General features: G+C 59.0%; 52 protein-coding genes and 2 pseudogenes (2 of these 54 cut by a window edge). 25 read left to right on the forward strand and 29 right to left on the reverse strand.

Annotation, left to right across the window (positions count from 1 at the left end; genetic code table 11):
• From treS to HGP12_RS12395, 3 genes are all read left to right on the forward strand, one after another.
• On the forward strand, window positions 1-945 hold the 3' portion of the coding sequence (treS, locus tag HGP12_RS12385) for a maltose alpha-D-glucosyltransferase (protein ID WP_168879128.1). 2,334 nt of this gene lie to the left of the window's left edge; 945 of the gene's 3,279 nt are visible here — the last part of the coding sequence; the start codon falls outside the window, past its left edge; it ends in the stop codon at window positions 943-945.
• Window positions 942-3,173, forward strand: coding sequence for a 1,4-alpha-glucan branching protein GlgB (glgB, locus tag HGP12_RS12390; RefSeq protein WP_168878914.1), 2,232 nt, complete (start codon window positions 942-944; stop codon window positions 3,171-3,173). Before treS ends, glgB begins: the two co-directional genes overlap by 4 nt.
• 120 nt (window positions 3,174-3,293) lie before the next feature.
• Window positions 3,294-3,644, forward strand: coding sequence for a response regulator (locus tag HGP12_RS12395; protein ID WP_168840739.1), 351 nt, complete (start codon window positions 3,294-3,296; stop codon window positions 3,642-3,644).
• Between the two features lie 115 nt (window positions 3,645-3,759).
• Here the strand turns inward: HGP12_RS12395 and treZ are convergent, their stop codons facing one another.
• Entirely contained in the window at window positions 3,760-5,520 is a 1,761-nt protein-coding gene (gene treZ / locus HGP12_RS12400; RefSeq protein WP_168878915.1) for a malto-oligosyltrehalose trehalohydrolase, read from the reverse strand.
• Between the two features lie 129 nt (window positions 5,521-5,649).
• Between treZ and treY the strand changes: the two genes are divergently transcribed.
• A complete protein-coding gene (gene treY / locus HGP12_RS12405; protein WP_168878916.1) occupies window positions 5,650-8,127 on the forward strand; it encodes a malto-oligosyltrehalose synthase in 2,478 nt (825 codons plus the stop codon).
• An 89-nt stretch (window positions 8,128-8,216) separates the two neighbouring features.
• Entirely contained in the window at window positions 8,217-10,286 is a 2,070-nt protein-coding gene (gene glgX, locus HGP12_RS12410; RefSeq protein ID WP_205926452.1) for a glycogen debranching protein GlgX, read from the forward strand.
• A 219-nt stretch (window positions 10,287-10,505) separates the two neighbouring features.
• Here the strand turns inward: glgX and HGP12_RS12415 are convergent, their stop codons facing one another.
• The 5 genes from HGP12_RS12415 to HGP12_RS12430 all read right to left on the reverse strand — a co-directional run bounded on the left by HGP12_RS12415 (window position 10,506) and on the right by HGP12_RS12430 (window position 16,584).
• Entirely contained in the window at window positions 10,506-11,387 is an 882-nt protein-coding gene (locus tag HGP12_RS12415) for a carbohydrate ABC transporter permease (RefSeq protein WP_168878918.1), read from the reverse strand.
• Window positions 11,384-12,277, reverse strand: coding sequence for a carbohydrate ABC transporter permease (locus tag HGP12_RS12420; protein ID WP_168878919.1), 894 nt, complete (start codon window positions 12,275-12,277; stop codon window positions 11,384-11,386). Before HGP12_RS12420 ends, HGP12_RS12415 begins: the two co-directional genes overlap by 4 nt.
• A 68-nt stretch (window positions 12,278-12,345) precedes the next feature.
• Entirely contained in the window at window positions 12,346-12,789 is a 444-nt protein-coding gene (locus HGP12_RS33985) for a hypothetical protein (protein WP_246703347.1), read from the reverse strand.
• Window positions 12,790-12,812: 23 nt separating this feature from the next.
• Window positions 12,813-13,604: an extracellular solute-binding protein gene (locus HGP12_RS33990; RefSeq protein WP_246703348.1), complete on the reverse strand. Its 792-nt coding sequence runs from the start codon at window positions 13,602-13,604 to the stop codon at window positions 12,813-12,815.
• Window positions 13,605-13,839: 235 nt separating this feature from the next.
• Window positions 13,840-16,584, reverse strand: coding sequence for a glycoside hydrolase family 2 protein (locus HGP12_RS12430; RefSeq protein WP_168878920.1), 2,745 nt, complete (start codon window positions 16,582-16,584; stop codon window positions 13,840-13,842).
• Between the two features lie 185 nt (window positions 16,585-16,769).
• On the opposite strand from HGP12_RS12430, the gene HGP12_RS12435 reads away from it, so the two are divergent.
• Entirely contained in the window at window positions 16,770-17,765 is a 996-nt protein-coding gene (locus tag HGP12_RS12435; RefSeq protein ID WP_168878921.1) for a LacI family DNA-binding transcriptional regulator, read from the forward strand.
• A gap of 143 nt (window positions 17,766-17,908) precedes the next feature.
• Here the strand turns inward: HGP12_RS12435 and HGP12_RS12440 are convergent, their stop codons facing one another.
• The 17 genes from HGP12_RS12440 to HGP12_RS12520 form a co-directional block, all read right to left on the reverse strand.
• Complete coding sequence (locus tag HGP12_RS12440) at window positions 17,909-19,687, reverse strand: ABC transporter ATP-binding protein (protein WP_168878922.1); 1,779 nt, start codon at window positions 19,685-19,687, stop codon at window positions 17,909-17,911.
• A 7-nt stretch (window positions 19,688-19,694) separates the two neighbouring features.
• Complete coding sequence (locus HGP12_RS12445; RefSeq protein ID WP_168878923.1) at window positions 19,695-20,720, reverse strand: glycosyltransferase family 2 protein; 1,026 nt, start codon at window positions 20,718-20,720, stop codon at window positions 19,695-19,697.
• A 1-nt stretch (window position 20,721) separates the two neighbouring features.
• Complete coding sequence (locus tag HGP12_RS12450; protein WP_168878924.1) at window positions 20,722-21,825, reverse strand: glycosyltransferase family 2 protein; 1,104 nt, start codon at window positions 21,823-21,825, stop codon at window positions 20,722-20,724.
• A 16-nt stretch (window positions 21,826-21,841) separates the two neighbouring features.
• Complete coding sequence (locus HGP12_RS12455; RefSeq protein WP_168878925.1) at window positions 21,842-23,023, reverse strand: acyltransferase family protein; 1,182 nt, start codon at window positions 23,021-23,023, stop codon at window positions 21,842-21,844.
• Window positions 23,024-23,037: 14 nt separating this feature from the next.
• Entirely contained in the window at window positions 23,038-23,289 is a 252-nt protein-coding gene (locus tag HGP12_RS12460; protein WP_168878926.1) for a hypothetical protein, read from the reverse strand.
• A gap of 226 nt (window positions 23,290-23,515) precedes the next feature.
• A complete protein-coding gene (locus tag HGP12_RS12465) occupies window positions 23,516-24,427 on the reverse strand; it encodes an ABC transporter permease (RefSeq protein WP_168878927.1) in 912 nt (303 codons plus the stop codon).
• The gene (locus tag HGP12_RS12470) at window positions 24,424-25,524 is read right to left on the reverse strand and encodes an ABC transporter permease (RefSeq protein ID WP_168878928.1); all 1,101 of its coding nucleotides are present in this window, start codon (window positions 25,522-25,524) and stop codon (window positions 24,424-24,426) included. The genes HGP12_RS12465 and HGP12_RS12470 overlap by 4 nt, the downstream gene beginning before the upstream one ends.
• On the reverse strand, window positions 25,521-27,044 hold the full coding sequence (locus HGP12_RS12475; RefSeq protein WP_168878929.1) for an ABC transporter ATP-binding protein: 1,524 nt from the start codon (window positions 27,042-27,044) through the stop codon (window positions 25,521-25,523). Before HGP12_RS12475 ends, HGP12_RS12470 begins: the two co-directional genes overlap by 4 nt.
• Before the next feature lie 7 nt (window positions 27,045-27,051).
• Window positions 27,052-28,152: a BMP family ABC transporter substrate-binding protein gene (locus HGP12_RS12480; protein WP_168878930.1), complete on the reverse strand. Its 1,101-nt coding sequence runs from the start codon at window positions 28,150-28,152 to the stop codon at window positions 27,052-27,054.
• A gap of 22 nt (window positions 28,153-28,174) precedes the next feature.
• The gene (locus HGP12_RS12485) at window positions 28,175-29,554 is read right to left on the reverse strand and encodes an amidohydrolase (RefSeq protein ID WP_168878931.1); all 1,380 of its coding nucleotides are present in this window, start codon (window positions 29,552-29,554) and stop codon (window positions 28,175-28,177) included.
• A gap of 4 nt (window positions 29,555-29,558) precedes the next feature.
• On the reverse strand, window positions 29,559-30,215 hold the full coding sequence (locus HGP12_RS12490; RefSeq protein ID WP_168878932.1) for a glutathione S-transferase family protein: 657 nt from the start codon (window positions 30,213-30,215) through the stop codon (window positions 29,559-29,561).
• Window positions 30,212-31,057 (reverse strand): aromatic ring-hydroxylating dioxygenase subunit alpha, encoded by an 846-nt coding sequence (locus tag HGP12_RS12495; protein ID WP_168878933.1) that lies wholly within the window; start codon window positions 31,055-31,057, stop codon window positions 30,212-30,214. Before HGP12_RS12495 ends, HGP12_RS12490 begins: the two co-directional genes overlap by 4 nt.
• Window positions 31,054-31,698 (reverse strand): Rieske 2Fe-2S domain-containing protein, encoded by a 645-nt coding sequence (locus HGP12_RS12500; protein ID WP_168878934.1) that lies wholly within the window; start codon window positions 31,696-31,698, stop codon window positions 31,054-31,056. The genes HGP12_RS12495 and HGP12_RS12500 overlap by 4 nt, the downstream gene beginning before the upstream one ends.
• Window positions 31,699-31,846: 148 nt before the next feature.
• Window positions 31,847-32,089, reverse strand: a complete 243-nt coding sequence (locus tag HGP12_RS12505; RefSeq protein ID WP_246703349.1) for an acylphosphatase — start codon at window positions 32,087-32,089, stop codon at window positions 31,847-31,849.
• A gap of 134 nt (window positions 32,090-32,223) precedes the next feature.
• A complete protein-coding gene (locus HGP12_RS12510; RefSeq protein WP_168878936.1) occupies window positions 32,224-32,976 on the reverse strand; it encodes an RNA polymerase sigma factor in 753 nt (250 codons plus the stop codon).
• A gap of 36 nt (window positions 32,977-33,012) precedes the next feature.
• On the reverse strand, window positions 33,013-33,336 hold the full coding sequence (locus HGP12_RS12515; protein ID WP_168878937.1) for a cupredoxin domain-containing protein: 324 nt from the start codon (window positions 33,334-33,336) through the stop codon (window positions 33,013-33,015).
• A gap of 7 nt (window positions 33,337-33,343) precedes the next feature.
• The gene (locus HGP12_RS12520; RefSeq protein ID WP_168878938.1) at window positions 33,344-33,862 is read right to left on the reverse strand and encodes a DUF4142 domain-containing protein; all 519 of its coding nucleotides are present in this window, start codon (window positions 33,860-33,862) and stop codon (window positions 33,344-33,346) included.
• Window positions 33,863-34,135: 273 nt separating this feature from the next.
• Between HGP12_RS12520 and HGP12_RS12525 the strand changes: the two genes are divergently transcribed.
• Together HGP12_RS12525 and HGP12_RS33995 are read left to right on the forward strand one after the other, a co-directional pair.
• Window positions 34,136-35,917 carry an acyltransferase family protein gene (locus HGP12_RS12525; protein ID WP_246703350.1) on the forward strand — a complete coding sequence of 594 codons (1,782 nt, stop codon included), beginning with the start codon at window positions 34,136-34,138 and terminating at the stop codon, window positions 35,915-35,917.
• Complete coding sequence (locus tag HGP12_RS33995; protein WP_246703351.1) at window positions 35,890-36,219, forward strand: SGNH hydrolase domain-containing protein; 330 nt, start codon at window positions 35,890-35,892, stop codon at window positions 36,217-36,219. The genes HGP12_RS12525 and HGP12_RS33995 overlap by 28 nt, the downstream gene beginning before the upstream one ends.
• Here the strand turns inward: HGP12_RS33995 and HGP12_RS12530 are convergent.
• From HGP12_RS12530 to HGP12_RS12540, 4 genes and pseudogenes are all read right to left on the reverse strand, one after another.
• Window positions 36,213-36,572: a hypothetical protein gene (locus HGP12_RS12530; RefSeq protein WP_168878834.1), complete on the reverse strand. Its 360-nt coding sequence runs from the start codon at window positions 36,570-36,572 to the stop codon at window positions 36,213-36,215. The genes HGP12_RS33995 and HGP12_RS12530 overlap by 7 nt on opposite strands.
• Window positions 36,535-37,134, reverse strand: a pseudogene (locus HGP12_RS12535) (cation transporter). Before HGP12_RS12535 ends, HGP12_RS12530 begins: the two are co-directional and overlap by 38 nt.
• A gap of 108 nt (window positions 37,135-37,242) precedes the next feature.
• On the reverse strand, window positions 37,243-37,383 hold the full coding sequence (locus HGP12_RS34630; RefSeq protein WP_312862885.1) for a Chromate resistance protein ChrB: 141 nt from the start codon (window positions 37,381-37,383) through the stop codon (window positions 37,243-37,245).
• An 82-nt stretch (window positions 37,384-37,465) separates the two neighbouring features.
• A complete protein-coding gene (locus HGP12_RS12540; protein WP_168878939.1) occupies window positions 37,466-38,302 on the reverse strand; it encodes an NAD(P)H-dependent oxidoreductase in 837 nt (278 codons plus the stop codon).
• A 94-nt stretch (window positions 38,303-38,396) separates the two neighbouring features.
• Between HGP12_RS12540 and HGP12_RS12545 the strand changes: the two genes are divergently transcribed.
• The 10 genes and pseudogenes from HGP12_RS12545 (at window position 38,397) to HGP12_RS12585 (ending at window position 48,945) form a co-directional block, all read left to right on the forward strand.
• On the forward strand, window positions 38,397-39,329 hold the full coding sequence (locus HGP12_RS12545) for a LysR family transcriptional regulator (protein WP_168878940.1): 933 nt from the start codon (window positions 38,397-38,399) through the stop codon (window positions 39,327-39,329).
• 373 nt (window positions 39,330-39,702) lie between these two features.
• Window positions 39,703-39,915, forward strand: a complete 213-nt coding sequence (locus HGP12_RS12550) for a hypothetical protein (protein ID WP_168878941.1) — start codon at window positions 39,703-39,705, stop codon at window positions 39,913-39,915.
• 304 nt (window positions 39,916-40,219) lie between these two features.
• Window positions 40,220-40,690, forward strand: coding sequence for a hypothetical protein (locus HGP12_RS34000; RefSeq protein ID WP_246703352.1), 471 nt, complete (start codon window positions 40,220-40,222; stop codon window positions 40,688-40,690).
• Between the two features lie 64 nt (window positions 40,691-40,754).
• Window positions 40,755-41,105, forward strand: a complete 351-nt coding sequence (locus tag HGP12_RS34005) for a helix-turn-helix domain-containing protein (protein ID WP_246703353.1) — start codon at window positions 40,755-40,757, stop codon at window positions 41,103-41,105.
• Window positions 41,106-41,419: 314 nt separating this feature from the next.
• The gene (locus HGP12_RS12560) at window positions 41,420-41,839 is read left to right on the forward strand and encodes a hypothetical protein (protein ID WP_168878942.1); all 420 of its coding nucleotides are present in this window, start codon (window positions 41,420-41,422) and stop codon (window positions 41,837-41,839) included.
• Window positions 41,836-46,478, forward strand: a pseudogene (locus tag HGP12_RS12565) (YadA-like family protein). Before HGP12_RS12560 ends, HGP12_RS12565 begins: the two are co-directional and overlap by 4 nt.
• A 7-nt stretch (window positions 46,479-46,485) precedes the next feature.
• A complete protein-coding gene (locus tag HGP12_RS12570; RefSeq protein ID WP_168878943.1) occupies window positions 46,486-47,061 on the forward strand; it encodes an invasion associated locus B family protein in 576 nt (191 codons plus the stop codon).
• 14 nt (window positions 47,062-47,075) lie between these two features.
• The gene (locus tag HGP12_RS12575) at window positions 47,076-47,771 is read left to right on the forward strand and encodes a hypothetical protein (protein ID WP_168878944.1); all 696 of its coding nucleotides are present in this window, start codon (window positions 47,076-47,078) and stop codon (window positions 47,769-47,771) included.
• Window positions 47,768-48,241, forward strand: coding sequence for a DUF4189 domain-containing protein (locus HGP12_RS12580; protein ID WP_168878945.1), 474 nt, complete (start codon window positions 47,768-47,770; stop codon window positions 48,239-48,241). The genes HGP12_RS12575 and HGP12_RS12580 overlap by 4 nt, the downstream gene beginning before the upstream one ends.
• Window positions 48,242-48,429: 188 nt before the next feature.
• Window positions 48,430-48,945: an invasion associated locus B family protein gene (locus tag HGP12_RS12585; protein WP_168878946.1), complete on the forward strand. Its 516-nt coding sequence runs from the start codon at window positions 48,430-48,432 to the stop codon at window positions 48,943-48,945.
• 86 nt (window positions 48,946-49,031) lie between these two features.
• On the opposite strand, the gene HGP12_RS12590 is transcribed toward HGP12_RS12585, so the two are convergent.
• Both HGP12_RS12590 and HGP12_RS12595 read right to left on the reverse strand, forming a co-directional pair.
• The gene (locus HGP12_RS12590) at window positions 49,032-49,328 is read right to left on the reverse strand and encodes a hypothetical protein (RefSeq protein WP_168878947.1); all 297 of its coding nucleotides are present in this window, start codon (window positions 49,326-49,328) and stop codon (window positions 49,032-49,034) included.
• 253 nt (window positions 49,329-49,581) lie between these two features.
• Window positions 49,582-50,217: a GntR family transcriptional regulator gene (locus tag HGP12_RS12595; RefSeq protein ID WP_168840703.1), complete on the reverse strand. Its 636-nt coding sequence runs from the start codon at window positions 50,215-50,217 to the stop codon at window positions 49,582-49,584.
• A gap of 178 nt (window positions 50,218-50,395) precedes the next feature.
• Here HGP12_RS12595 and HGP12_RS12600 point away from each other — a divergent pair, with 178 nt between their 5' ends.
• The 7 genes from HGP12_RS12600 to HGP12_RS12630 form a co-directional block, all read left to right on the forward strand.
• Window positions 50,396-51,820: a M20 family metallopeptidase gene (locus tag HGP12_RS12600; protein WP_168878948.1), complete on the forward strand. Its 1,425-nt coding sequence runs from the start codon at window positions 50,396-50,398 to the stop codon at window positions 51,818-51,820.
• Window positions 51,813-53,489 carry a M28 family peptidase gene (locus HGP12_RS12605; RefSeq protein WP_168878949.1) on the forward strand — a complete coding sequence of 559 codons (1,677 nt, stop codon included), beginning with the start codon at window positions 51,813-51,815 and terminating at the stop codon, window positions 53,487-53,489. Before HGP12_RS12600 ends, HGP12_RS12605 begins: the two co-directional genes overlap by 8 nt.
• A 60-nt stretch (window positions 53,490-53,549) precedes the next feature.
• A complete protein-coding gene (locus HGP12_RS12610) occupies window positions 53,550-54,404 on the forward strand; it encodes a transporter substrate-binding domain-containing protein (protein WP_168878950.1) in 855 nt (284 codons plus the stop codon).
• Between the two features lie 81 nt (window positions 54,405-54,485).
• Window positions 54,486-55,205, forward strand: a complete 720-nt coding sequence (locus HGP12_RS12615; protein ID WP_168878951.1) for an ABC transporter permease — start codon at window positions 54,486-54,488, stop codon at window positions 55,203-55,205.
• Entirely contained in the window at window positions 55,205-55,945 is a 741-nt protein-coding gene (locus tag HGP12_RS12620) for an ABC transporter permease (protein WP_168878952.1), read from the forward strand. The genes HGP12_RS12615 and HGP12_RS12620 overlap by 1 nt, the downstream gene beginning before the upstream one ends.
• On the forward strand, window positions 55,942-56,709 hold the full coding sequence (locus HGP12_RS12625; protein WP_168878953.1) for an ABC transporter ATP-binding protein: 768 nt from the start codon (window positions 55,942-55,944) through the stop codon (window positions 56,707-56,709). The genes HGP12_RS12620 and HGP12_RS12625 overlap by 4 nt, the downstream gene beginning before the upstream one ends.
• Window positions 56,710-56,776: 67 nt before the next feature.
• On the forward strand, window positions 56,777-56,965 hold the start of the coding sequence (locus HGP12_RS12630; protein ID WP_409527211.1) for a transporter substrate-binding domain-containing protein. 636 nt of this gene lie beyond the right edge of the window; only the first 189 of its 825 coding nucleotides appear in the window; the start codon lies at window positions 56,777-56,779; the stop codon falls past the right edge of the window.

Genomic DNA, 56,965 nt, shown 5'->3' on the forward strand with positions numbered 1-56,965 from the left:
CTTCTGGGCGAGGTCGCGCGCACCGACGGTGAAGGCCGCCGATCAACGCTCATCATCGTGCAAGGGGCTATCCGAAACCAGGGCGACGCCTGGAATTGGATGCTTTCCAATCTGCGGCGTGCTGCCGACGAGATCGTCATCACCGAAGCAGCGGTTGAGACCGCCGACGAACAGTTGCGCCCGCTTTTGCATTTCGTCGCCATGGTTGGTGAACGGCTGGGAGAGTTGCATGTCCTGCTGGCACAGCCAACGCAAAACGAAGCCTTTGCGCCACGCCGGGCAGATCAGCGCGATACGGCCGTCATTCGCGAGGCGGTCACTGGCGAGATCACCTATGCTTTTTCCAAACTGACCGACCTGGTAGACAGTGTCGACCCAGAGATCGCAGACCGCGTGTCCCTGCTGCTGGGCGGACGCGAAAGGATCATCAAACTTGCCGCCGCACTGGCGGACGAGGCGAAGGGGACGCTGCTGACCCGCGCGCATGGCGATTTCCACCTTGGCCAGATTCTGGTGACGGAAGGAGACGCTGTTATTATCGATTTTGAAGGCGAGCCGGCCCGAAACCTCGCAGAGCGCCGGGCAAAGACGAGCCCTTTGCGCGACGCTGCCGGCCTATTGCGATCGCTTGACTACCTTTCAGCGGCCGCGATGCTCGAAAACGACGCGATTTCCGATCATCATGACGCGCGCCGAAGGCAGGTGATCCAGCGCTTTGCTGAGAATGCCGAACGCATCTTTCTGACCTCCTATATGGAAGCGCTGGCCGCATCGCGAGATTTGCCGAAAACCCCTGCGGAAGTACGGCGACTTATCGATATCTTTCTTTTGGAAAAGGCGGCCTATGAGATTGCCTACGAGGCGAGAAATCGTCCGAAGTGGCTTCCAATTCCGCTAAGCGGATTTGCCGACATTCTGATGCGCCTTTCGGAGAGCCGCTCATGACGGAAGCCGCGGACATTCTTTACGGTGTGGAGGCGGATGCCATGAATGCCCTCATCGAGGGGCGCCATGGCGATCCTTTTTCGATCCTTGGTTTCCATCAGGGTGTCGACGGTCGCTGCAGTGTGAGAACCTATCTTCCCGGCGCAATGCGCGTTGAAATCCTCGACCGGGACAGTGGTTTGCCGTTGGCTCAGGCCAACCTCCTGCATCCGGCCGGTCTGTTCGGTGCCGTGCTTGCCGAACGCCACGCCTATTCCTTGAGAATTCAGTGGCCCGATGCAATCCAGGTGACGCCTGATCCCTACAGTTTCCCACCATTGCTTGGCGAGCTGGATCTTCATCTTATCGCCGAAGGCACGCATTACGACCTGACGCAGGCGCTCGGCGCTAATCCCACGAACGTCGAAGACGTTTCAGGTGTCCGCTTCGCCGTTTGGGCGCCGAATGCTTCGCGCGTATCCGTTGTCGGCGACTTCAATGCCTGGGATGGGCGTCGCCATCCGATGAGGCTTAGGCGGCAGGCAGGTGTCTGGGAGATATTCATTCCGCATCTCACGGTCGGCGAACGCTACAAGTTCGAGATCCTCGATCGCTTCGGCAACCGACTTCCCCAGAAGGCCGATCCCGTCGCGCGAGCCGCCGAGCCGGCACCATCGACAGCCTCGGTGGTCGCTTCATCGGAATCCTTCCGCTGGAACGATCATGCCTGGATGGATAGTCGGCGAGGCGCCGAGCAACTGGGCAAGGCGCTTTCGATCTATGAGGTTCATGCCGGCTCTTGGCTACGCGATATGGAAGATGGCGGCCGCGCACTGGATTGGGTCGAACTCTCGCAGCGACTGATCCCCTATGTCAGCGAAATGGGGTTCACCCATGTCGAGTTGCTGCCGATCATGGAACATCCTTTTGGAGGATCCTGGGGCTATCAGCCGCTCGGTCTCTTTGCGCCGACCGGGCGTTACGGAACGCCCGACGATTTCGCCTATTTCGTCGATCGCTGCCACGAACAGGGAATTGGCGTCATCCTGGACTGGGTGCCAGCGCATTTTCCGACCGATGTGTGGGGATTGGCGCGCTTTGACGGGACCGCGCTTTACGAGCATGAAGATCCGAAAGAGGGCTTTCATCGCGACTGGAACACGCTGATCTACAATCTCGGCCGCCGCGAGGTCAAAGGCTTTCTGATCGCGAGCGCTCTTGAATGGCTCGATCGCTATCATGTCGACGGATTGCGCGTGGATGCCGTCGCCTCGATGCTGTATCGCGACTACAGCCGCCCGGAAGGCGAGTGGATTCCGAACCATCATGGTGGCCGCGAAAACCTGGAGGCCATCGAGTTCTTCAAGCACCTGAACAGCATTGTTCATGAGCGCCATGCACATGTGCTGATGATCGCCGAGGAGTCGACTGCTTTTCCCAACATCACCAGATCAGCGAGCGAAGGCGGCCTAGGCTTTGACATGAAATGGAATATGGGGTGGATGCACGACACGCTCCATTACATGTCCGAGGATCCGGTTTATCGAAAATACCACCATGGTTCGATGACATTCGGAATGATCTACACTTACAGTGAGCGGTTCATTCTACCGTTTTCGCATGATGAAGTGGTCCACGGCAAAGGCTCGCTTCTCGGCAAGATGCCGGGTGACGAATGGCAGAAAATAGCCAATCTCCGCGCTCTTTTCGGTTTCATGTGGGGGCACCCGGGCAAGAAGCTTCTCTTCATGGGCTGCGAGATCGGCCAACGATCGGAATGGAACCATGACGGCTCTGTCGAGTGGGACGTCCTGGACGAAGCCTCTCATACCGGCGTGCAGCGGTTGGTACGCGATTTGAACCGAATTTACAGGCATTTTCCCTGCCTGCAGCATGGTGATATCGCGCCGGACGGCTTCGAGTGGGCGGTTGCCGATGATGCCGAACACTCGGTGTTGGCGATGCTGCGCTTCGATGCCACAAGGCGGTCGGCGGCTCTCGTCGTCTCGAATTTTACGCCGGTTTTCCGAGAGGGATATAGGATAGGCGTACCTTTTAATGGGCGATGGCGGCAGATACTCAATACCGATGCTTCGGTTTATGGTGGGGCAGGCACCGACTTCGGCGATCGCGCCACCGACGATTTCCCGGCGCACGGACGGGCGCAGTCCCTTCTTCTCGATCTCGCGCCCCTTTCAACGTTGATGTTTTTCTTTGGCGATGAGGAGGTGAGCAATCCTGAAGGCTAAGGGCTTTCGAAGGGTAAAGGTACTGTTGCTACCGCGTGTCGAGCATATCCGTGCGGTGGCGGACCTGAGCCTTTCTCCCAATTGGATCCATCTTATTTTGCGAGGAGGTTACCGGTGACAATGAAGGTTATGATCGTCGAAGACGAGGCCCTGGTGGCGCTCGAATTGGAGCGCATTGCAGTTGAAGCTGGCCACGAAATCGTGGGCCCCTTTGCGACCGTAGAGCAAGCTCTGGCCTATGCTTCGAAAGCTCAAGTTGCTCTCGTGGATCTCGGCTTGGCCGACGGCCATAGCGGAGGAGGGCTTGCGCGCCGACTGACAGATCGTTTCGGGATAAAGGTTATCTTCGTGACGGGCAGTCCCGAACGGGTGGGCTATGGCCGCGAAGGAGCGATTGCGGTGATCGGCAAGCCATTCAGCGACGAAGCCATCGTCGGTGCCCTGGCGAAGGCGACGAGCGCCGAAGGGTAGTCGGTTTGGTATTGTGACAAGCTTAGAATGGAGACAGAGATACCGACTTCCTCGCGGTCGTTCGCTTGCTGAATTCATGTCGGTGTCGATGGAGCTGTTCGTTTCGCAAAAGCGCTTATGACAGGCTCCAGGCGACGGCCCAGGGACCGATCGAGTTGTCAGTGATGCCATCCGATGCAAATATCGTCTGACCTGGGACTGGTCCGGTCTGAACAACAGCCCTATCCGATAAATTAGCTACAAGATGAAGGGTTGCTGTCTCCATTTGCCACTGAATTCGAATGAGTGGATGGTCAGCGCCGTGCGCGGCTGTGCAACTGCGCGCTTGGTAAAGAAGCGGTACGATCTTTTGATGCCGGAGCCTTATCAACAACCGATAATAGTCGGCAAGAGCTTCGTTTGCTTCGATTGCCTCCCAGCGCAGCTTCGCGCTGCGAAAGGTGGCTTGTGACGTCGGGTCGGGCGCATCATCCGCATGAAAGCCGGGCAAACGTCTCAGTTCTTCCTTGCGCCCCAGTCTGACCTTTCTGTTCAGCTCCTCATCAAAGTCGCAAAAGAACGGAAAGGGCTCGACGGCTCCCCATTCCTCCCCCATGAACAGCATCGGGATTTGCGGCGAGAGCAGGTAAATCGCTGTAATGGCTTTTATCGCCTCAAGCGAGTGGGAACAGACCATGCGGTCGCCTCGTGCCCGGTTGCCGATTTGGTCGTGATTTTGAATGAAGCAGATGAAGGCCGTCGGAGGCAGGTGGGCGCTTGGCGATCCTCTCGATCGACCTCGATATCCCATATGCTCCCCCTGAAATGCGAAGCCTTCGCAAAGGGCGCGACACAAACGTGATCGATAATCGATATAGTCCTCATAATAGCCGAATGTCTCCCCCGTTGCCGCTACGTGGAGAGCATGATGGATATCGTCGTTCCATTGCGCGGTAAAATGGCATGGCCTGCCGTCGTTATCCCGTGCCAAAAGACCGGATTCATTATCTTCATTTTCGAGGATCAAATGAACACGACGATCGGGAAACGCCCGTCTGACACGATCCGCCAGTTCGGTCAGAATATGCGGATCACTATCATCCTTCATCGCGTGAACGGCATCGAGCCGCAAACCGTCCATCCGAAATTCGGTTAGCCAATAGATCGCGTTCTCGATGACGAAATCACGAACGAAACGGCTCCCTTCGCCGTCGTAATTCAGGCCCTTGCCCCAGAAGCTCTCATGCCGACCGCTGAAGATCGGCGCTAAGAGCGGTAGATAATTCCCGTCCGGTCCGAAGTGGTTATAGACGACGTCAAGGAAGACACAGATACCGCGCTCATGCGCTGCATCGACAAGCATTTTCAGATCTTCGGGACGGCCGTAGCTGCTATCCGGTGCGTATGGCAAAACACCGTCGTAACCCCAGCCATATCGACCACGAAAATCAGAAAGTGGCATGAGTTGGATGGCGGTTATGCCAAGGCGCTGCAAATGGTCGAGCTTTTCGATGGCCGACAGAAAGGTGCCGGTCTGCGTGAAGGCACCGAGATGTAGCTCATATATGACAATGTCCTGCCAGCGAAGACCCTGCCATTCGTCCGTTCGCCATTCGAATCGCGGATCGACGAGTTCGCTGGGTCCATGGACATCGTCTGGTTGGAAACGCGAGGCGGGATCCGGTACCTCAAGGCCGTCGGGCAGAACGAATTTGTAGCGGTCGCCGGCGCGCACATGGGCGACCTCGACCATATGCCAGCCGTCTTGTCCTGGCTGCATTGTCCATTCCCCACGCTGCTCGATGCGGACGAGCACTCGCTCCAGCAAGGGCGCCCATAAGCGAAATAGGACGGCATCCTCCTTGACTTGAGGTCCAAACGCGAAGCTGTGGAGCATGGGACTTCGTCCGTTGATGAGATTGCAGTTTCCCGCTTCCAAACGCGTCCTATCGGCAACGGTTCCGAAGCGCGGAACAGATGTCTTGTAGCGCCGTTGGTAAAGGCGCAGACGCTTGTGAGGAAAACCATGACCGTTTTGACATCTACCTACCGCCTGCAATTTCGCGGGGAGGTCACCTTCAAAAGAGCAACGGAGCTGGTCCCCTATCTCAAAGATCTCGGCATCAGCCACGTCTATGCTTCGCCGATCTTCGCTGCCACGCGTGGATCGACACATGGCTACGATGTCACGGATCCGAACGAAATCGACCCGGTGCTTGGCGGTCGCGCCGGCTTCGACGCCTTTTGTGCGAGCCTGCAGGATGCCGGGCTGGGCCTGATCCTTGATATCGTGCCCAACCATATGGCCGCATCCTTGGAAAATATCTGGTGGCGCGATGTTTTGCGACACGGATCGAACAGCGTCTACGCCGGCCATTTCGATATTGACTGGCGTCGGAAGCTGACATTGCCTTTGCTGGGAAAGCCATTTGAAGAAGCTCTGGCTGCCGGAGAACTCCGTCTCCACTATGAACCCGCCGACGACCGTATCTATTTGGCCTATTTTTCCAATCTGCTTCCGTTGTCGGACGAAAGTACCAAAAATCTCGCGGCGCAGATTGGAAAGGACAAAGAGCGGTTGAGCGCTTTTTCGACGAATGCTGCGGCGATGAACAAGCTTCTCGGCGCACAACACTGGCAATTGTGCTACTGGAAGGAGGCCGCTCAAAACCTTAGCTATCGGCGTTTCTTCGAGGTTGCAGCATTGGTTGGCATGCGGGTGGAAGACGAAAAGGTTTTCAACGACACCCATCGGCTGATCGTCGAATTGGTTCGTGCCGGGCAAGTCCAGGGCCTTCGCATCGATCACATCGATGGACTGGCCGATCCGAAGACCTATCTCGAGCGTTTACGTCAGGCCGTTGGCGTTCATACGTTCATCGTGGTCGAGAAGATTTTAGCGCATGGAGAGACGCTGCCGGCGGATTGGCCTGTTTCGGGAACGACCGGCTACGAATTCATCGCCGCCATGGCCGATCTTTTCGTCAGTGAGAACGGACTGCGCAAATTGGATCGCGCGTATAGGGCGGTCAACGGGGAAGATGCCGACTTCGCGGCAGGTCTGCGCAAGGCCAAACTGCTGATGATCGAGCGCAATTTTGCAGGCGAGACGTCACGCTTGCAAATGTTGGCGCGTTCGATCTTTCCCGACTTCAACGAGATGGCAATCTCTTGCGCACTTCGCGAGCTGCTTACCGCCTTTCCAGTCTATCGCACCTATGGTTATCGGGAAGCCGCGTCGATGCGGGATGAATCATTCATAGACGGCGCCATTGATCAGGCGCGTGTCAGACTGCCAGCTCCTGACGCCCTGGAGGCATTGGGTCGCCTCTTGAAAGGCGATATCCCCGGTGCGGAGGCGCGCGAGTTTCGTGCGCGATTTCAGCAGTTAAGCGGGCCGGTGATGGCAAAATCGGTCGAGGATACGCTATTTTATCGATACAACCGCTTGATTGCCATGAACGAGGTGGGAGGTCAGCCCGACGTCTCGCCAAAACCGGTGGCCGCCTTTCACCAATTCATGGAGGACCGGTTTCGGTGGCAACGCCTCGGCCTTTCGACAACCTCGACGCATGATACGAAGCGCGGGGAAGATGCCCGTGCCCGCCTTTACAGCCTTACCCAGGATCCTGATGTCTGGAGTACTGCCGTGGGGCGGTGGTGCAATATGAATTCTTCGTTTCGCTCTAACCTTGCCGACCGGGCGGCACCGGAACCGAATGTCGAATGGATGCTGTATCAGGCGCTGGCCGGTATCTGGCCGGAACACGTAGAAAAAACCAATCTGGACGCCCTGAAGGATCGATTTACGGCCTATATTCTGAAAGCGATGCGTGAGGCAAAACTTCGAACGGATTGGGAGGAGGAAAATCCAGCCTACGAACACGCGGTTCAGGCTTATGCTGCCGCATTGCTTTCGGTTGAAAATGACAAATTCATGAACGATTTCGACCACACGCTGCGCCCCTTTGAGGAATTCGGCTATCGCAACACCCTGTCGCAACTGCTCATCAAACTCACGGCTCCCGGCATTCCCGACATCTATCAGGGCACGGAGGGACTCGATTTCAGCCTAGTCGATCCGGATAATCGCAGACCGGTCGACCACCTATGGGCTGATACACAAACACCGGCCGACACCCATGCATCCAAGGCGGCGTCGTTGAAGCGAAAGATCATCCGCGAGGTGCTGCACTATCGCCGTCGTCATCCCTCTCTTTTTCTTGAAGGCAAATATGTGCCGCTGAAAACCAGGGGTAAGCAAGCGGATAACCTGGTGGCATTTGCTCGCGTTCACGAGCTGGACATAGCGGTCACGATCATACCGCGTCTTATTGATAGCCGCTCTTCGGATGCCTGGAACGAGGCGATTGTCATCATGCCGCAAGGATTGCGGAGACCGCTGCGGCAGCTGCTAACGGATAGGACATTGCCGGCGGGCGATCTTTCGGCCGCGGAACTGTTTGCTGATCATCCTATCTCTGTTCTCGTCGAACACAGCTGACGGTTCCGCCAATCGGCACACAAAGCCAAGCTGCCGGAACAATGCGTATCGCTGCGGTGTTTCCATTGTGCGCCAGCAAAGAGGGATTCATGACGGAAAATGGCAAGCACCATGAGATCGAGCCCGGTGATTTTACCTGCCTGGGAGCAACCTGTGACGGGCGAGGCGTCAACTTCGCACTCTTCAGTGCTTATGCGCAAAAGGTGGAGCTCTGTCTTTTTGACGAAGACGGCAAGGAGGAGATCGAGCGGCTCGTCCTGCCGGAATATACCAATGAGATCTGGCATGGATATGTTCCGGGATTGGAAGCGGGCGCCTTGTATGGTTACCGCGTCCATGGTCCATTCGATCCAGAAAGAGGTCATCGCTTCAATCCGAACAAGCTGCTCGTCGACCCCTATGCCCGTGAGCTCGTGGGCGATGTAGATTGGTCGCAAGCCCAGTTCGCCTATATTCTCAATGATGAGCAGAAGGATCTTTCCTTTGACGAGACGGACAGTGCGGCTCGAATGCCGAAATGTCGCGTCGTCGATATTCGTGAGGAAGCCCCGACCCAAAAGCCATCCGTCCCCTGGTCGCGAACGATTTTCTATGAGGCCCATGTGAAAGGGATGACAATGCTGCATCCGGCAATTCCGGAGCAGCTGCGTGGTACGTTTGATGGCCTGGGGCAGGCAGCGATCGTCGATTATGTGAAAAGCCTCGGCGTCACCTCGATCGAGCTCCTTCCCATCCACTATTTTCCCGATGACAGCCATCTGCTCGATAAGGGCCTTCGTAACTACTGGGGTTATAATACCCTCGGCTTCTTTGCCCCGGCCTCTCGCTATTATGGTCCCAAGGGTCTTGCAGGTTTTCGCGATATGGTGCGCGCCTTCCACGACGCCGGTATCGAAGTGATCCTGGATGTCGTCTACAACCACACGGCGGAGGGCAATGAGCTCGGCCCGACCCTCTCATTCAAGGGCATCGATAACTTCTCTTATTATCGCACTCTTGCGGACCAGCCCCGCTACTATGTCAACGACACTGGCACCGGCAATACCATCAACACTTCTCATCCGCGCGTACTGCAGATGGTGACCGACTCACTTCGCTACTGGGCTGAAGTGATGCACATAGACGGTTTCCGCTTCGATCTCGGCACTATTCTCGGCCGTGAACCCCAAGGTTTTGACCAGCGCAGCGGCTTTTTCGATGCGGTCGGTCAGGATCCCGTCCTCTCAAAGGTCAAGCTCATCGGCGAGCCATGGGATATCGGGCCTGGCGGATATCAGGTCGGCGGTTTCCCGCCGGGTTGGGTGGAATGGAACGATAAATATCGTGACACGGTGCGCGACTATTGGAAGGGCACCCACGGCACGCCGCGGGATTTCGCCGCGCGCATTTTGGGTTCAGGTGATGTCTACGATCTTCGTGGGCGCCGTCCGTGGGCAAGCGTCAACTTTATAGCCGCGCATGACGGCTTCACTCTCAATGACCTTGTTTCCTACAACGACAAGCACAATGAAGCCAATGGCGAAGACAACAACGACGGCCATGACGACAACCGCAGCTTCAATTATGGTGCTGAAGGCCCGACGAAAGATGAAGGCATCAACGCGATCCGGGAACGCCAGAAGCGGAATTTTCTCGCCACCCTATTCTTGTCGCATGGCACGCCAATGCTGATGGCGGGAGATGAATTCGGCCGCAGCCAGATGGGCAACAACAATGGCTACTGCCAGGATAGTGAGCTCAGCTGGCTGCATTGGGACGATCGCCATGGCAGTTCCGAAGCGCTTCGAAGCTTCACAAAACACGTGATTACTCTACGACAGGAACATTCCATCCTTAGACGAGAAAATTGGCGCGACGGCCTGATCGTCACATGGCTCAACGCCGGTGGCGGCGAGCAGACGGAAGAGCAATGGGAGGACGAGGCAAACACAATAATCGGCTTGCGCCTGTCGCGGGACCAGCCATTTGAAGAGGGCTGGGACGACGTTCTTATCCTGTTCAACCCTCACGATGGCGATGTCGGATTTACCTTGCCAGGCGACAAGCACTGGGCGCTGGAACTGTCGACATCGAATCCTGATGCGCGACATCGGGGCATGGTCGACGAGCAAGTCTTGCAACTCCGAGGACGCAGTCTCTCACTTTTGCGGCCGGCCTGATATAAGTCGTTCAATCCGAACCTAGGGCGGTATGCGGATGGCATCACGATATTACCGCCGCACCTCGTCAAAGCCGCGGAACCGGTCGAGCTCGCCACAGCGCGGCCCTTAGTGTGGGCCGGGACGGTGACCACCATGCTTGAGATGATGCCCAGGCGACGCGGCGAGTTGTTTGCTGCAAGCGTCAACTGCGCGATGCGCGCTTCAATCGCCCGCCTATTATCCCTTTATTCCGGCGGAAAGCATGATGGCGCGGGTGATTTGTCTTTGGAAGAGGAGGTAAAGAATGGCAACCGGAAGACCCGCCAATACCGCCGCAGCCATGTCCTTGGCGAAACGCACGCCGAAGACGTCCTTCACCTGGGTAATGCCAACCGGAATGGTGATTGTCGCATCCGATGTAGCGACCAGGAAAGGCCATAGGAAATTGTTCCATGCCGCAATAAATGTGGTTATGGCGAGCGCGGTAATCACTCCCCAGTTCATTGGTACGTAGATCTTCCAAAGCGTTCTCAGGTGCCCGGCATTGTCGAGCATTGCCGCCTCGCGAAATTCCCTCGGGATCTGGTCGAAGAACTGCTTCAGGATGATGATGACCGACGGCACCACCAACTGTGGCAGAACAATGCCGCCCCAGGTATTGATCAGTCCGAAGGAGTTCATCAGCACGAAATGATTGATGATGAGCGCTTCAGTCGGGACCATCACCGAGGCAATCAGCGCGCCATAAATCAGGCGGCGGCCCGGAAACTGGATTTGACTGAGCGCATAGGCGCAGCAGAGGCTCATCGCAAGCACCAGAGCCGCGACAATCGCTGACGTCGCGACCGAGTTGATATACCATTGTATAATGCTGGAGCGTTCGATCACATAGCGATAAGGCTCCAGCGTCGGCGCTTTTGGGAAAAGCCCGGCCGTTTTGCTCACCACTTCGGTGTCCGATTTGAGCGATGTTGCGATGGCCCAGTAAAGGGGAAAGAACCAGATCAGCGCGCCGAGCGCGGTCAACACGGTCAGTGCGCGGCTGATCCAGCGTCCGGCAGCGACATGGTGGCTTGCCGACGCAGAGCCTGCTCGCGCATCGCTTATCCGGTCGCTCATCTTTCGCCTCGCGCACGCAGGAACTGATATTGCAGGACTGAGGCAATCAGAATGATGACGAACAGAATAGTAGCGACCGCCGCGCCTTCACCGCCCTTGTTCTGCTTGAAAGCGAGATCGTAGATGACGCTCATGACAACGGATTGAGCGTCAGCTGGCGTATGGGCGAAATAGCCAAGCAAATAGGGCTGCGCGAAAATCTTGAACTGTGCGATCAGCTGCAGCGTCAATACCAATGCCGTGATGGGCCAGATCAGCGGCCAGGTTATCCTCGAAAACACGCGCCAGCGGTTGGCATTGTCGAGCGCGGCTGCTTCGTAAACGTCAGGTGAAATGCTGCGCAGGCCAGCCAGGAACAGGAGAATATTGAAGCCGATCGTCCACCAGATCGTGACGACTGCGACGGAAGGCATGAAATAAGTCGGCGAACGCAGCACCGGCAGCGGCCGGCCGCCGGTAAACAGGCCAATGACGTTCTGGATGACGCCGTATTGCATATTGGCGATCCAGGTCCAGATCTGGGTCACGACTGAAACCGGCAGGATGGAGGGCAGGAAAAAGCACGCGAGGACCAGCATCTGTGTGCGCCCACTCAAGCGGTTAATGCCCATGGCGATGAACAATGCGAGAAACGTGCCGGGGATGACGGTCAGAACGATGAAGTATAGCGTATTCGCAAGCGCCTTTTGCAATTGAGCTGAGGCAAGCTGGCGTACGTAATTGTCAAGGCCCACCCATTCGCCCGGGCCGATCAGCGGCGCATTGGTCAGGCTCATCGCCACCATGCGCAAGGTCGGATAGGCAAAAATGAGCAGAAAGGTGATGACGGCCGGCGCAACCAGCAGCGCGGCAATCATATTGTCCTGCTTCCTGTTGCTGACTGCCGCCATCTGTTACCTACCTTGGTTGACCAGCCCCAGGGGAGAGTATGGCCCCTGGGGATCGTTGAAGGAGAACGTCACTGAGAGTTCATGTGGTCCCGAAACTTCTCAAGCGTTTCCTTCACATCACCTTCGCCATTCAGCGGGCCGGACACCATGTTCTGCCAGTCGTCATCGAACTTGGACGCGGCACCGGTGAGCGGGGTCTTCGGCATGTAGAAGGCATCGAGCGCCATGGCGGCGTAATCCGACTGCGGTTTGAGCGCCTTGTAGGCCGCGGATGTGCTGACCGGCAGATAGGCCGGGATATGGCCGGCGGCCGCCCATTCCAACGAGTTCACGTTCATCCATCGGATGACTTCGAGAACCGCGGCGCGCTTTTCCGGCGTCATGGTGACACCGACATTGTTGGGAATTACGAAGGAGTGCGAGTCTGCCCAGTTGGCGGGCTTGCCCATCCAGGCCGGAATGTTGATCATGCCGTAATCGAAACCATTGCCCTTGGCGACCTCGGCTTCCATGGTCGGCAACTCCCAGTTGCCGTTCAAGAAAAAGGCGGATTGACCGGCGAGGAAGGTGGGCGTGATGGTTTCAGAGTCGATATAGGCTGGGCCCAACCTTGCTTCACCCAATCGGCAACCTCGCCATATGCTTTTTCCATTTTTTCGAGGTTGTCGCCCTGCAGGAACTTACCGTTTTCCGTAAGCGCACCTCCCAGCTGGCCGAACAAGGTGTAAATGTCGCGCAAATCCCCGGTTGACGAGGCAATAACGACACCATTTTTTCCCGCCTCCTTGGCCTTGGCCAAGAGCGCACGCCAACCCTCCAGCCTGTCAATGCCGGTGGGTTTTCCGTCATTGCCGAGCGCCCCGAGGTCCTTTAGCACATTCTTGTTGTAATAGAGCACCTCTCCGTGCACATCAAAAGGAATGGCGTAACGTATATTGTCGACCGTCGAGGCGGCGATTGCGTTCGGCGGATAGTCGCTATCTTTCAGGCCGACGGCCTCGAGCTCCTTCGGATCGATCGGCGAGACCGTCTTGGCGGAGACAGCAGCAGCCAGCCGTGACAGGTGATAGGTCGCGATGTCGGGTCCTTGGCCGACAGCAGCGGATGTCTGCAATTTGGTATAATAAGGAATGCCCCATTCGAGCGTGGTGCCCGTGATTTGAATCTTGTCCTTGTGCTCGTCGTTGAAGCGCTGGATCAGCGCCTTCATTCGCACGCCGTCGCCTCCGGATAAAAAGTCCCACCAAACGACATTCTCGACGGCGAATGCCGGAAAGGCGGTGATAAGGGCTAACGCCGCGATCGATGTTCTCAACAGATTACGCATTTCTCTCCTCCAGGCTGTTCTATTTTCCTCCCAAGCCACCCCTAAAGGCTGGCCTATGTCTTGCGCTGGCGCCAACGAGCCGCGTGAAAATTGCTGCTCCCCAATTCAAAAGGCATCCCTTTCGTTTCGCCGGCAGCAAACACATTTGCGGCGCTGCCACATGTCCGAACCGTCGATGCCGATTGACCTTACATCTCCTCTCAATGATGTGCGGCGGTTCGGTTCTGCCGCCGGCCTATCGGGTAGCCGCTGTTTCGATGATGCAATCGAGCAAGGTTGCTGCGACCGGATCGGTACCGGCAGGTTCGCGCATCAGACCGAAGGTGGTGGCTACAATGCGACCAGCACCGACTCGTCGTTCGGCAATGGTCGCGCAGGGCTTGTGAATCCAGCCCACCATCGTGCCGGCATGGACCAAACCGTCGAAATGGATCGGGCGGAAGCCAGTGATAACGCGGTTGGGGTTGACGCCGACGAAGGAGAGGTCGGTCAGCGGACCGCCTGGCAGGCGTTCGAAGGCCCCCGACCGCTTCAGCCAGCTAAAACCCGTAACCCAGTTGCCTTTCCAGATGGTGCCGTTGCGTTCGGTGACACGCATCTGCGGCATGGACTGTCCGCGATCGCCGCCGGTCGGATAATTCCAGTTTGGTTGGTCATTGCGCAGATTGCCGAAGGGAAGGGTTGCCGCATCGGCGAGCGACACATAATGGGCGCCGTGCTCCATGGCATCGATATCTGCCTGATTGAGAGAGGATGCGACCCGCACGTCCGCCCTGTCGGCATCGGCAACGTCGTAGCCAAGCGCGCTCAGATATTGCGCGATCTCGGGTTCCGCCGAGAATACGGAGATTGTCGGCTTGGAGCGGCGACCATAGACGCTGACGTCGAGGCTGTTGCGCGCGATCTCGCTGTCGTCCGCGGTGAGCGTGAACTGAATGCTGATTTGTTTGCCGGCCATATCCACCGTAAAGGGAAGGGAAAGCACTGGCAAATGATGCACCGACGTTGCGTTCAGCGCGGGGATCGCGATCTTTCCCGCATTCGCGCCGTTGACGCTGTAGTGCAATTCGGTCGGTGGGAGCGTCGTGCCGCCGGTCGAGATTTCGAGTTCGATGCTCCCCGCATCGCCTGCCCAGACCGCGTAATGCTGCATGCGCGGGACGATGACAACATCGGTATTAATCTCATGGAAGCGGTTGTGATAGGCGCGCGTATTTCGCTGCATGTCCATCAATCCATTGGCTTCCCAATGCAGGTCGGTCAGCTCGGTGATGACATAACCCTGTATCGAGGCATGGCGGCGCATCTCTTCGATTTCGAACTTGAGCGCATTGAACTGATGCCATTGCGTGTCCTTGATAAAGGAATGGAAGGACGGAAAGATCTTGTCGAACTGATAGGTGCGGAAGCGCTGCTCGACGCCGTGTGGATAGGTCGCCCCGTCGCTATCCCATTCCAGGCCGTTGATGAACCAGAAGGGTTCCTTGTCGTCCCGTTTGAGTTTTTCGGGATGCGGCAGGCCCCAGACACCGAACTCGGAGACGACGAGCGGCTCGTCGCCACGCCGTTTCGCATCGCCGTTCGGCGAATAGGACCAGCCGGGCCTTCCGGCGAAGGCTGAAACCCAATCGGCCCATTCGCGCGCCATTTCCGGGACAGAAGCGTAATAATGGTAGTCATCGATGTCGGAAACGACGTGGAAGTTGGGAATGCAGGCGGAATTGTCTACGACTAGCCGCGTCGGATCCTTCTCCTTCAGCCAATGGTAGGCGTTTTCCAACCAGGATCGCTGATCGGCGCTTTCGACAAGGCGCGTCCCCCAATCCTCGTTGATAATGGTCCAGATCACGATGGAGGGATGGTTGCCGTCGCGGCGAAGGATTCCTTCCATCGTATCGAGCAGGCGCTTGGCCGACTTCTCGGTGAAGGTCTGAATGTTCGGGATCTCCGTCCAGACCAGCAGGCCGAACCGGTCCGCCACGTCGTAGTAGCGTGGATCAGGCACCTTGATGTGACAGCGCAGGAGGTTGAGGCCGAGCTCTTTCGACTTGCGCGCCTGATCTTCCAGGAACTCGGTCGATGGCGGCGTGCAGATGCCCTCAGGATAATAATCCTGATCCAGTGCCCCACGCATGTAGAAGGGCTGTCCGTTCAAGAAGAATTTGCCATCCTTGGCTTCGAAGGTGCGAAAGCCGAAGTTCTCCTCGATCGAGTCACGGACGACACCCTGCTCTGACAGCTCTAAAACGGCGCGATAGAGCGCGGGATCATCAAGCGACCATGCCTCCACCTTCGCGACGCTGAGGGCGGCAGAGGCGTGCATCTCGCCATTGAGTGCGAGCTCGACGGTTGATGCAATCTTACCATTGCGGTCAAGAAGCGTGATCGTCAATGCGCCGGTGAAGGGCGATGCCAGCTCGACATCGATGATGACCTCGCCCATGGCGAGATCGGCGCGAATGGCCTGGTGAGTGATATGCGCCTCACAGCGGCATTCAAGCCAGACCGACTGCCAAATGCCGCCCAGCATGCCGTACCAGCTTTGCTTACCATGCGGGATCTCGTCAAACGGGAAGTCGGGAAAAGCCTGTGCATCAGCACTTGGCAACGTAACCTTCACTTCCAGGCGCAGTTCGTCCTTGAGAAGATCACCGGGAATGACGAATTCGAACGGCAGATAGCCGCCTTCGTGAGAACCGAGAGCACGGCCGTTGACCGAGACTTCGGCAAAATAGTTCACGGCACCGAAATGCACGATCACCTGACGATCCCGCCACTCTTTCGGTACGGCGACAGCGCGTGAATAGGTCGCGACGCCAGCTGCGGCTCGCAAATCCGGAAAATGCGCCTGCCAAGGCGCGGGTACGGCAATCGTCGTCGACGTTTGTCCCTCTAGCTGAAAGTCCCAGGTTCCATCAAGAGACAGGCGCGCACGCGGGCCGGAGTGGGTATCGGGGAAACGGCGGGAGGCGATGGACATTGCCGCGAGCTTTCCGGTTTGATTTAGTCACAAAGTTAGTTACAAGGAAGTTTCGTAACTTATATATTTAACTTCTGCAAGAGCTGCGGCTTCACATCGTCCGTCAGATTTTCTAACGTGCACGGAGCTGCCCTTAAGTCCGAGAAAGAAACTGAGTGAACGACAAAACGACGAAACGACCGACCATGTCCGATATCGCCTCGCAGGTCGGCGTTTCGCATGCGACGGTTTCACTGGTGCTGAACGAGGTGCCTGGCAAGCGGGTTTCGGAGAAGGTGCGTGAGCGTGTGCTGGCGGTTGCGGAGGAGCTTGGCTACCAGAAGACCCCACCGGCCAATGACCCGATCGGCGGGATTATTGTTCTTCTGATCGACGATCTCATGGCCTCGCAGCATGCAGCGCCGCTGATCGAAGGCGTTCGCAGCGCGGCGGAAGAGCAGGGCATCGCGGCCCTCACGGTCGTTACCGGCGGACAGGTCGAATTCGCTGAGTCGATTCTCGATTATCTCGGGCGGCGCCAGATCGTTGGGGTGATCTATGCCACGCTCATCACCCAGTTGGCGCCAGTGCTGCCCACCAAGCTCAGTAGCTATCCCGCCGTCCTTTTGAACTGTCATCAGCAACGAGCTGAATTCTCGTCCATCATTCCAGGCGATCACGCTGGTGGCTTTGCGGCGACGGAAGTGCTGATCAAAGCTGGACATCGCCGCATAGCTATGATCGACGCGGGCAGGCAGCGGCTTGAAGCCGCCCGGGATCGCCTAAGCGGTTATCGCCAGGCGCTGACGACTTACGACATCGCCGTCGATCCTGATTTGATCCTCTCGGAAGCCTGGTCACTCGATCTCGGCCGGGAAAAGATGTTTCAACTGCTCGATCTGCCGTCGCCGCCGACAGCGGTGTTCTGCTTTTCAGACCGGGTCGCTATGGGTGCCTATGATGCGATCCGGATGCGCGGTTTGAAAATCCCCGACGACATTTCCGTCGTCGGGTTCGACGATGAAAGCCTTGCCCGAAAAATCCTGCCACCGCTCACGACATTGAAGCTACCTCACATGGACATGGGTCGATGGGCTGTGACCGAACTTTTGGAAAAGGTAGCGCAGCCTAAGAAATCGCCAGTGCGGCTGAAGATGGAGTGCCGATTGGTCATACGCGATTCCATCGGCCCACCGCCTTGAGACGAGTGGTCGTCAAGGGAGATACATGGAGCGCCGTCAGCCAAAATGCGCTTGATTCAAGCAGTACTCGCTTCAGATGCAATATCGCTTCTGACGTCCGTCGCAGGAAGGGGCCGCGAACGATTGGTGGTTCGCGAGTGAGACTATGGCAGCTCTTGTTCGTAAAGCTGGTCCATGCTGAGGGACGCGACTTCGGCGAACGCTGTCTGATTGCGGACACGCCCGCCGCTCAGGATAACGACGTCGTCGCAGAAGGAGATCGTGCTGCGGTGATGGCTGATCACGATCGTGGTGCGGCGGCCGGCGCGCAATTTCAGCGTCTCGACGATGGCGGCTTCCGACAATCCATCCATGGCGTTGGTGGCTTCGTCCAGAATAAGGATATCGGGATCACGAACGAGTGCCCGTGCGAGCGCGATGCGCTGCCGCTGTCCGGCCGACAGGCTGGCGCCCCTGTAACCGACGAGCGTTTCGTATCCCTCGGGGAGCTTCTCGATGAATTCATGCGCTTCGGCAAGCCTGGCCGCCTGCTCAGCCTCGGCGGGCGAGGTATGCTGTCCATAGGCGATGTTTTCGAGAATGGTGCCGTCAACCAGTTCCAGGTCCTGGCTGGCAAGTGCGAGCCTGTTTCGCCATTGGGTGGGATCAATGCGGCTAAGCGGCAATCCGTCGATCAGGATCTCGCCTTCGTCGGGTTCGACGAAGCGGCAAAGCAGGTTCACGATGGTCGTTTTCCCCGCACCCGATCGGCCGATGAGGGCGGTGGAGCGACCGTGGCGAACTTCGAAGCTGGCGGAGCGCAGCACCACCGGCCGTGCGGCGGAGCCTGGATATTTAAAGGTCACGCCGTCGAATTTGATCTCCCGGCTCAGTCCGGGAGCCGGCAGGTCACCAGCCGGCGGCTGAGGCTTGTCGGAGGTATCGAGCAGCCAGCGCACTTCCTCCAGTGAGCCGCTCCAGCCCTGCACTTGGCTCCATGCCTGCTGCAGGGCGCGCACATGCGGCTGCAGTCGGTACAGCAAGACCACGAAGGCCACGATGATAGGAAAGCTGACGTCAAAGGCCCAGGCGCTGACGACCACCGCGAGGAAGAGCGCCGAATGCAGCACTTCGGTCAGCGGCGGCAGCGCGCCCTGACGGGTCTGCAGAGCGAAGCCCGCCTTCCTCACGGCGTTGGATGCTCCGTCGAACACGGCCTTTTCGCGCCCCTCCTGACCGAAAATGCGGATCAGCCGTCCGGCGTGGACGAGATGCAGCATTCTGCTGGCAAGTTCACTGTTGGAAGAGGCGACCTGGCGGCTCGGCATCTTCAGGCCGGCGGAGAGGCCGGCATGCGCGGCCTGGACAAGGATAAGGCCGAGCGCGACGCAGAGCGTCATTTGCCACGACAGTAGCAGCAGAAAGGCAAGCAGAATGATGGCCGCCGACGCGTTCACCATCGCCGCCAGCACCGTCTGTATCGCATCCGATGCCCGCCAGGATTCGTTGGAGATGATGTTGAGAAGCCGGCCGGGGCTTTCCTGCAGGAAGAATGGATATCCGATCTTCAGGAGTTGATCAGCGAGCGCGCTACGGATCGCATGGCCTGCTTTGCCGTGGATGAAGTTGGTAAGCGCCATATTGGCGAAGGCGAGAATGTTCTTCAAGGTGATCAGCACCAGGATGCAGGCGGCGATGGCCATCATCCGCTGCCGGTCGTCCAGACCCGACCCGGCCTGCTGGAAGAGGGCGGAAAATCCGCTCAGTCCCGTCGGAGCTTTTTCGCCGCCGATAATGCTGAGCATCGGAATGATGAGGCCGATGCCGGTGCCTTCAAGCACCGCGCTGATAAGGCCAAGAATGACGACGACCGGCAGGAGCCGGATCTGCCGGCCCAACGCCTGTCGTAGGAGGTGCAGACCCGGCAGGAGAAGTTTCAGCATGCGGATCTTACCTCAACGAACGGGTTGTCTGCTTGATCTGGTTCAGTTCCGGCTGTTGCGGGCGGTTCGTCATGGCACATCCTACGAATTCGAACGCGCCCAGCAAATTCATATACACGATCGGCCAATGAGACAGGGAGACTTCCGGATCGAAGCGGGGCCCGCCCCATAATTCTCGCCAGGCCGAACGGAAACTCCAATAGAAATGACGCAGCAGCCACGGCGCGCTGAGCAGATGCTTCAGACAGAGGCCGCCGTTTCCGAGGCTGTAGTTGCGATGAAGCCGTTCGATCGCCTCGCGTGTGTTGCGTCCGTGATAATGGAGCACGTTCATGTCGGGAACATATTCGATGGGAATGCCAAGCTTGAAGGCACGGACAAGGTAGTCTGTGTCCTCGGCCGATTGAAGGGCGCTGCCGGCGCCGAAGCGCTCGTCGAAGCGGCCGACGCGCTGGGCGACTTCCCGGTGCATCGTCATGTTGCAGCCCAGGATGAAGCCGCCCGGATGGACATCGGGTGTAAAGCGGGCCGGCTCCCGCGATCGCTTGATCGTAAACGGCAGATCGCGCGCATTGCCGAGTTCGACACGGCCGCCTCGGATGACGAGGCGCTCTCCACTCGCATAATGCCGCTCCAGATCCCGCAGGTAGTGCAGGTCCACTTCGCAATCGTCGTCGATGAAGATCAAGATGCGCCCGCGAGACCGCTCCATCCCCGCATTGCGGGCAGCGGCCAAGCCGCGGCGGCGTTCCACCACCGGTGTGATCGCGATGCTCGACGTGGCGACGATGTGGGCTAGCCGCTCGGCGGTATCGTCGGTCGAGCCATTGTCGACCACTATCAGCTCGCTTGTCATCGAGCCATGCGCGCGACTTGCTGCTTCAATCGATCGGATGCAAGCCGTAAGCGCCCGGGCGCGGTTACGGGTGCAGACGATGAAACTCGCTGCCGGAGCGCGGCCGACGAAGGGACGAGGGGGCTTTGTAGCCTGTTGAGGATATTCTCTCGCGATGTCAGAACCCTCCCCGGCCATATCAGGCAAGCCCTTGCAATGGCAGCACGCTTTTTGCCGGGACCGATTGCCGATACCTAGCCAGCGCATCGAGGCGCAGGCTCGCATCGCTCCAAAGGCCGCTGCACCAGGGCGCATAGGCGGCGGCGCGAAGTCCATACCGCTCGCGACGCCGTATCGTGTGCCATTTGCCCGTCTGTGTGAGGAATTGATGCGTCAACGCGGGCTGCTTCTCGTCCGCGATGAGCTGATAGAGGAAATAGAAGAAACACATCAGCCCTTCCTGATGACTTGCGGAGGTTCGCAAGCCGCGCGCGGCGATCCTGTCTTCGATGGAGAGGAGACAGTCGGCGGCACGGGAAACTGTGTCCGGCGTTACTGCCGCACCGATGTCGTTTAGGGCATAGGGATCGTCGATCAGGGCTTCCCGCTGGAGATTTTCGGCGGCGATTGCAAGATGCGTGCGGCGCATCAGCCGCTTGTGTTTGTTGGTGACGCTTTCGTCGTGAACGCGGTAGGCGACAAGGCTGTCGTCGATCATGGCGGCGGGAAATTCGCGGCTGATCCGCCGGAACAGATCGAAATCCTCCGCATGCACATAGCTTGCATCATAGGTCAGCATATCGGCCGGAATGACGTTGCGGTTGTACATCACGGTGGAATGCATGAAGACGGTGTAAAACAGCGACAGGATATACCAATCGGCGGACTGATGGATCGGATTGGGCGTGCCGCGCACAACGCGCTTGCCGATGAGCCGGTCGACGCCCGTGCCGCTGATGGCAAGCTCTGGCCGCTCTCGAAACAGGGCGATCTGGCGTGAAAAACGCGTGGGATAAGCAATGTCGTCGGCATCCATCCGGGCGATGAATTCGCCTTTCGCCAGGGTCATGCCTTCGTTGAGCGTCGCAATAAGCCCACGGTTTTCGCGCGAGACGACGCGAATGCGGTCGTCGGTCACTTGATATCTTTGCAGGATGTTCAGCGACCGGTCGGTGGAACCATCGTCGATGGCAATCACGTCGAGATGTTTGTGATCCTGTCGCAGGACGCTCTCGATGGCCGCGGCGAGATAGGGTTCGCCGTTATAGACAGGCAGCAGGACGGAAACCAGTGGAACGGACATTCTTCAGCTCGCGCAGCTATTGTAGATCGGAGGTTTGGACGACGTCGCCGTCACGGCGAGAGAGCGCCGTTTCATATATTGTCGCATCGGGTCGCCGTTCCCTCAGTTCCCCGATCGCGGCAGCCGGCGGATGGCTGCGGTCGACATAGGGGAAATGGCGCTTGAGGCCATTCAACGGTTTCTCGAAAAGGTGCCAGGAGATGGAAGCCAGAGCCAAGGTCGCGACACTTCCGACGATCAAGCGGCCGAAGCCCTGTTCCGAGACGTTGACCGGAATCCAGGCTTGAGCCTTGATGGTCAGCGAAAGAATGATTGGATGGAAGAGGTAGATGCCGTAACTGACGCGCCCGGTGGCTGCCATCGGCGAGGATTCGAGCAACCGGCCGAAACCGGATCGAAAACCCAAGGAGGCGCCGCCGACCAGCATGACGAGCGGCACGAGCGGGAAAACCTCCGAGCCGATCCAGATGAACCAGTCGAGAACAGGCGTTGTCGGATCGGGTCTCAGCCATAGTGCCACGGTGGCGGCGGCCGCCAACGGCATCCAGCCCAGCTGCATCCATTGCGGCCAGGCCTGTGTTCTCTCGCGATAGGTCGCAAGCAGGGCGCCGCCCGCCAGCGCATCCATGGAGGCCGAGGGCAGCAGGTCGCGCATGAGGGAGGGCGTCCCCGTCAGCGGCCAATAGAGGCGATAGGCGAGCGAGCAGGCAATGACGGCAACACAGAGACGCCCGACCATCCGGCGCGGCGCCAGCAGGATTGCCAGCGGCCAGACGATATAGAATTGTTCCTCGATGCTGAGGCTCCAGGTATGGCACAGGACCCACGGCGTCCATTCACCGCGCAGGGCATACCAATAATTTGCCAGATAGAGTATATGCCATTTCAGACTGCCTGTGCCGCGAATGCCTTCGAGATTGACGAACCATACCAGCGCCAGAATAGCGAAGTAGGGGGGAAATATGCGCAGCGCACGCCGGATATAGAATGCCTTCAGCGCGGTGGCCGGCTGGTAGCGGGCATCGGTTCGTGCCTCCAACAGCAGCCGCGTGATCAGGAAGCCGCTGAGTACGAAGAACAGACGAACGCCGAGATGGCCCCAGATCGAGCCGTCGGCTGCAAAAAAATGTGCGTAGAGCACCATGGCAACGGCGATGGTTCTCAAGCCGTCCAATTGGCGGTCGCGTATATTCGGCATAGACACCCCCGGCTTTAAGCCAATCTCGGACCCCTCAATGACGGCGCCAGCTCCCAATGGTCTGCTGCTTGCAGATGCTCTTTTTCTTCGTTGCGCACCGTATGGACCGATGAACTTGCCAGGCGAGGTTCGAGGCTTCCGAATGGAATCCGGCCAAACTTGGGCAGTTCCGGACCGATAAGGCAGCGCGTGATCACGTGTTTGAAACAAACGGCATGTTTCAAAAAATTGCGGAAGTCTTGCCGCGCACGGCCTTCGTCGTTCACAAGGCAGGTTCGTCCGCTTGTGGTAAGTGCGGATCGACGACTGCCGCAATGTAATGTTGGGCACGCCTCCCATCGGTCAACCCATGGGGCCACACTATGCAATTATCGAAGGATTTCAGAGATATGAAACATCCCAGGGCTGCGATATCCGGGCTGTTTTTCGTATGATTTCGCCTTGCAGACGCAAGCTGCGACCGACTGCACGGAGTGCTGGCCGACGTTTCCGCTACCGTTCGAACGGTTCGCCGAGTGAGGCGACGCCATTGAGCTTCAGCAAGCGGCGATCTGCCGAGATGATGCCGAGCACGATGATCGTCACGAGATAGGGCAGGCATGCCAGCAGCTGCGAGGAAACGGCAAGTCCGCCTGCCTGGGCGGCAAGCCCCATCAGCGATACCGCGCCAAACAGGCAGGCCCCTAGGAAAATCCTCGAGGTCAGCCAGGTTCCAAAGACGACGAGGGCAATGGCAATCCAGCCGCGGCCGGCAATCATGCCGTCGGCCCAGAGCGGCGTGTAGATCGTCGCGGCATAGGCGCCGGCAAAACCTGCCATCATGCCACCAAAGGCAACCGCAGCGAAGCGGATCGCGATGATGGGGTAGCCGATGGCATGGGCGGCTTTCGGATTTTCACCGACGGCGCGAAGGACAAGGCCGATCTTGCCATAGGCAAACAGCGCCCAGATGCCCAAGGTCACGGCAAGGGAGATCCAGACGACGATATCCTGATTGAAGAACCCGCCGACGACCGGAATTTGCCAAAGCCCGGGGATCGCGATCTTCGGGAGTGTGGTGACGGTCAGGCTTTCGTAGCTCTTGCCAAACAGCGCCGAGAGGCCTTGGCCGAGAATGCCGAGCGCAAGACCGGCCGCGACCTGGTTTGCGTTGAAGCTGAGGACGATGCCGGCAAAAATCAGGGAAAGCAGGGCGCTTCCGAGACCGGCCGCTAGGAAGGCGAGAAAATGGCCGCCGCCATGATAAACGACAATGAAGGCGATGACCGCACCAAGCGCCATCAAGCCTTCGACGCCGAGATTGAGCGCGCCGGCGCGCTCAACGACAAGCTCACCTAAGGCTGCTAGCAGAAAGGGCGTTGCGGCTGCGAGCATGCCCGCGAGAATGAACTCGACGGCGTTCATGATGCGCTCCGAGCGGACATGGGACGCCATACGATGCGATAGCGCACGAAAGCCACCGCGATCAGATAGATGAGGAGCAGACTGCCCTGGAATACGCGGACGGCAGCGATGGGCAGATTGGCGGAGACCATGGCATTATCGCCGCCGATATAGAGCGCTGCCATGACGATCGAGGAAACAACGATGCCGATCGGATTGAGGCCGCCAAGGTAGGCAACGATGATTGCCGCGTAGCCATACCCCGTGGAGATGGAGCGTTGCAGCTGGCCAAGCGGACCGGCAACTTCGGCAGCGCCGGCAAGGCCGGCCGCAGCACCGCCGATGATGAGCGAGAGCCAAATCGCCCAGCTCTCCTTGAAACCGGCATAGCTCGCCGCTTTGGGAGCCAGTCCGCCAACCTGCAATTTATACCCGGCGAAGCTTTTCTGCATGAAGATCCATGCCGCGATCGATAGAGCAACGGCGAGGATAAGCGAGACATTGACGCGTGTTCCCTCGAACAGGACCGGCACCATGGCGTCGTACTGGAACATCACCGACTGAGGAAAATTGAAGCCGTTCGGATCTTTCCAGGGGCCGAGAAGCAGATAATTGAGCAATTGCGCGGCGATGAAACTCAGCATCAGCGAGACGAGGATTTCGTTGGCGTTGAGTCTGACGCGCCAAAACGCGGTCAGGGAGGCCCATAGCGCGCCGCCGATTGTACCGAGCAGTAGCATTGCCGGCCAGATCCATTGGCCCGTCGCCTGCGGCATCCAGATGGGTATGGCGGAGGCGAAGATTGCGCCGAGAATGAATTGGCCCTCGGCGCCAATGTTGAAGACTTTGGCGCGAAAGCCGATTGCCAATCCCTGTGCGATCAGAAGCAGCGGGCCGGTTTTCAGCAACACTTCGGAGAACGACGCCCACGAGAAGAACGGTTCGATCAGCATGGCGTAGATCACGTCCGCCGGATCCCGGCCCATGGCGACGTAAAGGCCCAGATTGAGAGCGATGGTGACGACAAGCGCGATCGGCGGCGCGAGCAATTTCGCGGTGAACGAGGCTCGTTCCCGGCGAACCAAGGTGGGCAGAGCGACTAAAAAGGAATTGCTCATGCGGATAGCGTCTCCCGTCGGGGCTGTGCGCCGATCATGTATCGACCGATCTCTTCGGGTTTTGTATCGCGTGTGACGAGCGGCGGGCTCAGCGTGCCGTGATGCAGAACCTGGATAAAGTCGCTGAGCTCGAACAATTCCTCGAGCTCTTCGGATATCACGAGAATTGCCATGCCCTGATTGCGTAGCTCGATCAGCCGCTTGCGAATGGCAGACGCGGCGCCGACATCGACGCCCCAGGTCGGTTGGGCGAGAAAGAGCAATTTCGGTGCCAGCATGATTTCGCGTCCGACGATGAACTTCTGCAGGTTTCCTCCTGAAAGCGAGCCTGCTTCCGCCTCCGGGCCGCGCGTGCGCACGTCATAGTCCCGGATGCACTCAGTCGCGAAGGCGGTGGCCTTGGCGCTGTCGAGGAGGCCGTATCTGGCGAGCTTCAAGGGATGAGCCGTCAGCAGGCTATTGAGCATCAGCGACATTTCGGGGACCGCGCCATGCCCGAGCCGGTCTTCCGGGACAAAGGCAAAGCCGAGCTTTCGACGGCTGGCGGCGTCGAGGCTGCCGACATCCCGTCCCATCATGAAGATCAGATCGCGCTTGTGGCGGGGAAGGATGGTTTCCCCCGAAATCAGCGCGGCAAGTTCCTTTTGCCCATTCCCGGAAATACCGGCAATGCCCAGGATCTCGCCGCTGCGCACGCTCAGGCTGATTGTCGAGAGCGGTACCGCGAAAGGATCATCCGGCCGGTAATCTAGGCCAATGATCTCCAGGCGCTTTTCGCCCTCGGCCAACGGCAATGCGGGTATCGGCTCGGGCATGTCGCGGCCGATCATCATGCGGGCAAGATCATGGGCGTCATGCTCGCGCGGATCCACATGTCCGGTCACGCGTCCGCCGCGCAGGATGGTGGCCCGGTCGCACAATGACTGGATCTCTTCCAGCTTGTGCGAGATGAAGAGGATCGACACGCCGCCGTCGCGCAGCCGGCGCAGTGTATCGAACAGCTTCTCGACGGCTTGTGGCGGCAGGACGGATGTCGGCTCGTCGAGGATCAGTAGTTTCGGATCGGTCATCAGGCATCGGATGATCTCCACCCGCTGCCGTTCGCCGACCGACAGTTCATGCACATGGGCGAGCGGGTCGATCTCAAGTCCGAATTTGTCACCTAACTTGCGGATGCGCTGCGCAAGTTCCGCCCTTCGGCCTGATACAATCAGGCGGATGTTTTCGACCACCGTCAGGTTCTCGAACAGCGAGAAGTGTTGAAAGACCATCCCGATGCCCGCACGCCTCGCCGCCGCGGGGGAGGCAAGGCTGAGGGGCTGTCCATGCCAGTCAACCGTCCCGGCCTCCGGTTGTTCGACGCCGTAGATCAGCTTCATCAGGGTCGATTTGCCGGCGCCGTTTTCCCCGAGGATGGCATGGATCGACCCGGGGGCTACGTCCAGATCGATATGCTGGTTGGCATGGACCTGGCCGTAGCTTTTGGAGATGCCGCGCAGCGACAGCAGCGGGATGGTCATGACGGACTTACTTCGGCAAAGGCGTCTTCACACCTTTGACATGCCAGTCCATCGCGACGATCTGGGCGTCCGTCAATGTCACGCCCGAAGCCGCTCCTTCGCTCCCGTCGGCCTTGACGATCGGGCCTGTGAAGGGCGAAAAGCCGCCGCTTCCGATCTTCGCTTCGACTTGCCTGATCTTCGCCATGGTGTCTGCCGGGATCGCCGGGCTCCAGTCGACGACCTCGACGACCTTGTCCGCGACGCCGAGGAACGCGTTGGTGCCCTTGAAAGTGCCGGTAAGATGCGCGTCGACCGATGCCTTGAAGAAGGGCGACCAGTCCGTGGAAATGCAGCCGAGATAGGTCTTCGGCGCATATTTCTTCATCGAGGAATTCAGGTTGAAGGCATAAACGCCGGCTGCCTCGCAGGCGGAGATGACCGAGGGCGTGTCCTGTGCATTCGAGAAGATCACGTCGCAGCCCTGCGAGATCAAAGCCTTGGCCGCCTCCTGCTCCTTGGCCGGATCGAACCAGGAATTGACCCAGACAACCGATACCTCGATGTCGGGCTTGACGGCCTGGGCTCCGAGCGTGAAGGCGTTGATGGACGTGATCAGTTCAGGAATGGCGAAGGCAGAGACCGAACCGAGCTTGCCCGTCTTGGAGACCGAGGCCGCCGCCATGCCCAGCAGGTATGTCCCTTGAAAATACTTGGCGGCAAAGGGCGAGAAATTCGGCGCGACCTGGAAGCCGGACGCATGCAGGACGGTTACCTTGGGGTTGCGGCGGGCGATCTGAAGCGCCCCGTTCTGATATCCGAACGAGCCGGCGATCAGGAAGTGGTTTCCGTCGGCGACCGTCTTGTTCATGATACGGTCGGCATCCGGGCCTTCGGCAATGTTTTCGATCACGGTCACCTTGACCTTGTCACCATAGGCGGCCTTGATCGGATCGAGACCGGCGGCCAGAGCATGCCCCCAGCCGACATCGCCGATCGGCGAGGGCACGACGAGCGTGATGCCGAGCGGTTCGTCGGCGGCAAAGGCAGAGCGGCCGGTAAAGGCCGTTGCGAGACCTGCGACAGCCGCGCTCTTCATCAATGTTCTGCGGGTCAGATTGTTCTGCATCCCAGTTCCCCTTTGTGGTTTTTCAGAATTCTACTGTTGCAAGTGTCGCCTCGGCCGCGGCAAACAGCGCGGCCTCATCCAGTCCGGTGAATTCGCCGCCTTGCCAGACGATACGTCCGTTGATCATGGTCAGATCGGTCGGCATGCCGATCCCGACCTTGGCAATTAGGCTCAGCGGGTCATGCCGTGTCCCGACATAGTCCATTCGTCGCGTATCGATTGCGAAAAGGTCGGCCGCCATGCCCGGCGCGAGACGGCCGATATCCGTGCGTCCCAGCAGGCTCGCGCCGCCGCTTGTCGCGTATTGCAGAAAGTCGAGAGGGGTAGGGACGGCATGCGCACGCGTCGAGGCCGTCAGGCACTGCAGCATGTAGGCCGAATGGATGCAATGCATGAGGTTCGAGTTGTCGTTCGATGCGGCTCCGTCGCAACCAAGGCCGACACGCAGGCCGAAGGCCTGCATCGCCGGAATGTCGGTCACTTCGGCGCCGACGAGGTAGACCGGCTCGGGGCAATGGGAGACGCCCGTGCCGCTCGCCGCCATTTTGCGCAACTCGTCGTGCGTCAGTTCCCAGCAATGGGCATAGAAGGTGTCGGAGCCTGCAAAACCCAATTCGGCGCAATAGTCGACCGTGCGCATGCCATGCCGCGCCTCGATGACGGGGCTTTCACCTTCGCCGACATGTGTGTGCAGCTGCACGCCACGATCGCGCGCCAGCTCGACGGACTCGACGAAGGTTTCGCGATAGCAATTGACCGGCTGACAGGGTGCGACCACCACCTGGCGCATGCTGAAGGGGCCGGCATCGTGATAGCTGTCGATCAGCCGCGCGCAATCGGCGATGAATTCATCCGTGGTTTCGAGCATGGCATCCGGGATCGTCGATCCTTCGGATTTCGGCAGGGTATTGCCGCCGCGCCCCGCGTGAAAACGCATGCCGAGAAGGTCGGCTGCCTCGAACTGACGGTCGATCAGGCGCTTTCCCGCATGACGGGGAAAGCAATATTGATGGTCGAATGCGGTCGTGCAGCCATGCTTGATCATCTCGGCCATGGCAGTGACCGAAGAATGATAGAAGCAGTCTTCCGTCAGTCGCGAGAAGATCGGATAGATCCGGTCGAGCCATTCGATGACGGAGAGCTTCGTCCAGTCGAGGTCGGCCCGATTGCGCACGAAGCACTGAAAGAAGTGGTGATGGGTGTTGACGAGCCCCGGATAGACGAACCAGGCCGAAGCGTCCTGGACAACGGTACCTTCGGGCAACGCGTTCAGCGACAGATTCTCCCCTATCGCCTGGATCACCGGGCCTTTGGTGAGCAGGTCGACGTTCCGGCGCACGCTCGGTCCTTTGCCCTCATCGACGATAACAACAGCACAATTCTTCAGGAGATAGCCGGTCATTCCATTATTTCTCCCCTGCCGGATGCGGATCGGGTTTCAGCTCGTGCAGGCGGTGAATGCCGGGCATTTCGATGAAACCGGGCAGGCTGCGCACGGCGCGCATCCAAAGCCGGATCAAAGGATAGGGATCGAGCGAGATGCCGCCATCGGGTGCAAGCGCCACATACGGAAAGCAGGCGATATCCGCGATCGTCGGCCGGCTTGCCGCAAGGAACCGCATGCCGCGTTCGCCCTGTTCGAAGAGGCCTGCTTCCAGCTCGCGCAGTGCCGCAATCCCCTGAGCCTGCAATGCCGTGATATCTCCCGGCCGCAGCAGCATTTCGTGGAGCCGCGCGCCGCCAAGGCTGGCCGTCAGGCGATGCGAGAAGGACAGCCATTGCTGCACGCGCGCCGTCTCCTGCGGCGAACCCTGTCCCAGCCATTCCGGCGCGCCATTGCCAGCGAGATAAGCAAGCATTGCCGAGGACTCGGTGAGCACAAGATCGCCATCCTCGAGGATGGGGATGGACCCTGCCGGATTGAGCGCCAGAAGCTCAGGCCCGCGATGCTCCCCGCCTGGATGGAAGTCGACCGGCCGGATTTCGAGCTTGATGCCCTGGATGGCGGCCATCAGCCGTACCTTGTAGCAGCTCGGCGATAGAACATAATCGTAGAGTTTCATTGTGCGACCAACTGTGCACCATAGGTATAGTTATGGCGCTTGAGCCATCGCCGGTAGACGACCGAGGTGAGGTCGGCCCTTGTCGGAATTTCCATGCCCGGATCAAGCGGAAGAAGCGTGGGTATTTGGTTTTCGAGGATCGAGCGATCCTGCAGAAAGATCATCTGTTGAAAGTGGATGAGATCGGTCATTGGCGTATCATCGTCGAAGAGCGCCATCCACGGCCATACATCGCACACGTCCTCGGCAAGAGGCTGCACGAATAGGGTAATGACGTCCCATTCGCCTGGTCGCGGAGGGCACGTCTTGTAGAGCACCGAACAGGTCGGCGCCGGCACGCGGTACATATATTCGGTCGTAATGCCGCCCGATGCCGATTTTGCAGCCTGCGGCTGGTAGAACTTCACCTGTGTCGCCCAGACTTCATCCACACCCTCGCGGATTTCGACCTTGTAGTTTTCGACCTCCGTATGCGGCTCCGCACCGAGGATGTCGGTGTGAACGAAGGGAAAATGCGCGATGTCGAGAAAGTTCTCGACGGCACGAAGCGGCGAGCAGCGCACGCGCACCACGCCGACATCGACGAAGCGGCGGCCTGGCTGATCAGCTTCGGGAATGGCAAAAAGCTCCTTGTTCGGCTTTCCGAGGGAAGACCAGACATGGCCATATCGGACGCGGACCGGAAGGCTCCGTCCATTGTCTGTCACCACCCACGCATTCCCGTCGTGATCGCGGGCAACCTCGATCGCCTCGCCCATCAGATAGGTCTTGCTCGGTTTTTCGCTGAGCTGGCTGAAGAGGCCGACCGGATACCATTCGTCGATCATCGCGCAGCCTTTCATTCCGCACTCTCCCTTTGGCGCTCTTCCGCCCGGCGGCGAAGGGATTCGGCGAAGCGCGAAGCCGTCAGGCGCTCTGCCGGGCTGCGGTCCGGTTCGATCAGGAGATGAACGAGCGTATGCCTTTCCTGGGGCGCCAGCAGCAGCCCGATCCACGGGAATTCAGGCGGGCGTATCAGCCCGTTCGCATCGACCTCTGCTCCTGCCGCGTCCTCGATCGCCCTAACGTCCGCTTCCACGGTTAACGAGCGTAACGGTACAAGCGCGTCGAGTTGCGGAGGCTGCTTCGCCGGCTGTTCGACGGCGACCCATAAAATGCCGCCCGATTCTTCGACCTGCTGGACAGCGACACGGATGGTTTCCGGAGGGACGAGATCGGGATGAGCCGGAATACGGATACATCCGCCCGATGGGGAATAGCTCCATCCATGATAGATGCACGACAGTGCCTCGCCGCGGACGAAACCATGCGATAATCGCATGCCGCGATGGGGACAGCGGTCTGAGGATGCCGTTGCGCGGCCCGACTGGCTGCGCCACAGGGCAATTGAGCCGGCCGACGTCCAGGCCGGTATGACGGTTCCTGGTGGTAGATCGGAGGAAAGGGCGACTGGCGCCCAAGACCCGGCCCCATCAAATGGCATAGCCTTAACTCTCTCAATTTCACCAATGGCTTAGCACCACTGGTCATAGGCAGGCGCCGATCCCTGCATCCCCTCAGCCATTAAAGGTTTGCATAAACAATTCGCATTGGCAACATTGATTAAATAAAAGGCAATAGATCAGGAGTTCCTAAGATTCGGTCTTTGTTGACCATCCAATGACCCTGCGCTGGATCTCCTCCACCCAGACATCGATCGGACCGAGCGAGCAGCCCATTTCCAGCATGTCGATCAATTCCACGGAGCCGGCGACCTCGAGTTCGATCCTGTCAGCGCCTGAATGGAAGAATGTTTGGGAAAGTCCGAGCTTATTGGCGTGGCGCTGAATCCATGGGACGAATGAGGTCGAGTTGACGTCGCCCAGGATCGTCATGCGTTCTCGAACAATATCCTGCCGTGGCTGCATTCGTTAATGCCCCTTGTTTCGAAGCGGTCTGACTTGACAGCCGTCCGATGAATTTAAAATAAGTCGGCAAGATCTATTCTTCGACGTTGCCAGCATTCAAGTCAAATCTCTGGCTCGGTGTTCAGCGGGTGCACCTTGCCCAACTCTTTGCAATTGGACAATTGCGCGATGACGCGGTCGGCCATCGCGGCGCATCGCGCGCCATCGAACGGAAACAGCAAAGAAAATGTTCCCGCCAACTGTTTTTCGATCGTAACCCGCATCATTTTGCGGGCGCGATGCAACCGTGTCTTGGCGGTTGCCGATTTGATGCCGAGATGCGACGCGTCCTCCTCGGTGCTCATCCCCTCCACGTCCCGCAGCACGAAGATCGCGCGGAATTCATCGGGTAGCCCATCGATCGCGCGTTCGAGCAGGCGACGGGTCTCACTTCGGGAAAACTCGGTTTCGGGGTCCGCGCCCGAGAGCGAGGTGGGAAATTGCAAAACTTCGCCGCGTCCTGATCCTGCCGTCATGTCGACTTCCTCCAGTCCGACGCTTGGCTGGCGGCGTCGAACGCGTCCGAGCGCCTCGTTGAGCGCGATCCGGGTGAGCCAGGTTGCAAGCTGCGCCTCGCCGCGGAACGAGGCGAGATGGATGAAGGCATGCACATAGGTCGCCTGCACAACGTCCTCGGCCTCCGCATCGTTGTGGACGATGGCGCGGGCCGAGCGAAACAGGCGGCGATTATGCCGCTGCACCAGAGTGCGTATGGCCATCTCGTCGCCCCTCCTGGCGTGAACGACCAGGTCGGCGTCGGACAGCGACGTCAGGTCCGCGGTACGCGGTGACGCGGTGATGGGAATGCCAGCCATGATCGCTCCAACTTACCTGCGCAACTGCTGCCCAGCCTATGGCTTGATATCGAGCGTGCCCGTCATCATCGGGTGAAAGCGGCAATAGAAATCCACCTTTCCCGCCTGTTTGACCGTGATGCTCCGTTCCGATTTCGGTGGAAGATCGATGTCGAAGCTTTTGTCGCGCGCGGTTGCGGTATGGTGGAATATATCATCATTGCGCCAAGTGATCACGTCGCCGGCATGCAATGTCGGCACTGCGCCGAATTGCATCTTGGCGATGATGATTTCGCGGTTGGCCGCCGCCGCGCTCGCGGGACTTCCAACCGCGAACCCGACGAACGCTAACGCCGCAAAAATGCGGAGGAGGGGACGCATGGCGGACCTACTTGATCGTCGATGCAAGGTGCTCGGCGTGCATCTGGTGCTCTTTGAAGAGCGTCAGGCCCGTCTGCAGCAGTGATTTCAGTTCGGCGTTCTGAGCCGAGGGAATCAGCAGCGTCTCAAGCGCACCGTTGACCTGCTTGTGATACGCGACTTCGTTGTCGACATAGGCCTTGTCGAAGGCGGCGCCGTGAAGCTTGGAAAGCTTCGCCAATTCCGCCTTGGCGGCAGATGACAGCGATTTGCTGGTGTCGTTGTCTTCCGGCTTGACCTTCAGCTTCTTGAGCAGGGCGAGCGCCTGTTGGTTCACAGATGTGTGGTCGCGCTCCATGGTCTTGGCGAAGTCCCGAACCTCTGCGTTCTTGCTCATCTTCAGAGCCTGCTTGGCCGCGGCGATGTCGATCTCGCCGGCTGTATAGGCGATATGGGCGATTTGCGGATCGGTCGGCTTGTCGGCGGCGTATGACGCAGTCGCAAGTGACACCGCAATCGCCGTTGCCGTGAGAAGGCCCTTGAACATGTTGCTCTCCTGTCCTTTAGAGAAAAATTCCAGACGCCTCTGGCATCCGAAACAGCCATTGGATGCGGTTTGCGTCAAAAGGTTCCCGAAAATCTTTTTTGATCGCCCGACGCGGGCCGTTGGCAGTTTTGGCCGGTGACCGCGCCATCTGCGGAGCCTTGCGCCGACTGTGGCAGGCGAGGTTTTCAGCTTTACGTCAGTTCATAGGGCTATTTGCTAAAAACTGACACGTTGCCGCTCTATGCGCATATTGTCAGACTTGGAGAGTTGATTTTGAATCTTGTTCTTAGGCGCTCGTCTTATCTAGCGCCTGTCCATGGATATGGACCCAGCAGCCTCACCTATCGTCGCGATATTGATGGCCTTCGCGCTCTAGCGATCATTCCGGTCGTTCTCTATCACGCCGGCATTCCCGGTTTCAGCGGCGGTTTCGTCGGCGTCGACGTATTTTTCGTCATCTCGGGCTTCTTGATGGCGTCGCTGATTTCGAACGAGATCGATCGAGGCGAATTCAGTCTGGTGCGGTTTTATGAGCGCCGCATCCGCCGAATTTTCCCGGCGCTGTTTGCGGTCCTGGTGGCCTCTTTCATAGCGGCGTGGTTGTTGCTCATGCCGGCCGAGTTTGCCTATTTCGCGCGCAGCCTGAAGGCGGCCGCCCTGTTTACGTCGAATATCCAGTTCGAGAAGGAAAGTGGTTACTTCGACATCGGCGCGCAGATGAAGCCGCTGCTGCACACCTGGTCGCTTGCCGTCGAAGAGCAGTTTTATATCCTGTTCCCGCTGCTACTGATGGTCGTCAGCCGGTTTGCCCGGCGGACCGCCGCGCTGATTTTGGCGGGATTGCTGCTTATTTCATTTGGGGCAAGCACATGGACGTTGTTCCAGTCTCAAGCCGAGGCATTCTATCTGCTTCAATTCCGCGCCTGGGAGCTCCTTCTTGGAGCGCTGTTAGCCTTCGGTGTCATTCCGATGCCGAAACGGCCTGAAATGCGGGCGGGATTGGCCGCTGCGGGCGTCCTTCTTATCGCCGTTGCCATATTCGGGTTCAGCGACAAGACCCTGTTTCCCGGCCCGGCGGCACTGCTACCCTGCCTTGGCGCAGCATTGATCATCCATGCGCGCGATGAGTCGGGACCGGCGAGCCGCCTCTTGCGATCCAGACCGATGACCTTCATAGGGCTGATCTCCTATTCGCTTTATCTGTGGCATTGGCCGATTATTGTCTTCAGCCGCGAGATGACCGGACGGGAGCTTTCCCTGCCGCAAGGTGGTGTGATCGTTGCAGCGTCGCTTGCCGCCGCCGTCCTCTCATGGCGCTTCATCGAACAGCCGTTTCGTGGGCGCGGCAGCTTCGTGAAGCGCCTGCCGCTCTTTGTCGGGGCGGTGACGGTCGTGATTGTCGCTATCGGGCTCGGAGACTATGTCGCGCATCACGGCGGCGTGCCGGATCGGCTGTCGGCGAATGTGCGGAAGGTCTATGCTTCCACCTACGATCAGAGCCGTTTCAGCCTGCCGCCGTGCTTCGCCGATTCGGATACGACGGGGCCCACCGTTGCAGATATTCGCGCTGGCAAGCTTTGTCTGCTTGGCCCGGATGGCTCGAGCAAGCCATCCTTCGTCGTATGGGGAGATTCCCATTCCGGGGCCATGGCTCCGGCCATTGATGCCGCCGCGACCCAGGTCGGCATCACCGGTCTGTTCGCGGGACATGCTTCGTGTCCGCCGTTGCCCGGAGTTCAGCTCACGGCGCGCGGCGATAGCGAGCGCTGCGGCAAGTTCAATGGAGCCGTGCGCGACCTGATCGTGTCACGGCACGTTCCGCTGGTCTTCCTGGTCGGCTATTGGCCCAAATATGTTCATGACACCGAAATGCCGAACGAGGGGCCGTATTTCGATCCATCGGTGCCGCCGCCGCTGGAGGATCGATCCGCTTCGATCGTCCAAACGTTCGATAGTCTACTGGCTGATTTGACCAGGCAGGGAACCAGGGTCGTTTTGGTTTCGGATGTTCCCGAGATGGGCGCTATATGCCGGAGGCCGTCGCCAAGGCGATGATACAGGGTACGTCGCCGGATGTGGCGCCGCCATTGGACTATGTCGAGAAGCGGCAAGCGCTCTCGCATGCAATCCTGAGCCGTCTTGCCGCAAAATACGGTGCGACGATCATCGATCCGCTGCCTTCCATCTGCGGCAACGGCCGTTGCGATGCAGTGCGAAACGGCCTGCCGCTCTACAAAGACGCCGATCACCTCGCGGCGACTTTCGCGACGACCCTTAGTCCGCTCTATGTTCCGGCTCTGTCGGAACTTCGTGGAGGATTGACAACGACCAGCCCCGGGATCGACGCCCGTTATTGATCGTCCTTATCGTGTGCCATCGTCCAGATCGTCCGCACAAGTAATGCGATGAAATAGACCGAAACGAAGAGTAAGAAGGCGGCGATCGCATAACGGACGTTGTCCATCAGCGCGCGATGGTTCTTTTCCAGCATCTCGCCCATCTCGTAAGCGACGATCACGAGAATGATAAGCATTGCTGGCACTAGAAACGGCCAGCTCTTCTTGAGGTACGTTGCAATGGATCGCAGCATCTGATCATTCTTGGAAGAGAGGCGACCGGTTTTTTTGGCTTCTGACTTCATCGATTGACGTGGCTGAGGTGTGGGCGAATGTCTACGGCTGGGCGGTTTGGTGCTCGTTGCGTGCAGCACTCCACACCTCGCGGGCGGCGTCGGCGTTCATCGCGGCGATCGCCAGCCCGACGATGAGGTCAGGCCAGGCGGAGTGCTAGAGAATGGCGGTCACAAGACCTGCGGCAATGATGGCGATGTTCGCAAAAGCATCGTTACGGGCGGACAGAAACGCCGCGCGCGTAAGGCTGCCGCCATGGTGACGGTAGCGGGTAAGCATCACCGCGCAGGAAAGATTGACGACAAGCGCGCCCAAGCCCGTCAATGTCAGCGACACCGGATCGGGTGCGACGGGCGTCATGAACTTCTGCCAGGCAGTCCACACTGTGGCAAGCCCCGGAACCAGCAATATGCCGGCGAGCGCCATGCCGAGGCGGGCGCGATTGCGGGCGCTCCAGCCGAGCGCGATTGCGATCAGCAGATTGACGGAGGCGTCTTCAAGAAAGTCGACACTGTCGGCCAATAGAGAGACCGAGCCGATCGACAGCGCCACGAGGAATTCAACGCCGAAATAGCCGAGATTGAGAAGTGCCACATAGATGACGGTGCGTTCCAGGCCTTCTCCCATGCGCGAGATCATCATCAGTCCTTCGTCTCCGTGGGCTCGGCGCTGCTGCTTCGTGTCTCCTCATGCGTCTCGAAGACCCGCTTGACGAAGATGTCAAGTAACGTCTCGCAAGTTCTTCGTCCACTATTGCGTTTCGGCTGCGAGAGGAGCGCCATAGAAGTCGAATTTGGCGATCTTTTCAAGCCAATCCTGCAGCTTCAGATCGGCGTCGTTTTCTTCAAGCTCCGCATAGGGAAATTTCCAAACTGCCGTTTCCTTGATGATCTCCTTTTCTCTTCACGCCGATATCGGCGGCGCCCCCTGACATCAAAGGACGCCGCTTTGCTATGCGGATCCCTAGTCGAGATCACCGGCGCGCAAGTAGCTGCCCAGGATGCTGGAAACCCATATCTGCGTCCGCGGCCTCTTTAAGGTGAAGTGCAAAACCTGATGTTCCTGGATCGCCCAGCTCCGCGCGGAGTTGCATGGTTGGGATATGATAATCCCCGCCATTCTGGCGCCGGTAAGCAATAGGACGCGTTGTTTCAAGGGTTCGCATCCGGTCGCGCAGGATTTCGGCAGCGGCTTCAAAGCGTTGCTCATCGAAGCGATCGGTGCTGTAGGTCACGTAAGGCGGCAGCACCTCGTAGCCCGGATAGTAAAGGATACCGTGGTTGATCGGGAACAGCAGGTCATCGATGGGACCGTTTATGCCGCGCGGCGAATAATGTTCCTCCCAGCCGCCGGCGGTGACGATCAACATGGCACGTTTGCCAACCAGGGTTCCTTCGCCATAGCGATCACCCCAGCGCTTGTCGCTGTGTTCGCCGACGCCATAGGCAAAGCCGTATGCGAACACGCGATCGACCCAGCCCTTCAAGATGGCGGGCATGGTGAACCACCAGAGAGGAAACTGCAGGATCAATGTATCGGCCCAGAGAAGCTTCTCGATCTCTGTTTTGACATCGTCCGTCAGCGTGTCGCTGTCGAAAGCATGTTTGGAGGCCGCGACAGGCAGGAGCCGTTCGTCGGGGGACAAGGAAGGAAAGTCGGCGCGATCGATCTCGGACTTCCACCGCATGGCATAAAGGTCGGAAACCTGAACCGTATGTCCGGCTGCTTCCAGTTCCTGGACGGCGACATTGCGAAGCGATGCCGACAGGGATTTCGGTTCGGGGTGGGCGAAGACGATGAGTACATTCATGGCATGCACCTGCTTGTTTGCGGTAGTTTCAGCCAAGATAGACCATGCCAGACTGATGCGTTATATGGAGGTATGGATAAGATAATTCCGAATAATGGATAGATCTGATATCACACTCGAGCGCATCCGCACCTTTGTTCGTGTCGCAGAGCGCGGTAACCTGTCGGTCGTGGCACGCGAGCTAAACGTCGGCCAGTCGAGCATCACGCGGCATGTGCGCGAGCTTGAGGAGGCCTTGGGCGTGACGCTGCTGAGTCGCACGACCCGCCGGGTCGCACTTACCGAGGAAGGCGGTCGCTATTATGCCAACGCCCTTCAAATCTTGCGACTTGTGGAACAGGCGACCGATGAAGTGCGAACAGCGCAGGGCGCCTATGCCGGCACGGTTCGCATCTCCTGTACGGCGGCGCTCGGGGTCAGGCATGTCAGCCGGTTGATCTTCGCCTTTCAGGACCGCAACCCTGAGATCGCGGTCGATCTCAGCCTGACCGACGAGCGCGTCGATCTCGTTCGCGAGGGGGTCGATATTGCGCTGCGCCTCGGCCCGCTCGCCGACAGTTCCATGAAGCTGCGGGCGATCGGCCAAAGCCAGCGTGTTCTCGTCGCTTCTCCCGCCTATCTGGAACGACATGGTCGGCCGACGACCCCAGAGGAACTCAAGAATCTTGAGGGCGTGCGTATGTCGAACGTTGCCGGAAGTGAAGATCTCGTGCTCGAACGGGCGGGGGATAAGCGGTACGTCGTGCCGTTCGGCGGCCGGCTCGAGGTTGATCACGGACTTGCTGCGCGCGAAGCCTTTGCGGCAGCACGCGGCTTTGGGCCGGCCCATATCTGGCTGGTCGACGATCTTCTCGCGGACGGACGCCTCGAAACGATCCTCCCCGACTTCTCGCCACCAGCCGTGCCGTTGAACATGCTTATTGCGCCTGAGCGGACCGATATTGCACGTGTGAGGCTGCTGGTTGAATTTTTGGCCGAGCAGCTGCCGCGCATTCCCGGCATAAAGCGCTCGCAATCGGGAAGTTAGCTCGCTCATTGTGACAACGAATCAGATGCGATTTGCCGATGTTTAGGCCGGCGACTGTGTCGGAATTCACGCGCAAAAATTTTTGCTTTCCGATCGGCTTCGGTAATTCACCAATCAGGTACATGCTGCTGTACCTTGTGCCACGATGCTGTCCCTATAATAGAATAGTTCCAACTTTTCTGGTAACTATTGCAGGACAACCGCTGAGTTACCTAGTGATATGGTGCTGGTTGTCGTGATCAAGGCTGGATTGATCGCAGCAGAGCGGGTAATGTGATTGGGGACTAGCCTGCGAACACTTTATACGTTCTTTCGGATTTATTTTACATTAGGAATGTGCTAGCTGACATATAGTAGTCCCGTGAGAATGATAATGGTCGAATTCAATTTTAGCGAGCCACCTCGAGGGAACGGCTCTGAGGACATTTCGAACGAGTGCCAACGCCAATTGCAGCCCATCGTTGGTGATATCGTCCGAGCCGCAGTTGCAGCTGGATGGGACGAGAAAGATGTCCTTCTGGCGATGGCGGATGTTGCATGGGATCTCTATGAAAAGCGCCGAGCCGATCGTGCGCCGCCGCAATAGTTCGATGATTGCTTTTCCACCTCGGCGCGAAATTGGATATAGCCTAAAAACAGCCACCTGTTGAGCTGCGCCCGATTCATTCCGCGCAGCCAATAAGAGACGCGCCCTGGCGGCTTATTCTTTCTTTACTATGTGAATAATTCCCCTTCAAAATTGAGTGATTTATACTATTTAATCCCGCGCTATAGACTGATTTGGGACAGCTTGAGCGAACGATGTTGGGAAATTGAGGTCGCAATCACGGATTGTCACCTCGCCCGTTTGCTCCTGCTGACATGATTTCGTCGCGGCGGGGCGATGCTGAATGAAACTTGCGGATAAGGCTCGAGAGCGGGCCGATCGACACGTATTCGAGATAATTCCGGATAGCGTGGGGGGGATACGGCCCTCCGTGCGGCGGAGCGTTATAAATTCCGTTCCCAATCCCGGATCGCAGGCGTTCCTCGCCAAGGACGATGCGACGGGAATCGTATTGGCTCATTCGCGGGACTTACGAGCCTCTCTCGGCAGTGATTGGACGACGCGAGACGATGCGCCGGTCTGGTGTCTCGTGATCGATCCCGCCGGTGTGGATAGCCCGCTTACCTGGTCCGAAGCCCGTACAAATTTTGTCGTCGCCATTCTTCGTGACATTCCGTCCGAATTGGCGCGTCAGGAGTTCGATCATGGCAACGTTGAATATCACTCGCCGGTTTTCGGCACCGTCGATCCAGTGGCGCTCGGAATAGCGCACCGGATTTTCTGTCGAGTTAACCGGGAAAGCAATTTCGAATGAACTCTATCTGGATTCGTTGGTTACGCTATTTAGCATCCATCTGCTTCACACCTACACAAGCCGCATGAAACAGCCTCAGTCGCCAAAAGGCGGGCTTTCCGCCAAAAGCGCTCGACGCGTGCAGGAATATCTCCACGAGCATTTTACCGAAAAGGTACATGTCGCGGAGCTTGCTGCGGTCGCCGGCATTTCTCCGAATCATTTCATTGTGAGGTTTGCCAAGACGTTCGGCATGCCGCCGCATCGTTATCTCATCAATCTACGCCTCGACATGGCGGAAGAGCTGCTGGCGGCCGGAGAAGTCTCCATTGCAGAAATCGCTTACGTGACCGGGTTTTCGGACCAGAGCCATTTGGCGACCACCATGAAGAGATATCGCGGAAAGACGCCGACGGAGCTTCGGTTCTCGCGGTAGCGCATCGGACGATAGGCGGTCGAAGTCTCGCTTGGATCCGCCCAAAACCGTTTTTCCATCTTTGTGAGTGTTTTACCTCGCAGGCACGTCGATGAACGGAGGTCGCTTGAGGCCCAAAAATTCGCAACTCCAGATGCATGTCTCGTGCTCTTTAGAATGCGTGCAAAACAGCCTGCGGTAAGTGTGGCAAAGCGGCTACACCTGTAGCCGCCCAAGCAAAAAACCGTAATTTTCTAAAAAAAATCCGGAATTTTCTAAAATACGCTTCTGCGAAAATAAGGGCATGTTCACGAACGGTAACCATCCGGTGCGCTATGGACATTCAATTCCCTGAATTTGAAATCTTTGCTCCGAAAGTCGAGGTAGCCTGGTCTGCCTTACAACAGCGATACGCCAACCGCCTAACCGAGGCGGAAGTCGACTATTTATTTGCCTGCCTTATCTTCGGTTTGACCTCCCCAGCTTATGGGGAAGGGGAGCCTTCGTCCCATTTCGATGTCTGCCGCGCTTTGGTGGCGATGAAGCTTCCTCCCGACCGGGTGGACACTGCATTGCATACGGTCCCGGCGCCGACAGAGCCATGGGTCGAAAGCCTGCGCGAGCAGCTCGAAAGTCAAAGCGCCAGGATGGGGCAAACACTTCAGGAAACGCGGAATTTTAATGGCGACGCGGCCGCAGATGCGGGTCCAGGCGCGCTTAGTCGTCCAGTTAGCAACGAGGAGAAGGCAGCATGAGGGAATGCGTTGGGGAACATCTGCAGACTAAATCTCACACTGGATTTGTCAAAGATCCTGCGCGCGTCGGGGGTGTCGATCGCTCGCAGCGTCGCCGCTTAATGGCTGCGTTGCGGATGTCGTCGCGCATTCTAGGCATGCGTCGTAAAGATCGGAGTATTAGCGCGATTGGGGCTGTTTTTGGCGCCTTGGGGTTGATTATTGCGCCTCAGGCATTTGGCCAAACCGTTCCGGGCGGCAACTATACAGCGGGCGCTGGAACCGCGAGTGGTGCCAACGGCATTGCGATCGGTTGCACAGGATATACGGCCACCGTCGGAGCGTCGACGGGAGGTATGGCCATCGGCTGCCGAGCGATTTCCAACGGGTACAATTCAGTTGCAATCGGAGTCGATGCGCAAGCCCAGGCCACGAATGGTGTCGCGGTAGGCGCAGCAGCCGCGGCGACCGGCGTGAATTCGACCGCCATCGGCCTCGCTTCCACAGCAAGTGGACTGCGCGCTAGCGCTTTTGGCACAAGCTCTGTTGCTTCCGGATTAGATTCTCTCGCCCAAGGCAGTAGCGCCGCCGCTGGCGGTCAGAACGCCGTCGCCCTTGGCTTTCAGTCACAAGCCACGCAGATAAATTCGGTCTATCTCGGCTCGCGCACCGTCGCTGGTACAGGAGCGCTTGCGCAAAGCGCTATCGCCGTCGGTACAGATGTCACGGCATCTCAGGCCGATGCAATTGCGATGGGGCGTTCGTCCGTTTCCTCGGCGCAATACGCGGTGGCCCTCGGTTTGAATGCGAAGGCGACAGGTACTGGCGGCGCGGTCGCGATTGGCAGCGGCGCGATCTCAAATAACGTCAATTCGGTCGCGCTCGGCGTTCAGTCCAGCGCTACGAACGCGGGCGCCAGCGCTCTCGGAACCTTTGCCACGGCCTCGGGGGCAATTCCACGGCGCTCGGTGTCAGTGCCGGCGCGACCAACAGCTACGCATTTGCCGGTGGTTGGGCCTCGGTTGCCAGTGGGGACAGCTCCCTTGCACTCGGTAAACAAGCCACCGCATCAAGTAATCTAACCGTCGCGGTAGGTAATGGAGCGATCTCCTCGGCGACGGGGGGCGTATCGATGGGCTCCCTCGCAAAGGCCAGCGCTATCAACGCAGTCGCCGTGGGCGCGGGCGCGATCGCGAGCCAGTCAAATACCCTGGCCTTAGGCGAATCCTCCACTGCCAGTGGTGTAAATAGCACATCGATCGGTGGCGGGTCGGTCGCAAGTGGACTTCAGGCGGTCTCTTTGGGTATCAACGCGAACGGGGCGGGCGCCAATGCAATTGCAATCGGAACGGCGGCACAGGCGAGCTCTGCCGAAGCGATTGCCATGGGCAACAACGCGGTGGCGACCGGCGGCAAGGCCGTTTCCATCGGCTCCGGCAATACCGCTTACGGCGACGGCGCGGTCGCCATCGGCGATCCGAGCTATGCGAGCGGCGCGGGCGCCTTTACTGGCGGTGCCAACAACATCGCCAACAGCGATGGCACTGCAAGCGCCACTGCCGCCAACCAGGCGGCCGGCGCGGTCGCGATCGGCAACAACAACAAGGCGATTGGCCAGGGTTCGGTCGCGCTCGGCAACGGTTCCACGGCGGGTGCTTCCGGTTTTGTTGGCAACGTGGCACTGGGCAATGGCGCGACGGCAGCTGCGAGCTCCGGCGACGTGGCGCTCGGCTCGGGTTCGGTGACCGACGTTGCCGTCGGTACCGCCAGCGGAGTTGTCAACGGCACGACTTATGCTTACCAAGGTTCCAACCCGGCTTCGACGGTCAGCGTCGGCGCGGTCGGCGCTGAGCGTACCATCACCAACGTCGCCGCGGGCCGGATCAGCGGCTCGTCCACCGACGCCGTCAACGGTTCGCAGCTCTTTGCGACCAACCAGGCGGTCGATGCCATCGGCACGACGTTGAACAATATCAACGTCGGCGGCGGCATCAAATATTTCCATGCCAACTCGGCGGGGGCGGACTCGTCGGCCACGGGTGCAGAATCAGTCGCGATCGGACCTCTTTCGGTCGCGTCAGGGGCGAACGCCATCGCGGCCGGCAACGCTTCGGGCGCATCCGGCCTCGACTCGTCGGCGTTTGGATACATAGCCAAGGCAACGGGTGATTTTAGCACCGCCATGGGCGCCGATGCCAATGCCACGGCCACGTCCAGCACCGCGATCGGCCAGAACGCGTTTGCAACCGCCGTTCAGGCAACCGCTCTCGGCGTCAACGCCAATGCCGGCGGCGCGAGTGCGATCGCGCTAGGCGCTAACGCCGCTGCGGGTAACGCGGGCGACGTGGCGCTCGGTTCGGGCTCGGTGACCGACGTCGCAGTCGGCACCGCAAGCACGGTGATCGGCACCACTACCTACAACTTCGCCGGCACGACACCGGCCTCGACGGTGAGCGTCGGCGCGGTCGGTGCCGAGCGCACCATCACCAATGTCGCGGCGGGCCGCCTCAACAACGGTTCGACGGACGCCATCAACGGTTCGCAGCTCTTTGCCACTAACCAACAGGTGACGCAGAACACGACCGACATCACCACCATCAACGGCAATCTGACCAATCTCGGCAATACGATCAACAACATCGCCGGTGACACGTCCACGGCCTATACCGATGCAAATGGCGATGGTATCCGCTACGTGCGCACCAACGACCGGACGCTTGCGGTCAGCGACTCCTCTGCTCAAGGGATCGGATCCACCGCGGTCGGCTATAACGCCACCTCCGTCGCCGACAATTCGCTTGCGCTTGGTATGAATAGCCAATCTACCATCGTCGGCGGCGTCGCCCTTGGTTCCGGATCGGTCGCCGATCGCGCCCTGGCTCCGGCCACCGGCCAGATCGCTGCGGGTCCGACGAACTTCATCCAGTACAATACGACGGACAAGACTCTGCTGGGCGCTGTCTCTGTCGGTACGAGCACGTCCTATCGCCAGATCACCAATGTGGCTGACGGTACCAGCGCGCAGGATGCCGTCACGGTTCGCCAGCTCCAGGGTGCCATCGCGTCGGTCGCAGCGACGCCCGGCAAATACTTCCACGCCAACTCGGCCGCCGGCGACTCACTTGCTGTCGGTGCGGAGTCGGTGGCTGTGGGTCCGACCACCGTCGTCAACGGTGACAATGGCATCGGCATCGGCAATGGCGCGGTGGTCGATCAGGTAGCGCCCGGCGGCACGGCCATCGGCCAGAATGCCCACGTGATGCTGGCCGACGGCGTTGCGCTCGGCACCAACTCGCTGGCCGCCGGCGTGCAGTCGGTCGCATTGGGCGCCGGCGCGCAGGCCAACAACATCAACAGCGTCGCGCTTGGCGCGCAATCCGTCACGACTGTAGGGCCACAGGCAGGCTATACCGGCTTCGCCCTTACAGGCCCGCAAACCTCCGTCGGCGAAGTGTCGATCGGCTCGGCCGGATCGGAGCGCAAGCTGACCAATCTGGCAGCCGGTTCGGCAAACACCGACGCTGTCAATGTCAGCCAGCTCAAAGGTCTCGGGACCAACATTACCAACCTGATCGGCGGCGGCACGACGGTCAATCCGGATGGCTCGATCACCGGCCCGACCTATAACGTCCAAGGCAACAACTACACCACGGTCTACGATGCCTTCGGTGCGGTCAATAGCACATTGACCAACATCACCGGTGGCGGCGGCATCAAGTATTTCCATGCCAATTCGACGCTCGCCGATTCCGCGGCAAGCGGCACTGACAGCGTTGCGATCGGTCCCCAGAGTGTCGCCAGTGGAACGAACAGCCTGGCCGCCGGCAACGGCTCCGCGGCGGCAGGGCAGGGTGCGGTTGCGCTCGGCCAAGGCGCGCAGGCCAACAATGCCAATGATGTCGCTTTGGGTTCTGGTTCTGTAACGCAGGCCGCCGTTGGGACATCCGGCGCCACCATCCAGGGTCAGCACTACGACTTTGCCGGCACCACGCCTGTTGGAACAGTGAGTGTGGGCGCCCCAGGGTCTGAAAGAACCATCACGAACGTCGCTGCCGGCCGCATTTCCGCCGACAGCACCGACGCCATCAACGGCTCGCAGCTTAATGCGACCAATCAGGCGATCGACAGCCTGCAGACGGGTGTTGGGACCATTACCAAGAACGCCGTCACCTACGACCTCAACCCCGACGGCAGCAAGAAGAACAGCATCACGCTGCAGGGCGGCGACGTCAATGCGCCGGTGGTCATCTCCAACGTCGGCAAGGGCGTCGCTCCCACGGATGCCGTCAACGTCGCTCAGTTGACCGACAGCTTCAACCAGGGCAAATCGTATACGGATACCGCCGTCGGCAATACGTTGACCGCGGCCAACAATTATACGGACCAGAAATTCGGGAAACTGAACCAGGAACTCGGAGACGTACGGTCGGAGGCGAGACAGGCTGCCGCAATTGGGCTTGCCGCGGCATCGCTTCGCTATGACGATCGTCCGGGCAAGGTGAGCGTGGCCGTCGGCGGCGGCGTCTGGCGGGGTGAAGGGGCTCTCGCCTTCGGTGCCGGCTATACCAGCGAAAACGGGCGGGTCCGCGCGAATTTGTCCGGTACGGCGGCTGGCGGCCAGGTCGGCGTCGGCGCTGGTCTCAGCTTCACTTTGAACTGAGCCCGTCATGCTTAAAGGAGCGCTTCTCGGCGTCCCGGCTTTCATGGCTTGCATGCTCCTGTTCGGCCCGGTTGCGGCCGGACAGGAGACTGTTGCCGCGAACTATCGCATAAGGCCTTCCGAAGTAGTCGCCCCTCCCGAGGTAAAGCCTGGCGATTATCAAAGGACCATTCGTCCCTTCGAAAATTGGACCCTGATTTGCGATGAGAACCTGAAGGTCCGCCAGAAGGTTTGCAACGTCACCCAGATCATCGAGAACGAGCGGGGGCAGATTGCGTTCAGCTGGTCGCTCGCCGCCACCAAAAGCGGTGAGCCCTACATGATCTTGCGCACTGCGCCGGTTGCCAAGAGCGACGGACGCATCTCGGTGAAATTCGAGGGTCGCAAGGAGCCTGTACAAGTCAAGCTCGATGGCTGCAGCCAAACGGTTTGCGTCGGCATGCTCCCGATCGGACCGATGATGCGCGAGCAGATTTCGAAGAGCACCGCGCCGGCAATCTCCTATTCAACGGCGGATGGACAGACGATCAGCGTGACCGCAAACCTCAAGGGCCTTTCTACTGCCGTGAAGGCGATAAAGTGACGGACGGATTTTCAATGAACCAGCAATCAATCCACGAGCGCATCATGTCCCGAAACAAGAGCGAAACAGCCATTCAGAACCTGGCCGACGATCAAGCCAAGCCGCTGCGCAAATGGCGCAAGGCGACCCTTCTCTCGCTGCTTGCAGTCGCCATCGCTGGCGCTGGCGGCTACGCCGTGGCCCGATACGACCTGATCGGCAACCTGCTGTCGCAGCCGGCGGTCGCCGCGGCGAACGACGCCAATCCAGCCCTGCCGGACACGCCGTTTCTGCAGCACGCCAAAAAGGCCGGCCTGCAGTCCTGCTCGACCATTTTTCCGGTTCTCGGCCAGCTGCTGACAAGCGGCACGCAATACAATGTCCAATCGATCTGGAACAACGAGGCAGCCGACAAACATGCGGTGCAGGCCCTTGTCGGCATGAACTACGCAACGCAAGGTTATAGCGGTCCGGCTGCCGGCATCGTATTCGCGGCACCGGTCGCATCCGGCTGCGAAGGCTCCATGGTTCGCGTGGCACCGTTTCCAAGCTCTTGCCCGGAAGTTTCGGCCAAGTTCCCGAACGGAAGCAAGCTCGTCAACAATCTCGGCCAGGTAGGCGTCTACGAACTCGGCAATGACGGCGGCGATGCGATGCTTCTGCCGACCGGAAACGGCTGCGTCGTTATTTCCGTCGCCTCGGCAGCAGGAAAACAAGGGGGCTCAAAATGAAGTTGAGATCCGCCATTGCGGCGATCGGTATTCTATTTGTTTCCATCGGCCAGCTGGGGGCAGCTGATCTCTTTACCGCAGAGCAGCCGCCCGCCCCTCCACCGGAGGAACGCGGCATCTGGGCGGCCATTGCCTATTCCGCGCCCGACGAAAAATACGGTTTCTTCTGGGGTGCCGACAAACGGCATGAGGCCATGGATATCGCGCTCAAGCACTGCGAGCGTGACAAGGGGAACAGTTGCGTCGTGGTCAGCGTGTTCCGCAATCACCGGCACTGGGATGACGACGATAAGACCGGCTTTCCGTACAATCACTGCGGCGCGCTTGCCGTCGGCAAGGAAAAACGCGAGCGGGCGACGCCATGGAGCGCAAATTCGGCACCGACGCGCAAGGAAGCTGAGGATCTTGCGCTGAAGGCATGCGAGCGCTCGGGCTCTCGCTGCGCTGTCCGGGAGTGGGTTTGCACTTAACTTATCAGGAGCTCTGACCGCGGAAGCGTAAGGTTCGTGCTCGTGACGGTCAGTCCTGGTTGTGGTTCCTCACCCTGGTGCTCCCAACGCCGCGGTGAGGAGATCTCTCGTTCCAAGCAGAAAGATTTTATCCTTTGTCAATTTTGTCGCTCATTTCACCTCGCACAATCGGCCGGATATTCCGCGCAATGTTTGCCTTTACCTGCGCGAGTGCGACTTTGACGCTTGCGACCACGGCCTTTGCCCAATCGGCGCTGCCTAACGGCGCCTCGAGCCTGCAGGAGGCCTATCAGGACTGGCGTGTGGCTTGCAATCAAAGCGACAAGGCGGCGGTATGCACGATTTCGCAAGATCAAACTCAGCAGAATGGCCAGAGACTGCTTGCCGTCGAACTACAGATGCGTCCCGACGGCAGCGGGCTTGCGACACTTCTCCTGCCATTTGGCATTGTTCTCGACTCCGGCGTGACACCGAATATCGATGATCAGCCGCCCTTGAAACCAGTGCGCTTTCGCACCTGTTTGCCCAACGGCTGCATTGCCTTGCTTCCGCTCGACGCGGCAACATTTGCCAAATTGCGCACCGGCTCGCACCTGACCCTCAAGGTCGTTGCCGACGGCGGCAAAGCGCTGGGTTTCCAGATATCGCTACAGGGTTTTTCGGCAGCGGTTGATCGGATCGTGGCCTTAAACGATAAAAAATAGGATTGCCGGGCTTTGCCGCGGTAGGTTGCGACGGGACTGGAGGCAGGCTTCTTGTGCCGTCGCGTAGCCATGGCGAATAGAATGGCTCAGGCGAATACCGCTATGCAGACCGACAGCCATATCAAGACCATTCCCAGCGCCAACGCTCGTCTGGCCTCAACCACTTTCTCCGCGTCCTCTTCCGCCACAGGCGTCGTCACAATCCAAGGCACGGAGCCGAGCGCTGCAAATCCGATGATGGCCAAAACCACCACGAAATAATCGGATACGCGCCAGTCTCCCTGGTCATAAACACCCCAATAGCCCAGGAAGGCCATCCCGACTGCAAACATGGTCGCGGATGCGGAGCAAAGCCCGGTGACGGAGCCCACAGGCGCACGCATCTTGTTTTTTTCCGGTATTGACCCATTCATGACGCTGTATCCACACCGGCAAGTCGCCTCCGTGCATATATGTCAGGAATTGAGCGCGGCGTGAAGCGATGGTCATGTCCTCAACGAAAGCTCCATTATGCGGCGTGTCGGCTGGCGCGTCGCCGTGAAGGACGACAATAAGCATATGGGACCTCGCCGCGGCAGCTTCGGCGCTTCGTTTCAATCCATGATCAAACCGCCGAGTTCGTTCATTGGTAGCCGATCAAGCCTGGAGGATGTGCCGGCGTGTCAGCTCCATCAGATGACCGACATCGCGTCTCTCTATTGCATCGACCATTTGCTGGTGTTCACGGCCAGATTGCTCGATGCGGGCACGCGTTCGCCACTGCGATACCGGCGCGGACGAGGTTCGCTGCCGAATTTCGGTGATCAATTCCACGAGCTCCTGATTGCCGGCGAGAGCAAGCAGATGGCGGTGGAAGACGAGATTGGCTTCATAAAGCTCAAGCATGGTGCCGTTCAGCACCAGATCGTCGAAGCGTAACGCGAAAACGCGCAAATTTGCGATATCTGCTGCGCTCGCGTTCGCAATAATGCGGTCGCTGACCGCGACCTCGAGGATGACGCGAATGTCGCTAACCTCCTGAGCGCGGCGTCCGTCTTGCTCATGGACGTGATAGCCGCGATTGGGAACGTGCTCCACCAGTCGCTTCTGCACCAGTCTGTCGAGGGCCCTACGGACCTCTGGTCGGGTACAGTTATACCGGCGTTCGAGATCGATCTGCTTCAGCCAGGTTCCGGGCGGCAGTCGGCCGGCAAGGATATCTTGGAGGATGAGCTCGGTCACGTCAGGCGATTGCGGCTCTTGTGCTCGCGCTGTGGCTTCCAGCGAATTCATGCGGTTCTCCTCAGCCTCCCGATTTCGGCGAGGATTATCATAGCTCCCAGTCGGCCAACAACGAGGCCAACCATTGGTGCTGAAAAAATATTCATGCTCATCTCTTGCGCAGCTATTTTAATTGGCTCATAAATTGGCGCCAATTTGATTACCATTATATGAGGCGGGTTGTAAATCCATGCAAAACTCCGATGGCGTTTGGGAAATTGTCGAGAGAAAGCGCGCGGCGTTTTTCGAGTTGAGCGACCGGATCTGGGACATCCCGGAAACGAATTATCTCGAATATCAATCGGCCGAAGAGCATGCCCGGCTGCTGGAAAGTGAGGGCTTTCGTGTCGAGCGTGGCATTGCCGGCTTGCCGACAGCAGTCATGGGAGAGGCAGGCGAGGGTGGTCCAATCATCGCGATCCTTGGCGAGTTCGATGCGCTGCCGGGCTTGAGCCAACAGGCGGGAATTGCCGAGGAACGGCCTTTGGTCGACGGCGGCAATGGTCATGGCTGCGGTCACAATATGCTCGGTGCCGGATCGATGCTGGCTGCCGCTGCCGTCAAGGACTTCCTCGCAGAAAACGGTTTGAAGGGAAGGGTGCGCTACTACGGTTGCCCCGCCGAGGAAGGCGGCTCTTCGAAGGGCTTCATGGTTCGGGCTGGCATTTTCGACGACGTCGATATCGCGATTTCCTGGCATCCGGCGGCCTTCGCCGGCGTCAACAATCCCATCTCGCTCGCCTGCAATGAAATCAACTTCCATTTTTCAGGCCGCGCCTCGCATGCCTCCGCCACACCTCATCTCGGCCGCAGCGCTCTCGATGCCGTGGAGTTGATGAATGTCGGCGTCAATTATATGCGCGAGCACATGCCTTCGACCGCGCGCATCCACTACGCTATCACCGATGCGGGAGGCGCAGCCCCCAACGTCGTGCAAGCGCGCGCAACGGTGCGCTACCTCGTCCGTGCGAGAAGTTTGCCGGAGCTCCTGTCTCTGGTTGCCCGCGTCAAGAAGGTCGCCGAGGGCGCGGCTCTGATGACCGAGACGACCGTCCGCAGCGAGATCATCAGCGGCGATGCCAATCTCGTCGGCAATACCCCTCTTGAAGAATGCATGTTCTCGCATCTGCAGCGGCTGGGACCTCCGGTGTTCGATGATGCGGATCGCGAAACAGCCCGCAAGTTTCAGGAGACCTTCAATGCGGAGGATATTGCAGCGTCCTACGGTCGTTTCGCGCTGAAGCCCAAGAAGGACCAACCGCTTTGTGAGGAGATTTTCCCGCTGAATGCCGGCGACGGCACGCTTGTCGGCTCTACCGATGTTGGAACTGTCAGCTGGGTGGTGCCGACCGTGCAGATGCGGGGTGCCACCTATGCCATCGGCACGCCCGGACATTCCTGGCAGCTGGTTGCGCAGGGCAAGCTGCCGGTCGCTCACAAGGGCACCGAACATGCCGCCAAGGTGATGGCGAGCACGGCTGCCGATCTCATCCGTAATCCCGAATTGATCAAGGCCGCCAAGGCCGATCACCAAGCGCGTCTTGAAGGGACGCCCTTCGTTAATCCCATCCCGGATGATGTCGCGCCGCCGCTGCCGGAGAAGGCCCATGCCTGACCTGGCCTTGCAGCCCGATCGCCAACGCCTGATGGCGCACATCCGCGAATTTGCCCGCCGGGTGAAATTGTCGGGGACGCCGGATGAACTCGAGAGCTTCCATTACCTTCAGGCGCAAATGGATAGCTACGGATACCAGACCCAGCTGCTGTCGCATGATGCTTTCATCAGTCTGCCCGGCGAAGCGAAGGTCGAAATCGAAGGCGAAAGTCTTCGTTGCATCACCCATTCAATGTCGGTTTCGACGGCGGCAGCGGCCATCAGCGGCGATCTCGCCTACGTCGGTGAAGGCACGGAAGCCGATTTCGCCGGGAAAGACCTGGCTGGCAGGATAGTTCTGGTCGACGGAATTGCGACGGAGGAGGTGGCCGCGCTTGCAAGTGCTGCCGGCGCTCTCGGCGAGCTTCATGTGAGCCCGAATGAGCATCTCTACGAAATGTGCGTGTCCCCCGTCTGGGGCAGTCCGTCGCAACATACGCGCGCCCAACTCCCGAAAACCGTCATCTGCACCATTGCCAACGAAGATGGTGTGCGCCTTCGCGAAACGCTTGCGCGCGGCGAAAAGGTGCGGGCAACACTTGCTGCTGAGGTCGACACCGGATGGCGCAAGACGCCCCTCCTGGTCGCCGAGCTTCAGCCGGCCGGCGAGAATAAGCCATTCGTGTTGTTTTCGGGCCATCACGACACCTGGCATTTCGGCGTCATGGACAATGGCGGCGCCAACGCGACCATGCTGGAGGCGGCACGTTTGCTTGCCCTTCGCGCAAGCGATTGGCAACGCGGCCTGCGTGTCTGCTTCTGGTCGGGCCATTCGCACGGGCGCTATTCCGGTTCTGCCTGGTATGCCGACGAATATTTCGACGAGCTCGATCGTCGTTGCGTGGCGCATGTCAATGTCGATTCCACGGGTGGTGAAGGGGCGAGCGTTCTCACCAATTCCGGCGTCATCGATGAGCTGAGATCCCTTGCCGCCGACGTGATTGAGCGGCAAACCGGACAAAAGCATGCAGGCAGGCGTCATGGCAGGGCCGCGGATCAATCCTTCTGGGGTGTCGGCATTCCCTCCATGTTCGGAAGCCTCAGCCATCAGCCGCCGGGTCCCGTGAAGATGCTGACGGCGCTCGGCTGGTGGTGGCACACACCGCATGACACGGTGGAGCATATCGATCCCGACAATCTGAGCCGGGATACGCGGATCGTGCTGGAAATACTATGGCGCCTGCTGACCGAGCCGGTACTGCCATTGGACTATACGATTTATGCTGATGCCCTCGGCAAGCAGGTCACGCAACTGCGGGCGCAGCTTGATGATCGCATCGATATCTCGGTTCTTGCAAACGCAATCGAGGAATTGCGCATCAACGCAAAAACCATATTGGAAACGAAGGACCTGTCTCCGGCACGGACGGCGCGTATCAATGCGTCGCTGATGCGCGCCGGCCGCCATCTCGTGCCGCTGAACTACACGAGCGGTGAGCGCTTCCATCATGATTCCGCCCTTCCGCACCCGGCCTGGCCATCGTTGGAGGGGCTGCGAGCGCTGGCAAAACTACCGATGGCATCGCCAGAGACGGCTTTTTACGCCGTTCATGCCCGTCAGGCGAGAAACCGCGTCGCCCATGCGCTGAGGGAAGCCAATGCGGCATTGCGCGTGGCCCTAGAGGACTGACGCAGCCATATTCCAGATCAAACAAGCGGTCATTTACTGGCCGAAAAAAGGGAACTGAAAATGAAGAATAGAAATCTGCTTGCCGCATTGTTCGGCGCCGTTGCCTTCCTGGCTCCGTTCACCGCCGGCGCCAAGGACTGGACGGATGTAAAGGTCGGCATCGAAGGCGCCTTTCCGCCCTGGAACCTCATGGATTCGAGCGGCAAGCTCGCCGGCTTCGACGTCGACCTCATCAACGACCTGTGCAAGCGCGCCAAGGTCAATTGCGAACTGATTGCCGGCGAATGGAATGCGATGATCCCGAGCCTCAATGCCGGCAAGTTCGATCTGGTAATGACACTCGGCATTAACGAGAAGCGTAAGCAGGTGGTCGATTTCACTGTGCCCTATGCAAGCGGCGTTGCGAGTTTCCTGCTTTTGAAGGACGGGCCGGTCTCTTCCCTGCCGATGACCGGTGAACGGCTGAACCTGAACGACAAGACCAAAGCCGATCCGGTGATGGCCGAAATCGGCAAGGCTCTCAAGGGAAAGACCGTCGGTGTGGTCCAGTCGACCAGCCAGGAGCAGTTGATCAACGCCTATTTCGGATCCGACGTCACCGTGCGCGCCTACAAAAATTCCGGCGAGCGCGACCTGGATCTGAAGGCCGAGCGCATCGATGCTGGTTTCGACAGCGGTGTTTATGAAACCTCGGTGCTCGGCAAGCCCGGCAACGACGATCTGATGATGTCGGGCCCGCTGGTGAAGGGCGCGATGCTTGCAACTGAAGTCGCACTCGGCATGCGCAAGGGCGAGACAGATTTGAAGGCCAAATTCGATGACGCCATCAAGCAGGCCGCCAAGGATGGCACGATCAAGCAGCTCTCGGAAAAGTGGAGCAAGATCGACCTCACTCCGACCTTCGACGTCAATTGAGCGCCCTTTCGACGGGTCACCCTTCGCTGAGGCTATGACAATGTCAGTTGCTGCAAAAAGCTGCTCTTTCGGGGTAGCATCATGAACCAGCCGGGTTTATTTGAGCTTGCTGGCTTCGGTCCGGATGGTTGGGGACACGCTCTTCTGGCCGGCGCGTGGATGACCATTCTGGTAGCGATCGCCGGCTATGCTGTCGGCGCCTGCATCGGAACGCTTGGCGCATGGGCCAAGATCGCCGGCAACGGCTTTTCTCGCGCGACTGCGGACGCCTATACCACGGTGCTGCGCGGTATCCCCGATCTGCTCGTCATCTATCTGTTCTATTTCGGCGGTAGCGCCGTGGTGACGGCTATCGGCAAGCTTTTCGGGGCGGAGGGTTTTCTTGGCTTTCCGGGCTTTCTTGCCGGATCCATCGCCGTGGGCGTCACTTCCGGTGCCCAGTTTACGGAAGTGCTGCGTGGTGGGTTCAAGGCGGTCCACCCAGGCGAGATCGAGGCTGCCATTGCTTGCGGCATGTCGCGCTGGCTTCGTCTGCGGAGGATCATCGCGCCGCTGACCCTGCGTCACGCGCTTCCTGGTCTCGGGAATGTCTGGCAGGTCGTCCTGAAGGAATCAGCGCTGGTATCGATCACCGGTGTCGCCGAACTCTTGCGTCAGGCCCAAGTCGGTGCGGGATCGACCGGGCTTCCATTCGATTTTTACCTGATCGCCGGGGCAATCTATCTGATGATCTCGACCCTTTCGAGCCTCATCCTCCGGCAGGCCGAGCGGCATCTGTCGCGTGGCGTGAGGAGGCGCTGATGGATTGGCAGTTTCTTGAGGAAACGTTCCTCAACCTGGTCGCGGCGATTCCGCTGACGATCGAGCTTGCCGTGACGTCGATCTGCCTCGGCGCCATTTTGGCGCTGTTGTTGGCGCTTGCCCGCCTTTCCGGCATCGCCGTGCTGGACTGGTTCGCGCGGCTTTATGTATTTGTCTTCCGCGGCACGCCGCTGTTGGTGCAGATATTTCTCATCTATTACGGCCTCGGCCAGTTTCCAGCCATACGCCACAGCATCTTCTGGCCATTCCTGCGCGATCCCTACTGGTGCGCGGTTCTGGCACTGACGTTGAATACCGCGGCCTATGCCAGCGAAATTATTCGCGGTGGCCTGCTTTCGGTACCACAGGGTCAGATCGAAGCTGCCCGTGCTTGCGGCATGCATCGCTTCTTGATGTTTCGCCGGATCGCCCTGCCGCTGGCGATCCGCCAAGCCTTGCCCGGCTACGGCAACGAAATGATATCGATGGTCAAGGCGACCTCACTTGCCTCAATCATCACATTGATGGAGGTGACGGGCGTCGCTGCCAAGATCATCTCGGAGACCTACCGGGCAATCGAGGTCTTCGTGGTCTCCGGGGCCATCTATCTCGCCATCAATTTCGTGCTCACGCGTCTCATTCAATTTGCCGAGTACAGGCTGAGTCCGCATCTGCGCGCCCCACTTCCCGTCGTCCGAGAGAGCGCCGCTACGGCGACCCCTGCAGGAGAACCACAATGACGACCACGCCAATCGCACTCAGCGTGCGCGACATGCATAAGAGCTTCGGGCCTGTCGAGGTCCTCAAGGGCATCTCCCTCGATGCCCTGGAAGGCGATGTGGTCTCCATCCTCGGCTCGTCCGGCTCGGGAAAATCGACGTTCCTGCGTTGCATTAATCTGCTGGAAACGCCGGATTCTGGAGAAGTGACCGTCGCCGGTGAAACGATCCGCATGCAGCGCAATGGCCGTGGCACGCATCGTGCTGCGGATGGAAAGCAGGTCGACCGTCTCCGCTCCCAGCTCGCGATGGTGTTCCAGAGCTTCAATCTCTGGTCTCACAAAACGATCCTCGAGAACCTAATCGAGGCGCCGATCCATGTTCAGCGCCGCTCGCGCGGCGAATGCATAGAGGAAGCCGAAGCCTTGCTTGCCAAAGTCGGCATTGCCGACAAGCGCAATTTCTATCCCGCCCACCTTTCCGGCGGCCAGCAGCAGCGCGCCGCGATTGCGCGAGCACTCGCCATGCATCCAAAGGTGATGCTGTTCGATGAGCCCACATCCGCGCTCGATCCCGAGCTTGTCGGCGAAGTGCTTCGCGTCATGCGCTCGCTTGCCGAGGAAGGACGCACCATGCTGGTCGTCACGCATGAGATGGGTTTTGCCCGCGACGTCTCTAGCCGCGTCATCTTCCTGCACAAGGGCGTCGTCGAGGAAGACGGCAAGCCTCAGGATGTCTTTTCGAATTCGCGGTCGGAGCGCTTCCGCCAGTTCATCAGCCAATAACTCATCTAGCTCAATCAAGAAGGGGAACCAGAGCATGAAATACCTGACCGGAATTCTGACGGCGATCATGTTGATTGCCACCTTGGGCGTTTCGACGGCTGTACGCGCCGAGGAGAAGAAATGGACACATGTGACGATCGCAACCGAGGGCGCGTTTCGCCCATGGAACTTCACCAAGGCCGACGGCAGCCTCGATGGCTACGAAATCGAGCTAATCAAATATTTCTGCGCCCATATGAAGGTCGAATGCACGACC

It is taken from the genome of Rhizobium sp. P28RR-XV (genome assembly GCF_012641385.1).
In the GTDB taxonomy this organism is placed as follows: Bacteria; Pseudomonadota; Alphaproteobacteria; order Rhizobiales; family Rhizobiaceae; genus Rhizobium.

What these genes read in the sequence shown, in the direction of transcription:
- glgB (WP_168878914.1), top strand. Translation starts at nt 942, where the DNA reads ATGACGGAAGCCGCGGACATTCTTTACGGTGTGGAGGCGGATGCCATG.
- HGP12_RS12395 (WP_168840739.1), top strand. Translation starts at nt 3,294, where the DNA reads ATGAAGGTTATGATCGTCGAAGACGAGGCCCTGGTGGCGCTCGAATTG.
- treZ (WP_168878915.1), bottom strand. Translation starts at nt 5,520, where the DNA reads ATGCTCCACAGCTTCGCGTTTGGACCTCAAGTCAAGGAGGATGCCGTC.
- treY (WP_168878916.1), top strand. Translation starts at nt 5,650, where the DNA reads ATGACCGTTTTGACATCTACCTACCGCCTGCAATTTCGCGGGGAGGTC.
- glgX (WP_205926452.1), top strand. Translation starts at nt 8,217, where the DNA reads ATGACGGAAAATGGCAAGCACCATGAGATCGAGCCCGGTGATTTTACC.
- HGP12_RS12415 (WP_168878918.1), bottom strand. Translation starts at nt 11,387, where the DNA reads ATGAGCGACCGGATAAGCGATGCGCGAGCAGGCTCTGCGTCGGCAAGC.
- HGP12_RS12420 (WP_168878919.1), bottom strand. Translation starts at nt 12,277, where the DNA reads ATGGCGGCAGTCAGCAACAGGAAGCAGGACAATATGATTGCCGCGCTG.
- HGP12_RS33985 (WP_246703347.1), bottom strand. Translation starts at nt 12,789, where the DNA reads ATGGAAGCCGAGGTCGCCAAGGGCAATGGTTTCGATTACGGCATGATC.
- HGP12_RS33990 (WP_246703348.1), bottom strand. Translation starts at nt 13,604, where the DNA reads ATGCGTAATCTGTTGAGAACATCGATCGCGGCGTTAGCCCTTATCACC.
- HGP12_RS12430 (WP_168878920.1), bottom strand. Translation starts at nt 16,584, where the DNA reads ATGTCCATCGCCTCCCGCCGTTTCCCCGATACCCACTCCGGCCCGCGT.
- HGP12_RS12435 (WP_168878921.1), top strand. Translation starts at nt 16,770, where the DNA reads ATGTCCGATATCGCCTCGCAGGTCGGCGTTTCGCATGCGACGGTTTCA.
- HGP12_RS12440 (WP_168878922.1), bottom strand. Translation starts at nt 19,687, where the DNA reads ATGCTGAAACTTCTCCTGCCGGGTCTGCACCTCCTACGACAGGCGTTG.
- HGP12_RS12445 (WP_168878923.1), bottom strand. Translation starts at nt 20,720, where the DNA reads ATGGCCGGGGAGGGTTCTGACATCGCGAGAGAATATCCTCAACAGGCT.
- HGP12_RS12450 (WP_168878924.1), bottom strand. Translation starts at nt 21,825, where the DNA reads ATGTCCGTTCCACTGGTTTCCGTCCTGCTGCCTGTCTATAACGGCGAA.
- HGP12_RS12455 (WP_168878925.1), bottom strand. Translation starts at nt 23,023, where the DNA reads ATGCCGAATATACGCGACCGCCAATTGGACGGCTTGAGAACCATCGCC.
- HGP12_RS12465 (WP_168878927.1), bottom strand. Translation starts at nt 24,427, where the DNA reads ATGAACGCCGTCGAGTTCATTCTCGCGGGCATGCTCGCAGCCGCAACG.
- HGP12_RS12470 (WP_168878928.1), bottom strand. Translation starts at nt 25,524, where the DNA reads ATGAGCAATTCCTTTTTAGTCGCTCTGCCCACCTTGGTTCGCCGGGAA.
- HGP12_RS12475 (WP_168878929.1), bottom strand. Translation starts at nt 27,044, where the DNA reads ATGACCATCCCGCTGCTGTCGCTGCGCGGCATCTCCAAAAGCTACGGC.
- HGP12_RS12480 (WP_168878930.1), bottom strand. Translation starts at nt 28,152, where the DNA reads ATGCAGAACAATCTGACCCGCAGAACATTGATGAAGAGCGCGGCTGTC.
- HGP12_RS12485 (WP_168878931.1), bottom strand. Translation starts at nt 29,554, where the DNA reads ATGACCGGCTATCTCCTGAAGAATTGTGCTGTTGTTATCGTCGATGAG.
- HGP12_RS12490 (WP_168878932.1), bottom strand. Translation starts at nt 30,215, where the DNA reads ATGAAACTCTACGATTATGTTCTATCGCCGAGCTGCTACAAGGTACGG.
- HGP12_RS12495 (WP_168878933.1), bottom strand. Translation starts at nt 31,057, where the DNA reads ATGAAAGGCTGCGCGATGATCGACGAATGGTATCCGGTCGGCCTCTTC.
- HGP12_RS12500 (WP_168878934.1), bottom strand. Translation starts at nt 31,698, where the DNA reads ATGCCATTTGATGGGGCCGGGTCTTGGGCGCCAGTCGCCCTTTCCTCC.
- HGP12_RS12505 (WP_246703349.1), bottom strand. Translation starts at nt 32,089, where the DNA reads ATGACGATCCTGGGCGACGTCAACTCGACCTCATTCGTCCCATGGATT.
- HGP12_RS12510 (WP_168878936.1), bottom strand. Translation starts at nt 32,976, where the DNA reads ATGGCTGGCATTCCCATCACCGCGTCACCGCGTACCGCGGACCTGACG.
- HGP12_RS12515 (WP_168878937.1), bottom strand. Translation starts at nt 33,336, where the DNA reads ATGCGTCCCCTCCTCCGCATTTTTGCGGCGTTAGCGTTCGTCGGGTTC.
- HGP12_RS12520 (WP_168878938.1), bottom strand. Translation starts at nt 33,862, where the DNA reads ATGTTCAAGGGCCTTCTCACGGCAACGGCGATTGCGGTGTCACTTGCG.
- HGP12_RS33995 (WP_246703351.1), top strand. Translation starts at nt 35,890, where the DNA reads ATGCCGGAGGCCGTCGCCAAGGCGATGATACAGGGTACGTCGCCGGAT.
- HGP12_RS12540 (WP_168878939.1), bottom strand. Translation starts at nt 38,302, where the DNA reads ATGAATGTACTCATCGTCTTCGCCCACCCCGAACCGAAATCCCTGTCG.
- HGP12_RS12545 (WP_168878940.1), top strand. Translation starts at nt 38,397, where the DNA reads ATGGATAGATCTGATATCACACTCGAGCGCATCCGCACCTTTGTTCGT.
- HGP12_RS12550 (WP_168878941.1), top strand. Translation starts at nt 39,703, where the DNA reads ATGGTCGAATTCAATTTTAGCGAGCCACCTCGAGGGAACGGCTCTGAG.
- HGP12_RS34000 (WP_246703352.1), top strand. Translation starts at nt 40,220, where the DNA reads ATGAAACTTGCGGATAAGGCTCGAGAGCGGGCCGATCGACACGTATTC.
- HGP12_RS34005 (WP_246703353.1), top strand. Translation starts at nt 40,755, where the DNA reads ATGAAACAGCCTCAGTCGCCAAAAGGCGGGCTTTCCGCCAAAAGCGCT.
- HGP12_RS12560 (WP_168878942.1), top strand. Translation starts at nt 41,420, where the DNA reads ATGGACATTCAATTCCCTGAATTTGAAATCTTTGCTCCGAAAGTCGAG.
- HGP12_RS12570 (WP_168878943.1), top strand. Translation starts at nt 46,486, where the DNA reads ATGCTTAAAGGAGCGCTTCTCGGCGTCCCGGCTTTCATGGCTTGCATG.
- HGP12_RS12575 (WP_168878944.1), top strand. Translation starts at nt 47,076, where the DNA reads ATGAACCAGCAATCAATCCACGAGCGCATCATGTCCCGAAACAAGAGC.
- HGP12_RS12580 (WP_168878945.1), top strand. Translation starts at nt 47,768, where the DNA reads ATGAAGTTGAGATCCGCCATTGCGGCGATCGGTATTCTATTTGTTTCC.
- HGP12_RS12585 (WP_168878946.1), top strand. Translation starts at nt 48,430, where the DNA reads ATGTTTGCCTTTACCTGCGCGAGTGCGACTTTGACGCTTGCGACCACG.
- HGP12_RS12590 (WP_168878947.1), bottom strand. Translation starts at nt 49,328, where the DNA reads ATGCGTGCGCCTGTGGGCTCCGTCACCGGGCTTTGCTCCGCATCCGCG.
- HGP12_RS12595 (WP_168840703.1), bottom strand. Translation starts at nt 50,217, where the DNA reads ATGAATTCGCTGGAAGCCACAGCGCGAGCACAAGAGCCGCAATCGCCT.
- HGP12_RS12600 (WP_168878948.1), top strand. Translation starts at nt 50,396, where the DNA reads ATGCAAAACTCCGATGGCGTTTGGGAAATTGTCGAGAGAAAGCGCGCG.
- HGP12_RS12605 (WP_168878949.1), top strand. Translation starts at nt 51,813, where the DNA reads ATGCCTGACCTGGCCTTGCAGCCCGATCGCCAACGCCTGATGGCGCAC.
- HGP12_RS12610 (WP_168878950.1), top strand. Translation starts at nt 53,550, where the DNA reads ATGAAGAATAGAAATCTGCTTGCCGCATTGTTCGGCGCCGTTGCCTTC.
- HGP12_RS12615 (WP_168878951.1), top strand. Translation starts at nt 54,486, where the DNA reads ATGAACCAGCCGGGTTTATTTGAGCTTGCTGGCTTCGGTCCGGATGGT.
- HGP12_RS12620 (WP_168878952.1), top strand. Translation starts at nt 55,205, where the DNA reads ATGGATTGGCAGTTTCTTGAGGAAACGTTCCTCAACCTGGTCGCGGCG.
- HGP12_RS12625 (WP_168878953.1), top strand. Translation starts at nt 55,942, where the DNA reads ATGACGACCACGCCAATCGCACTCAGCGTGCGCGACATGCATAAGAGC.